This window comes from Streptomyces sp. NPDC107517, assembly GCF_055582645.1.
Genome location: NZ_JBVJPM010000001.1, coordinates 169,073 through 226,743, shown reverse-complemented (window position 1 = coordinate 226,743; position 57,671 = coordinate 169,073). Strand labels below are relative to the sequence as shown.

Genomic DNA, 57,671 nt, shown 5'->3' with positions numbered 1-57,671 from the left:
CCGTTCTCCTCGAGCAGCCCGCAAGCCTGGTCGCCTACCGCCCGAACAAGCCGACCGCCATGGTGGTCGTGGCCGACCCGCGCGTCCGTTCCACCGTCACCCGCCACCTGTGGGCGCTCGGTGTACGTGACGTCATCGAGGCCTCGTCCGTCGCGGAGGCTCGTCCCCGCATCGGCAACCCCCGCGACATCTGCGTCGCCGACGTCCACCTTCCCGACGGCTCCGGCCTGACCCTTCTGTCCGAAACCCGTGCCGCGGGCTGGCCCAACGGGCTCGCCCTCTCCGCCGCCGACGACATCGGTGCCGTACGCAACGCCCTCGCGGGCGGCGTCAAGGGCTACGTCGTCACCGGCACCCGTACCAACGTCGGGCTTCCCTCCCGCCCCGGCGCCGCCCCCATCGGGTCCGCCGCGGCCCGTATGCACCGCCGCCCCCCGGGTGCTCCGAGCCACCCGGGCGGCTACCGCGAACTGTCAGGCCGTGAGGTCGAGGTGCTCCGGCTCGTCGCCGAGGGCCAGTCGAACAAGGCCATCGGAGTCTCGATGGGCCTGTCCGCGCTGACCGTCAAGAGCCACCTCGCCCGCATCGCGCGCAAGCTCGGCACGGGCGACCGTGCCGGAATGGTCGCCGTGGCCCTGCGCACCGGCATCATCCACTGACCCTGACTGGTTTACGTACCTTCATCGCCCGTCGACGGAACGTTCCGTCGACGGGCGCTGTACATACACAGATACCCTTGACAGGTGACCGACGCCCAAGAGACCGCAGCAGACACTTCACTGCGAACCACCGGGGGCGCACCCCCGGACGACGGCGGCTCTGTTGCGGAGGTGCCGATCCCCCTGCTCGAGCCGCGCGAGGGCATCCCGCCGGTGATCGCCGACGAGGCCTCCCTGGCCGAGGTGGTCGCGGCCTTCGCCGCGGGCACCGGGCCCGTGGCCGTCGACGCCGAGCGCGCCTCCGGCTACCGCTACGGGCAGCGCGCCTACCTGGTGCAGCTGCGCCGGGAGGGCGCGGGCTCCGCGCTCGTCGACCCCGTCGCGTGCCCCGACCTGTCCGCCCTCGGCGACGCGATCGCCGACGCCGAGTGGGTACTGCACGCCGCGACGCAGGACCTGCCGTGCCTGCGCGAGATAGGTATGGTCCCCAGCCGCCTCTTCGACACCGAGCTCGCCGGACGCCTGGCCGGTTTCCCGCGCGTGGGGCTCGGCGCGATGGTGGAGAACGTCCTCGGCTACGCGCTGGAGAAGGGCCACTCCGCCGTCGACTGGTCGACGCGGCCCCTGCCCGACCCGTGGCTGCGCTACGCCGCGCTGGACGTGGAGCTCCTCGTGGACCTGCGGGACGCGCTGGAGAAGGAGCTCGACCGGCAGGGCAAGCTGGACTGGGCGCACCAGGAGTTCGACGCCATCGCCTCGGCGCCGCCCGCGCCGCCGCGCAAGGACCCTTGGCGGCGCACGTCCGGGATGCACAAGGTGCGGCGCCGCCGGCAGATGGCCGTCGTGCGGGAGCTGTGGACCGCGCGGGACCGGATCGCGCAGCGGCGTGATGTGTCGCCGGGCAAGGTGCTCGGGGACGGCGCGATCGTCGAGGCGGCGCTCTCGCTTCCGGCGAACGTGCACGCGCTGTCCGCGCTGCCCGGCTTCGGGCACCGTACGGGCCGGCGTCAGCTGGAGCAGTGGCAGGCGGCCGTGGACCGGGCGAAGGAGCTGCCCGACGCGGAACTGCCGCAGCCCGGGGCGCCGCTCGCCGGGCCGCCTCCCCCGCGGGCCTGGGCCGACAAGGACCCGGTCGCCGCGGCGCGGCTCTCCGCGGCGCGGGCCGCGGTGTCGTCGCTGGCCGAGACGCTGAACATGCCGCAGGAGAATCTGATCACTCCGGACACGGTCCGCCGCGTGTGCTGGGAGCCCCCGGGCGACCGCTCCGAGGCGGCGGTGGCCGAGGCGCTGCGCGGGTACGGGGCGCGGCCCTGGCAGATCGAGCAGGTCACGCCGCTGCTCGCCGAGGCGCTGCAGCAGCCGGCCTGACCCGGCCGGCACCGCGCGGCGCCCCGCGTTCGTCGCGGTTTCGTACCGGTGGGCCCTCCTCGCTCGTATCGGCGGGGAGGGCCTGTCTAACGTCACCCCATGATCACCAGGGGGTACGAGGGATGGGTGCGGGACTTCGAGGCCGAGCGGGAGCGGCGGGCCGCCGCCGGGGAACCCGCCTGGGAGCGGGGCGCGCGGGTGGACACCGCGATCTGGCGGAGCGTGCGGCGCTTCCAGATCGGTGAGAGCGGTGACGGGGCGAATCTGATCGCCAAGGCCGACCGGGCGGGCGACGCCGCGTACACGCGTGCCGCCCGGCTGTTCGTGGCCGAGGAGCAGAACCACGCCCGGCTGCTCGGGCTGCTGCTCGGCGCCGGCGGGGTGCCGCCGCTCGCGTCGCACTGGAGCGACACCGTCTTCGTGCGGCTGCGCCGGCTTCTCGGGCTGCGGCTCGAACTCCTGGTCCTGATGGTCGCCGAGGTCGTGGCGCTGCGTTACTACCGGGCGCTGCGCGACGGCACCGACGACGGGCTCACGACGCAGGTGGCCGGCGCGATACTCGCCGACGAGGAGCGGCACGTGCCGTTCCACTGCGAGCGGCTGCGCGAGGCCTTCGCGCGGGTGCCGCGCCCGGTGGGGCGCCTGGTGCTCCAGGGGTGGCGGGCGCTGCTTCTCGCCGCGGCGCTCGTCGTCGCCTGCGACCACGGCTCGGCGCTGCGCGGGTTCGGGGTGGGACGGGTGCGGTTCGTCCGAGACGTGGTGGCTTCGGCGGGGCCCGTGGTGCGCTCGGTTCTCGATCGCGCGGTGTGACCTTCGCCGCTCCGGCCGGGGGGACTACACGTCTTGGTTACCCGCAAGTAGCATGACGGTATTCGCAGCGCGCTTCCCGCACCCCGGGTGCGCGCCGCGCGGCAGTGCCATCCCGCATCTGGAGGAGAGCCATCGTGCCTCGTACCGTCAGGGACGTCGTCTTCGTCGACGGCGTCCGCACCCCGTTCGGCAAGGCGGGCCCGAAGGGCATCTACCACGAGACCCGCGCCGACGATCTCGTCGTGAAGGCCATCAGGGAGCTGCTGCGCCGCAACCCGGGCCTCGACCCGGCGAAGATCGACGAGGTCGCCATCGCCGCGACCACGCAGATCGGCGACCAGGGCCTGACCCTCGGTCGCACCGCCGGCATCCTCGCGGGCCTCCCGCAGTCCGTGCCCGGCTACTCCATCGACCGCATGTGCGCCGGCGCGCTGACCGCCGTCACCGCCACCGCGGGCTCCATCGCCTTCGGCGCGTACGACGCCGTCATCGCCGGCGGTGTCGAGCACATGGGCCGCCACCCCATGGGTGAGGGCGTCGACCCGAACCCGCGCTTCGTGTCGGAGAAGCTCGTCGACGAGTCCGCCCTGTTCATGGGCATGACCGCCGAGAACCTGCACGACCGCTACCCGCAGATCACCAAGCAGCGCGCCGACGAGTACGCCGTGCGCTCGCAGGAGAAGGCGGCGAAGGCGTACGCGAACGGGAAGATCCAGCAGGACCTGGTCCCGGTCTCCGTGCGCAACACCAACCCGGACGTCGGCGAGACCGGCTGGGGCCTGGTCACCGCCGACGAGCCGATGCGCCCGGGCACCACGCTGGAGAACCTGTCCGGCCTCAAGACGCCGTTCCGCGTGCACGGCCGTGTCACCGCGGGCAACGCCGCCGGTCTGAACGACGGCGCGACCGCGTCGATCATCGCGTCCGAGGACTTCGCCCGCGAGCACAACCTGCCGGTCAAGATGCGCCTGGTCTCCTACGCCTTCACCGGCGTCGAGCCCGAGGTCATGGGTTACGGCCCGATCCCGGCGACGGAGAAGGCGCTCGCCAAGGCCGGTCTGTCGATCGAGGACATCAACCTCTTCGAGATCAACGAGGCCTTCGCCGTCCAGGTCCTCGCGTTCCTGGACCACTACGGCATCGCCGACGACGACGCGCGCGTGAACCAGTACGGCGGCGCCATCGCGTTCGGTCACCCGCTGGCCTCCTCCGGCGTGCGCCTCATGACGCAGCTCGCCCGCCAGTTCGAGGAGCAGCCCGAGGTCCGCTACGGCCTGACGACGATGTGCGTCGGCTTCGGCATGGGCGCCACGGTCATCTGGGAGAACCCGCACCACAAGGACGCCGGAGGCGACAAGTGAGCACCACCACCACCGAGCTCCTGAAGGGCGCCGCCGAGCTGTTCCCGGACGAGGTCGTCACGTCGGCGAACGTACGCCACCTCGACCTGCCGTTCGGTGCGGGCCGGTTCGCGCTGATCACGCTCGACAACGGCTTCGACCACACCAAGCCGACCACCTTCGGCCCGGCCTCGCTCGCGAACCTGAACGCCGCGATCGACCAGGTCGAGAAGGAGGCGGCCGAGGGCACGATCGTCGGCGCCGGCATCACCGGCAAGCCGTTCATCTTCGCCGTCGGCGCCGACCTCAAGGGCGTCGAGCTCCTCAAGAAGCACGACGACGCGCTGGCCATCGGCAAGGGCGGCCACGAGGTCTTCAAGCGCCTCTCGGGCCTCGCCGTGCCGACGTTCGCGTACTACAACGGCGCGGCCATGGGCGGCGGTGTCGAGGTCGGTCTGCACTGCACCTACCGCACCGTCTCCAAGGCGCTCCCGGCCTTCTCGCTCCCCGAGGTCTTCCTCGGTCTGGTCCCGGGCTGGGGCGGCTGCGCGCTGCTCCCGAACCTGATCGGCGCCGACAAGGCCGTCTCGGTCATCATCGAGAACTCGCTCAACCAGAACCGCCAGCTCAAGGGCAAGCAGGTCTTCGAACTCGGCATCGCCGACGCGCTCTTCGAGGGCGCCGACTTCCTGGAGCAGTCGCTGATCTGGACGGCGAACGTCCTCAAGGGCGACGTGGCCGTCGAGCGCGCCGAGGTCGACCGCGGCGACGCGTGGGACCAGGCCGTCGAGCGCGGCAGGTCCATCGCCGACGGCAAGGTGCACGGCGCCGCCCCGGCCGCGTACCGCGCCCTCGACATCATCGCCGCCGCCAAGGACGGGAACCTGCAGGCCGGGTTCGACGCCGAGGACAAGGCGCTCGCCGACCTCATCATGGGCGGCGAACTGCGCGCGGGCATCTACTCGTTCAACCTCGTCCAGAAGCGCGGCAAGCGCCCGGCGGGTGCGCCGGACAAGTCGCTCGCGCGTCCGGTCACCAAGGTCGGCGTCGTGGGTGCGGGCCTGATGGCCTCGCAGCTCGCGCTGCTCTTCCTGCGCCGCCTCGAGGTGCCGGTCGTCCTGACCGACATCGACCAGGAGCGCGTCGACAAGGGTGTGGGCTACGTCCACGCCGAGATCGAGAAGCTGCTCGGCAAGGGCCGTGTCAACCAGGACAAGGCCAACCGCCTCAAGGCGCTGGTGAGCGGCGTCCTGGACAAGGCCGAGGGCTTCTCCGACGCGGACTTCATCATCGAGGCCGTCTTCGAGGAGATCGGCGTCAAGCAGCAGGTGTTCGCGGAGGTCGAGGCGGTCGCCCCGGCGCACGCGATCCTCGCCACCAACACCTCGTCCCTCTCGGTCTCCGAGATGGCGTCGAAGCTGAAGCACCCCGAGCGGGTCGTCGGCTTCCACTTCTTCAACCCCGTAGCGATCCTCCCGCTCCTGGAGATCGTCCGCGGCGAGCAGACCGACGACGCCTCGCTGGCCACGGCCTTCGGTGTCGCCAAGAAGCTGAAGAAGACGGCGGTTCTGGTGAAGGACGCCCCGGCGTTCGTCGTGAACCGCATCCTCACCCGCTTCATGGGCGAGATCCAGAACGTCATCGACGAGGGCACCCCGGTCGAGGTCGCCGAGAAGGCCGTCGAGCCGCTCGGCCTGCCGATGTCCCCGCTGGTGCTCCTGGAGCTCGTCGGTCCGGCGATCGGTCTGCACGTCTCGGAGACCCTGAACCGCGCCTTCCCGGAGCGCTTCACGGTGTCCCCGAACCTCGCGGCGGTCGTCAAGGCCGGCAAGCGTGGCTTCTACGTCTACTCCGCCGAGAACGACTTCAAGCCGGAGCTGGACCCCGAGGTCGCCGCGCTCCTCGAGCAGGGCGATGTCGTCCTGACCGAGGAGCAGGTCCGTGACCGCGTGCTCGACGCGGTGGCGCAGGAGATCGGGCTCATGCTCGACGAGGGTGTCGTCGCCGAGGCGCAGGACATCGACCTGTGCCTGATCACCGGCGCCGGCTGGCCCTTCCACCTGGGCGGCATCACGCCGTACCTGGACCGCGAGGGCGTCAGCGAGCGGGTGACCGGCAAGCGGTTCCTGGCGCAGGGCGTGGCCAGCGTTCCGGCGTAACCCCCCGGCGTTCCCGGTGCCCGGCATGCCGACTGGCGTGCCGGGCACCGTCGTCTGCGGACGCCGCGGCGCGGGTCAGAGCCGCTTCGCGCTGCGCAGGGTGCTCGCGTAATAGCCGTTGCCGTCGAGGCGGGACGTGCCGCCCTTGTCGCCGATCGTCGGGCCGTTGACCTCTTCGCGGCTCGACACGAAGATCATGTGGCCGTCCGTGTCGTGGCCCATGTACAGACCGACGTGGTCGAGGCGCTGCTTCGTGCGGGTGTCGAGCTTGAAGAACACGAGGTCTCCGGGCTGGAGCACGTCGATGGACTTGGGCCGGTCCGCGGCGCCGACACCCTTGAGCGGGATGATGTCGGCCCCGACGTCCGAGCGGGCCATGCCGTTGGCGGTGCGCGGCAGACCGTCGCCCGACTTGTCGGAGGACATCAGGGGGTAGCGGGCCCGGTAGCCCCACACCAGACGCTGGAAGCCGGAACAGTCCACGGACCGGGCGCGCTTGGTCTCGGGCTGCTGCGTGACCCCGTCCCGGAAGGTGTACGGGATGCCCAGGTAGTCGTAGAAGTCGGAGAGTTCGTCGCGCAGGTCGTTGCCCTCGCTGCCGTTCGGGTTGATCGGCCCGAAGTTGGCGTCACCGCCGTAGGCGATGCCCTCGTCGTCCTTCTTGACCGGGGCGCCCTCCAGGTACTGGAAGGCGAAGGCGAAGATGTCGTCCTCCTCGCTGCCGTAGAACTCCTTGAACCAGTCCTTGAACCACTTCTCCTTCTCCGCGCCCTTGCGCCAGGGTTCCGGCATGAGGCGCACCCAGTCCTCGGTGACCACGCGGGACTTGGTGTTGGCGGGCTCGGTGAAGGTGCGGCTCGGGCCCTTGAGTGTGGCCGTGCGCGCGCTGTCGGTGAAGGTCGCGAGGACCTGGCCGCCCTCGCCGCGCAGAACGGAACGCTCGGGGTTCTTCAGCCGCTCCCAGTTCCGCTCGCCGCCCTGCTGACCCGTGCTGGACTCCAGGAGCGGGGTGTCGGTGACGGCCTGGACGGCGGGCGCCTTCGCCTGCTCCTCCTTGCGCAGCTCCACCGTCAGATAGGCGCTGCCGCCGAGCAGCGACAGGACGATCGCGGTGTGCAGTACGGGGTGCTTCTTCTTGGCACTCATGGGGTCGGCTCCGGTGGGTGTTCAGGCGGACGGCATGACGCCGAGGAGGATTCCGGCGGTGAGGACGACATACGCCATCAGCGTCACCGAGCCGGTGGCGAGGATCGTGGGGCCCTTGGGCTGGCGGACCAGCTGGTAGGCGATGAGGCCGGGGACGATGAAGCCCAGGGTCTGGTTCGCGTACATCAGCGGGAACTCGAGGGAGAGGACGATCATCACGGTGGCCTGGAGCGTCACGCCGAGCAGCACTACGGCGGCGAACAGGCGCTTGCCGTAGAGGATCACGAAGCGCTGCATCAGGAGCGTGCCCACATAGGTGAGGACGGTGACGCCGACGACCATGGCCGCGCGCTGGAGGTCTTCGACCAGCGTCAGCGCGATCCAGCCCGGGGTGATCATTCCGCCCGGCGAGAGGTTCGTCGTGAGGTAGCAGACCAGGGAGAACAGCAGCCCGATCGCGATGCCGATCGCGGCGATCTCGGGGGTGAGGACGGTGGGGATCAACGTGGTTCTCCTGGGCTGCTGTGCCACTGCTGCGGGTCTTCGGCGGGCGGTGCGGGCGGGATGCGCGGTTCGAACAGGCCACGGGGGACGGGCTGTTCGGCCGGCTGGACGGGCTGGTGCTGAGTGACAGCGGGCCAGGCCTCGCGGGGCCGCTGCGGATCCTGGTACTCGGGATGCGGGTGGTCCGCGTCGCGCTGCACGGGGATGTACAGCGGGGGCGTGTACCGCGTCTCGTAGGCCTCGGAGTACTGCTGGTACGGGTCGATGCGGGGCGCGTACAGCTGCATCGTCTCGCTGTGTTCCGCTGCGGCCGGTGCGTTCTGCCAGGAGGCCTCGGCGGGCTCGAAGCGGTCCGCCGGGTCCTCGGACTCGTCCGCGGGGAGTTCGGCGAGGTGCTCCAGGAGGTGCTCGCCCTGGCCGTGGATGTTGCCGATGGCGACGAGCGAGGAGTCGGGGCCGAGGCTGCCGAGCAGCTTGGCCATGAACTCCTCGGCCTCGCGCCGGTCGCCGCCGAGGTCCACGGCCCGGTCCCGGTACGCGGCCGGGATCGCGTCGATGGCGGACTTGGCCGGGTGGCCGATGACGAAGACCTGGTCCGGATCGAGCTCGGGGATGATCTCGCCCATCTGGCCGTTGCGTTCGACGCGGTCCGGGCGGCAGTTGATGACGACGTTCAGCGGGCGGTGGATGGCGCCGAGGTCGAGGAGCTGGTTGATGTTCATCAGCGTCGACTCGGGGTCGTTGGCCGCGAAGACGTTCGCGAAGCGGACCTTCTTGTTGTCGTGCGTGAGATAGCGCTCGACGGAGAGGACTCCGGGGTCCGGCGGGGCGTCGTACATGCCCTGGAGCGCGGTGTCCCGGTCGACTCCCACCAGCTCGGCGACGGTCAGCGCGATCGCCACGTTCTCCTTGAAGGTGAACCAGCTGAAGCCGCGCAGCTCCTCGTCGCTGACCGTCTCGGGGTCGGCGTAGATCAGCTTGCAGTCCCTGGCGTCCGCCTCCTCCTGGAGGATGTGGAAGCGCTCCTGCTCGGCGGTCACGCAGATGCCGCCCTCCGGCATGGAGCGGCACAGCGAGCGCGCCACGTCGTCGAGGGTGGGGCCCATCTCGGCGAGGTGGTCCTCACGGACGTTGCACAGGACGCCGATGGTGGAGCGGATCAGCTTGGACTGGTTGATCTCCTGGAGCGCCGGCATGACGGCCATGCACTCGATGACGAGCGCGTCCGGGTTGTAGGCGGCGGCGCGGCGCACGATGCCGATCTGCTCGACGACGTTGGCGATACCGAACTTGCGGTAGACCGGTTCCTCGGTGGCGTCGGGGTGGATGAAGCGGGCGGCCGTGCCGGTCGTCTTGGCGACCGTGGTCAGGTCGCCGCCGCGCAGCGCGCCCGCGCACAGACGCGTGATCGACGACTTGCCGCGAATGCCGTTGACGAGGACGCGGGTCGGTATGTGTTCGAGGTTGGCGAAGTGCCGCCGCTGTTCGACGATTCCGGCGATCAGCAGGACGGCTCCGCACACCACGAGCACGGTGTAGAGGAAGAGCACGGGGTTCTAGTTCCTTCCGGCTCCGGCGGGCGTGCGGGCACCGCCGTCGCGTTTGCGCTGCTGGCTCTGGGCCTGCTGCCTGATCAGCTCCAGGCTGCGGGCGACGGCACCGACCTCGTCGTGGTGGCGTGGGAACAGGACGGTCTTACGGTCACCGTCAGCGAGCGACTCGGCCTGCCGGGCCAGGTCGCGCAGGGGCCGTACGACGACGATGTGCAGCCAGCCCAGGCAGGCGGCCGCCGCGGTGATCCCGAGCAGACCGGCCAGGACCGTGCGGTTCTGGAGGCTGTACTCGGGGATGGCGAGGCCCGATGCGGGCTGCCAGCTGACGACGCTCCAGCCGAGCGACTTGGCCGCGCCGCCGCCGACGAAGGGGGCGGCCGCGGCGATCTGGATGTCGCCGCCGTCACGGAACAGGACCCCGCTGGGGCGCGGGCTCATGCCGACCTTCTGATTGGTGCCGTCGGCGAGCTCGTCGAGGCGGTTGCCGGGCAATTTGTGGAAGGGGAGATAGCCGGTGTTGCCGCCGATGACGCGCCGCTCTGCGTCGACGACCCGGACGTCGCCGAGCCCGGGGCGCTTGAGCAGTGAGTTGAGGAAGTCGATACGGAACTCGCCGACCACGGCGGCACCCTGACGACCGGGCAGTTCGGCGGTGCCCACGATGACCGGCTTCTTGCCCTGGTCGTCCAGGACGCGGATGGGCTGCGCCGAGGGGCCTTCGCCCTTCTCGTTGTGCGGGCCGTGCCCGGACCTGGCGAGGACGTTGCCCCGGGCGTCGAGGACATAGAGGGACTCGTAGCGCTCGTGTTCGTTCATGGTGGCTGCGAGCACCTCGGTCATCTGCGAGGGCTTGGTGCGGTCACCGATGAGGGAGGCGACCGACATCAGGTCGGCGTGCCCCTCGTTGAGTGCGCGGCGCACCCGGTCGGACAGGGTGTCGGTGCGTTCGCGCTGGTCGTTGACCATCTGCTGGGGTACGACGACGGTGTCGCCGGCGCGGTTGAGCATGAGCAGCAGGGGGCCCGACCAGACGAGCAGCAGGACCCCGGCGACCGCGAGGAGCGCGCGGGCGCCGAAGCGGCGGCGGGCCGGCGCAGCAGGCTGCGGGAGTTCGCCGAGCAGCTGGCGGCGCAGGCGTTCCAGGGCCGCGCCGATCCTGGCGGCCTCGCCGCGCCGGGGCACTGCGACGGGCCGGGCGAGGTCGCCGCGGGTGATGCGGCGGCTCTCCAGGAACAGCCTGATCAGTGGGCGTTGCACGGTGCCGAGCAGCAGCGCGACGGTGAGCCCGCCGATGAGCAGCAGGGCGGCCGCGGCCGCCAGGCCGAACATCGGGCTGGCGGTGACCGTCGGGTCCTCGGCGACCTTGACCATGGCGACGACGGTCAGACCGAGGCCGGTGGCGACCGTGGACTCGCCGGGTTGCGGCGACGCGAGCGTGGCGTAACCGGCGACGGACCGCTCGCCCAGGTAGCGGTCGCCGCTGAGGCTGCCGCTGACGCCGAGGAAGCCGCCGGAGCCGGGCTCCTTGGACTTGACCGGGTGCTGTTCCGCCTTGTCGGCGGCGCTCTTCGCGAAGGCCTTCAGCTGCCGGTTGGACTCCTTGACCTCGGCGCGCTGAAGGTCGGTGAGCACCTGCTCGGGCTCGGGGATGCCGTCACTGCTGAGGATCGTGCCGGCCTGGTCGATGACGGCGATGGAGCGGAACTCGCCGAGGCTGATGCCGGGGAACTTCAGACTGTTGGAGGCGACGAGCAGCTGCTGCGGCCGGCCCTTCCAGTTCAGGAGCGCGAAGGAGAGCAGGCGCGTCTCGCCGTTCTGGAGGCGCACCATGCGCGGGGCGAGGCCGTTGTCGTCGGAGAGCTTGGCGCGGTCGATCGCGGTCAGCGGCACGTTCTCGCCGCGAGCGGCGAGGAGTTTGCCGGACTTGATCTCGACGACGGCGGTGCCCATCCACTTCTGGTAGACGTTGCCGATCTTGTCGAGGACGGCGTCGGCCGACACCGGATCGCCAGCGCTGAACAGCGCGGCCGTCCTGGTGAGGTCGGTGACGCCCTCGTCGACGGAGGCGCGCAGGGCGATGGCCCCGTCCTCGGCGAAGTGCTGCTGCGAGGTGCGGACGGCCTCCGGTACGCGGTCGTGTCCGGCGCGGCCGAGGGTGAGGGCGGTGATGCCCGCGAGGGCGAGGAGCAGAACCGACAGCACTGCGATGGGCGGACGAATGCCGCCGAGCAGGGACATGTCGGCCCGTCGGCGGACCTTGTGCCGCCGCTTCGGGTGCGAAGCGGCCAACGGAGGGCTCCTCTCTGGAACGTGGGGGCGCGTCCGGACACGCGAAAGTCACTCCGCGGCCGTGGGGGTTGCGCGCACCGGAACGCACAGGAGTGCGATCCGGAAACATCTGACCCACATCGAAGTCAAAGGGTTGTACTGGTGAGAAAAAAGGTGAGAAGCGTCGCTTTGACGAGACGAGGTCCTACTCGGGCAGCGGCTCCAGCGGGGCGAGTCCGTCCTTGGCCGCACCGCGGTTGAGCATCGTGCCCTCCGTGCGCTCGAAGGCCAGGCGGTAGCGGGCGCGCTGCTGCTCGCTCAGCTTCGCGCCACCGTCACCCCGGTCGTCCCGCAGGGCCGCCGCGATGTCCACGAGCCGATGGTCCTCGACCGCACCCTTGGGGAGATTGCCCGACTCGTCCGGGTCTGGCGGGATCTGCGTGAACGTCGGCACGTACTTCGCCTGTACGTCCCACTTCCCGGCCCTCTTGGTGAATTCGAACCAGCCGATGACGCCCTCCTCGGTCAGGCCGGTCGGCACGTCGTGGCGGGCGATCTGGTTGCCGAGCCCGTAGGCGATCCAGGTGCCGTCGACCTTCTCCATGGGCTGCACCACGTGCGCGTGGTGGCCGATGATCAGGTCGATGCCGGTCTCGCGCGCCAGCCTGCGGCCCAGCTGGAGCTGGGAGCGGCTGGGGTTCGGCTGGTTCTCACGGCCCCAGTGGATGCTGAGGATCACCACGTCGGCGCCGGCGGCGCGGGCCCGCTTCTCGGCGGCGGCGATGTTCTTGAAGTCGATCTGGTTGACCAGCCAGGGCTTGTCCGCCGGAATCTCGTTGCCGTTGAACCCGAAGGCGTACGAGAGCTGGGCGACCTTGACGCCCTTGACGTCCATGATGAGCGGCTTGGCCGCCTCGGCGGCGCTGCGTGCCGAACCGGTGTGCTTCAGGCCCGCCCGGTCGAGGACGTTCAGCGTGTTCTGCACACCGGCGACGCCATGGTCGAGGGTGTGGTTGGAGGCGCTGGAGCAGGTGTCGTAACCGACGTGCTTGATGGTGGTGGCGATCTGCGGCGGCACCAGGAACGCGGGGTAGCTCTCGAACGGCCCCTCCGGCTTGCCCGCGACCGGCTCGAAGTGGCAGATGGCCAGGTCGGCCTTGCTGATGACGGGCTTGACCCCGGCCAGCATCGGGTCGAAGTCGAGGCCCTTCTCGCCCCGACCGGTCACCTTGGCGTCCTTGCGCGCCTGTTCGGTGAGCTGCGGGTGGATGAGGATGTCTCCGGCCGCCGCGACGGTGAACGAGGGGCCGTCCGCGGCCGCCTTGCCGTCGTCCGAGCCGAAGGGGCCGCAGGCCGCGGTTCCCGTGAGCAGCACGGACAGGGCTATGCCGGACCACGACCGGCGGGAGGGGCGTCTATTCACCGGGCTATCTTTATACAAGTATGAGGACGAACAGGACGAAGACGGTAACGATTGCAACAACGCTGCTGATCGCAGCGGTCGTCGCGACCGCGCTCGTGGTCGGGATCACGCACCGGGACGAGCCCGCGGACAGCGGCGGCCCCGGCGCACGGCCCGGCGGCCGGACGGGCGTCGACCTGTTGACCCGGATCACGGACTACACCGCGCGCTTCACACCCGAAACCGGCTACCGGCCCCCGACACGCAGTGAGCGGCGCACGGCCGCGAGCGGCCTCCGGCTGCTGCTCACCGGCCACGCGGACCAGGCAGAGGAGCGCCTGTCCGGCATCGACCTCTCGCTGGACACCCTCACGGACAGCTCCACCGGGCGTAGGTACGCGGAGATCGCCGACCGCACCGAGCAGGGCCGCGCGCCTCGCGGCTGGGGGCGCGTGTACGTGGAGACCGGCTCCCCCGCACGCTGGTCCGTGCAGGTCCCGCACCCGGTCGCCGACCGCAACACCGAGCGGCTCGCGGTGGGCGTCCTGCGCGGCGGCCACGGCGGCGTCCTCGTGATTGCGGGCGCACATCGCAAAGCCGGCACGGGTGACGCGGCGGACGTCGCGCACCGCCGGGACAGCGTCTTCGACGCGTTCTGCGACGAGCTCGTGGAGCACAAGATCCCCGGACTCCAGATCCATGGCTTCGCCGACGACTCGGCGCCCGGTCGCGACGTGATCGCGTCGACGGGGCGGGGCCGGGAGGGCCGCGCCGACGGCCGGCTGCTCGCCGACGAACTGCGTGCGCGGGACTTCGACGTGTGCCGCGCCTGGGTACGCTCCTGTCCGCTCGAAGGGCACACCAATGTGCAGGGCACGAAGGCGGCCGCCGAACATGTGCCGTTCCTGCACGTCGAGTTCGCCCATGCGCTGCGTACGGACGCCTCGCGCACGGAGCGCGCCGTGCAGGCGATGCGGCGGGTCACCGCCGCGTGGGAGAAGGGCGGGACCTCATGACCGTGCTCCTGATCGTCGACGGCGCCAATGTCGTCGGTTCGGTCCCCGACGGCTGGTGGCGCGACCGACGGGGCGCGGCCGAACGCCTGCGGGACAGTCTGGTGACGTACGCCGAGCGCGAGGGCGTCGACATCGTGCTCGTCGTGGAGGGCGCGGCGCGCGGCGTGGAGCCGGTGCCGGGGGTGCGGGTCGAGTCGGCGGCCGGGAGCGGGGACGACCACATCGTGGAGCTGGTCGCCGCGGCCGAAAGGCCGTGCACCGTGGTGACCGCCGACCGTGAACTGCGGCGCCGCGTGGGTGAGTTGGGCGCCGCGTGTGTGGGGCCGCGGACGGTGCACGGGGGCGGGCGGGAGTAGCCCCGGGCGCCCGCGCGAGCGCCCCTCAACGCTCGGGGACGATCACGATCGCGTTCGACACCTTTCGCTCGCCCGGGCCCGAACCATGGCCCCCCGACGGGCGGTTGCGCACCTGGCCGTCCACGACGGCCGTGCTGGAGCCGCCGCCGTCCAGGTTCACCGCGTCGACGGCACCCAGGGAGACCATGATCCTCGCCGCCTCCGCGAACGTCGCGCCGACGCTTTTGCCGGGCCACCGGCCGTCGAGAACGACGAGCAGGAGCGTGCCGTCCGGCGTCACCCCGGCGACGGTCCGCGGATGCCGGGTGGTGAGCGCCGAGGCCGGATAGCCGTTGGCCCGCGCGTTGATCCACACGTGTCCGCCGCGGACCAGGGCGGGCCCCGCCCCGATGAACGAGACACCACGGCCGCCCACGACGCCGCCCCGCGGATCCGTGACCCGGTTCGTCACCTTCAGGGAGTGCCCCACCCGCGCGTGGTCCCGCAGCCACCGGGCCGCTCCGCCCGTGCCGACGAGAGTGCGCCCGCCGGCCGGAATCGCGCCGCCCGCCGGGGAACGCAGCCGGGTGACCGTGCCGTGCGCGTCCAGGACCGCCTCCGTACTGCAGGGTCCGGCGACGGGGGACGACGGGCCCCACTGCGGACGGAATTCGATCAACTCCGATTCGTCGACGCAGAGTTCGCCGTGCCGAGGTGCCGTCTCCGGCCGGTCAGTGCCCGCGAGCACGTCGCCGCTCACCCCGCCGCACCCGAGGATCCGTCCGGGCCTGCGATCGATCCCGTCCACGGTCCTGCGGGCGCCGTCCGACGAGAGCACCGAGGTCGCGGAGCGCAGCTCGGTCACGCGCGGCCGCCCCCCGCCGAGGACGAGGGCGGTGCTCCCGTTCGCGGCCTCGCTCAAAAGGCGTCCGTCCGTCCCGTAGATGCCGAGCGGATCGCCTTCGTAGCCGCCATGGTGCTCACCGGTGTGGACGTCGAAGAAGCTGCCGTTGACGGCGGCCGCGGCGCCCGCGCCGGCCGCCAGTTGACGCACGGTGGACGTTCCGGCGAGTGTCCTGCCGTGCACGGCGGTGACCGTTGCACGGGCATCGGGCGCGACCGAGAGGACGTGCACGCGTACGGGCTCGCCGTCGGCCAGGGTGCGGGTCGACCGCTGGTAGGTGACACCGCGCGGCAGCCCGGCCTGCCGCGCGGCGGCCGTCGGCGGGCCCGCGCCGTCCGTCCGGTCTCCCGCGGGCGCTCCGCACCCGGCCAGTGTCATCGCCAGCGCGACGACGGCCGTTCGCCGTCTCATGCCGCCACCCCCTTCGCCGCTCACCCCTGGAGGGGCAGCGCACCGGGTGAACCGGCCAGGTCCCCCATGAACAGAGTGACTTCGGACCACACGACGTGTCCCCCGGCCGCTTCGAAGGAGCAGGCGAAGTGGTCGTATCCCTGGTAGGTGGGATCCGACCGGTAGGTCACGCTGCCGTCGGGGGCGCAGGTGACCACTCCGTACCGGGCGCAGGTGGCACCGGTCAGTCGCAGCCCCTGCACCGGGCTGAAGCCGGCGGGAACGGTGACCCGCGCGCCGGGGCGGAGCATCACGCTGCGGCCGGGAAGCCAGGCCCGGCGGACCCGGAAGCCGCCCTCGGACACCGCGGAGGACGAGATCAGCTTGTCGCCCTCGTTCAGCATCACGCCGACGCTGACGCGCGGCAGGACGACCGCGCCTTCGGGGGCGTCGTCGCGGATGCGCAGCGTGGAGATGACGGTGCGGGGCTCGGTTCCGGTGCTGTACGTCGCGTAGCGGCCGTTCTTGGCGAGATGGGCGAAGCCCTTGTGCGCGGGCATGACGGCGGCCGTGCCGAGCAGGTCGTCCATGAGGTAGCCGTAGGTGCGGTAGGCCCCGCCGGTCGGCTGGACGGTGACGGCGAGCTGCACCTCCTGGCCGGGGACGAGGGGGACGGACGGGTCGGCGTCGGCGGCGAGTTCGAGCCGGCCGCCGTACTCGGCGTGGCGGGGGTGAGCGACCCAGGCCTGCGCCAGCGGGAACCAGGTGCTCACGCGGCCACCGCCCGCTCCGCCGTGACCTGTTCGAAGGTGTGGTCGTCGGGCCACTCGAGGCAGTCCTCGGGGAGGTACTGGACGTCCAGGTTGCGGAAGCGGTCCGGGGGCAGCAGGCCGGTCACGCGCATCGTGTCGGCGACGTGGCGGGCGCATTCGAGGGCGCCCGCCGGTCTCAGGTGGGCGTTGTCCTCGATGCCTTCGGGGTAGTTCGGGTGCTCACCCGGTTCCAGGTGGAGAAAGGCCCGCCGGGTGCCCTCGGGTCCGGCCTGACGCCACCAGTCGGTGGTCCAGCGGTGGAGGTCGACGAGCGGGACGGTCAGCGCGGCGGCGAGCTCGCGCACGGCCTCCGGGTAGAGGCCGGACGGGTGCCGCATGTTGCCGTGGGCGTCGAAGGAGCGCCGGTCGTGGCTGGTGACGAGCACCGGGTGGGCGCCGCGGTCGCGCGCCCCGTGGACGTACTGGCGCAGGTACCACTGGAAGTCGGTGAACGGGGCGGTGTGGCGGCCCGGCTCCGGCTTGCGGTCGATGAGGCCGAACGAGATCAGGAGCAGGTCGCCGGGGGCGAGTCTCTGCAGGATCCAGGCGAGCCGTCCGCGTTCCAGGAAGCTGCGCGAACTGGCCCCGGCACGTGCCGCGTTGACGACCTCCGCACCCTGCAGGAATACCGGCAGCGCCTGCCCCCAGCCGGCCATCGGGGCCATGCTGCAGGGGCGGACGGCGACCGTCGAGTCGCCAGCGAGGAAAACGCGTGTCATCGGTTGTGCTCCGTCCGCTCTCGCGTCATACGGCCCCCACCACGCCGGGGTCCATGGTCTCGATCACGTCGTAGGCGCGCTCGCAGTTGAACGTGTCTCGCAGCACGAAGAAGTCCTCGGCCCGCTTGCGGTACTCGGGTTCGACCTCGAAGCCCCGCTCGATGGATCCGATGATCTCGTTCACGGCATGGTCGACGGTGCCGCACGTGGGCCCGAAACCGTCCCTGGCCAGGTCGAAGTAGCCGCGCTTGTAGTGCTTGCTGTAGAAGGCCTCGTCGTCGAAGTTCGTGTAGACGATGGGCTTGGCCATGTAGGCCACGTCGAAGAAGACCGACGAGTAGTCCGTGACGAGCATGGAGCACTCGCGCATCGCCAGCTGTACGTCGCGGCCCGTGGTGGACACGGTGATCGACGGGTGGTCGATGCGGAAGTGCTTGAGGTACGGCCGGATCTCGTAGTGCGGCATGAACTCCAGTTCCACGTTGTAGAACTGAAGGGCGTTCAGCAGCCGCTCGTCGCGGAGCAACGACGAGAAGAAGCGGTAGTACTCGGACGCGGCGAAGGGGATCTCGGGCTTGGCGGCCTTGTTGTAGGACGGGGCCACGATGTCGCGGCGCCAGGTCGGCATGACGAGGATCCGCCGCAGTCCCGGTACCGGTTCGAGCGCGTCGAAGCGGGGCAGGCCGGTGGCGGCGACGCGGTCGTAGCCGTAGCCGCAGTGCTCCGCGTAGTAGGCGCGCTCGCTGCGTCCGGTAGTGAGGACCATGTCGACGTTGGTGACCTGCGCGTGGATCGACGGCGCCACGTCGTTGTAGACGACGCCGTGCTGCAGGAACACCCGCTTGTAGCGCAGCAGATCGCCGTATCCGCGCAGGAACGCCCGCTTGGACAGACCGGGGAAGCCGAGGTAGGCCTCCAGGTCGTACGCGTTGATGAGGCGCGAGGCATGCAGCAGGTGGACGCGGTACTTCCAGGAGAGGCGGTCGATGACCTGTCCGAGGTGGTCGATCTTCTCCCGGTCCGCGGCGTCGCCGTTGATGGCGTAGTACACCTTGCGCTTGGGCTCGTACTGCCGGATCCATTTGAACAGGTGGTACGAGTTGTCCTGCGCGGTGTCCTCACGCTCGCCGATGATCCAGATGTCCTTGCGGTGCAGCCAGGGGTGAGTGAGCCAGTACAGGAGCCGGGTGCGCCAGCCGGGCCTGCCGGGCAGGGCGGCCCTGAACTCCCGGCCGAAGCGCCTGAGCTTGTGGGTGGCCCGGCGCACAAGGCCCGCGATCCGGCGCAGCGTGATCTGCTCGTCGTCGTCGATGCCGAGCAGGAGCGTGGCGCGGCGCACGGGGTGGACACCCTTGAAGCGGTGCAGCATCTGGCGTGCTTCGACGGGGATGTCGAGGTGCCGGTCGCCGTCGTGGACGCGGACGGTCAGGGTGAGGTCACGGTTGCTGATGCCCTTGAAGTCGTCCGGGCGCAGGACGGCCCGCCAGCCGGAGTACCAGTCCTGCTCCTTGCGGGTGCGCCAGCGGTCACGGCGGTAGACCTGCTCGACGCGGACGGTGCGCTCGGTGCGGCCGTCGCCGAGGACGAGCTGGATGCGGTTGTCGAACTCGTGCGAGATGTCGGTGCCGGACAGGACGAACAGGCCCTGGAGGACGATCTGTTCGCGCTCCGTCTCGAAGGTCTCGAGGACGGCCTTCTGCCGGTCCACGCGCAGCAGCGAGGTCGGGACGTTGTCGACGGTGAGCCTGCGGTGCAGGCCCTGGTCGTCGATGTGCAGATGGGGCAGGTACTCGGGCTTGGCATGCGGGTCGCAGAACAGCGCGAAGTTCCCGGTCCGCACGGCGTGGTGCTGCAGGCGTGACATGGGGACGACCGCGTACTGCAGGATCAGGTCGTCCGGTATCTGCGCGTAGACGTCGCACAGGGCCGGGAAGATCGCGCTGATCTCCGCGCGGCTCATGATGCGGTGGATGTTGCGCAGGTACGGCTGCATGGTGCGTACGACGAAGCGCTGTGCGAGGCGCGTGGTGCGCGGGTTGAGCGTGGCGGTGCGCCTCAGGACGTGTCCGCACAGGCGGATCAGCTCCTGGGTCTTCACCGAGTCGTTCCAGGGCAGGTCGAACAGCGAGTCCTGCTGTTCCTGGTCGCGCTCGTAGAAGGTGGCCGTGGGCGCGATCGCGATGCGGCGCGCGTGCAGAAGGGCGGGCACGGCCATCCAGGCGTCCTCGTAGCCGGGTCCCTGGCCACAGCGCAGCCGCTGCTCGCGCAGCAGCCTGGTGCTGAGGAGCTTGGCCCCCAGGTCCGTGGAGAAGACGAGGTAGGGGGCGTCGTCGAGGCGTGCCACCTGGTCCGCGCCCTTGGCGAAGTACCGCTTCCACGGCTGGTCGGTGCCGCGCCGGGGGCCAGGGAAGTTGTCCTGGTCTCCGATGACGACGTCGGCCTTGGCCGAGCGGGCGGTGCGCAGGAGGCGCCCGAGGCTGTCCTCGCCGAGGATGTCGCGGGCGCGCGCGAACATCACGTAGGGCGCGCTCACGTACTGCAGCCCGTTGTCGAAGGCGACGCGCATGCCCATGGGCACCTGTGTGACGACCGAGACGTTCGGGTAGTAGGCCGCGAAGGCGGCGAGCCGGCCGGGGGTGCTGTCGCCCGATCCGTCGTCCACCAGGATCACCTGGGTCCGGGTGAAATCGGCCTGGGCTGCAAGGGAGTTGAGGAACTCGTACAGGTTGTACTCGTCGTTGTGGCAGTGCACGACGAGCGAGAGGGAGTACCGCTTCGGGGGTGCGGCCGGCTCCGGGGCGTTACTGCCGGCCCACCACAGCCAGGGCGTCCCGCGCGGGTCGAGGTCGGCCTGCTGCTCGCTGGTCTCGGGGCGCAGCGCGAGGTTGCCGCTGACGGTTTCGTAGATCTCGTACGTCTCACCGTCGCCGCGGTAGCGCTCCTGGCCCACGTCGACGCCGCGCACGCAGACGGTCGTGGTGGCGCGCTGTCCGGCGTGCCGGATCTGGACGAAGAGGTTCCAGGTGGCGCCGCTGCCGGACTCGCCGACGGTCTCGTCGAGGTCCACCGTGGTGTGGTAGCGGATGTACTCGTCGTCGACCTCGACGCCGCTGACCGCGAAGGTGTGGTCGGTCTTGGGGCTGCGGCGGCGCAGGACCGCGGTCAGTTCGAGCTTGTCCTTGGGGCCGATCCGGCCGAACTGGTTGCGGATGTAGCCCGTGACGTGGAGTTCGCCGTCCCGGATCTCGGCTCGCGTGGCCTGGTTGAACAGACGGGCGTCGGAGAGGGTCTGTCCGGTGAGGTCGAGGTCGGTCACGTCGAGGAAGCGCTCGGCCTGCGGCCGGCCGAGCAGCGAGCCCGACCAGTAGACCTTCTCGTCGCGCTCCACCAGGTCGGAGCTGAGCACGCTGCGCCGTTGGGTGTAGTCGGAGGCCGAGAGCGCCACGTCGACCCTGTCGTGCATGAGCCCGAAGGCCCGCACGCGTTCCAGGGGGCCGCACAGGTCGTACGCCTCCGGGGCGAACGACCGCAGATAGGGAGCGACGAACTGCACGAAGCCCTGGCGGTAGCCGTCGTCGCCGGTACGCAGTTCGGGCGTGTAGAGCCGCAGGTCGTGCGAGAGGAACTTGGCGGCCTTGTGGGCCATCAGCTCGTGCGCGCCGTTCTGCGCGAGGAAGGCGTCGGCCCACTGGTGCACGAGGACGCGGTCGCGGATGCTGCGCAGTTCGCCGCGCCGGTTGGTGATCGACGGCGCGTCCGTCTCACGCTCCCAGATCCAGCGGTAGACGGGGGCCGCGAGGAGAGTGATGGAGCGGGCGCAGTAGCCGGCAACGGTGGAGAAGTACGTGTCCTCGAAGTACACGCTCTCCGGGAACCGGATGCCGTTGTCGAGCAGGAAGTCGAGGCGGTACAGCTTCGCCGCGGCGATCGGGTCGTCGAACAGCTCGGGCATGGCCCTGAGCCCGCCGGCGACGGTGCGGTCGGTGCCGTAGAGCTGGGGCTGCCAGACGGTGATCTCGTCCTTGGCGAGGTTCACGCGCAGGGCGCGGCCCGCGGTGATGTCGGCGCCGGTGGTCAGGGCGGAGGCGAGGAGGACTTCGCAGGCCTTGTGGGGCAGTTCGTCGTCGGCGTCGAGGAACATCACGAACTGGCCGCTCGCGGCCTCGATGCCGTTGTTGCGGGGCGCGCCGACACCGCCGCTGTTCTGCGGGCGGGCGATGACGCGCACCCGGGGGTCGCGCAGGGCGTACTGCTGGGCGACGGCGAGGGTGCCGTCGGTGGAGGCGTCGTCGACGACGACGACCTCCACGCGCTGGTGGGTCTGGCCGAGTGCGGAGCGCAGGGCGCGGTCGAGTGTGGCGCTCGCGTTGTACGCGCCCACGACCACGGTGACCGTGTACGCGGTCGGTTCGACGTGCTGGTAGTTCATCGCGAGCGCCCCTCGGCCTCCATCCAGGTGTCGTCGGTCCGCTGCACCGGGATGGGCCGCGTGACCGTGTGGGGCGCATGCGGGGTGGCCCGGCCGGCAGCGGCGTACGGGTCATGGCTCTGGTACGGCTCATGGCTCTGGTACTGCGGCTGCGGATAGGGCTGGAAGCCCGGGTCCTCGTACGGCTCAGGGGTGGGGAACCGTTCCTCCATAGCGGCCTCGGGCGGCGCCGCGGGGACGCGCCCTCGGTGGCGGCCGGCGAACAGGTGGTCGGCGACGGTGCCGGCCGTGGACGGCGTGGGCGCCAACTCCTCCATGACCCGGGTGAAGTCCCGGGTGGACAGCCAGAACTTGTACATGATCACGAGCTCGAAGAGGCCGAGCAGTGCGGCGGAGACGGCCGTGGTCCACAGGATCTGCCCGATCAGCGGTCCCACGATGAAGATGAACATCTGGAACTCGATGCCGCTGATCAGGTGCGGCCTGACACGGCTGCGCAGGAGCGCCTGGCGCACCCGGGTGTACCAGGGGAAGCGCCCCCGGAACTGGGCGTGCAGGTCGACGACTTCACCCGTTCCGGAGTGCTGCTTCAGCACCTCGGCCTCGACGCCGGGGTTCTCCCGGAGCAGGTCCTCCATGAAGACGACCTTGGACTCGGCCTCGGACTCCTGCGCCGCCCGGGCCTGCGCCTCGGCCGCCTTCCGCTCCGCCGTCACCTTCTCGATCTTCGTACGCATGGACATGCGCATCTTGTAGATCTGCAGGGCGTCGACATAGCGCAGCATGTCGAGGAAGACCACGACGAGCGCCGCGAGCAGGTAGTAGGCCTCGTGCGTGCGCAGGTACTGGCCGCCCATCAGGGCGAGGGCACAGAACAGCACGCGGATGCGGTCGAAGACGTAGTCGAGCCAGCCGCCGAAGACGGAGCCGTTGCCCTTGAGGCGAGCGAGTTTGCCGTCGATGCAGTCGAGGATGAAGCTCACGTGGTAGAGGGCGGCTCCGATGATGAGCGAGGTCTGGTCACCGCGCAGGAAGAGCCACGCCGAGCCGAGGCCGACGAAGAGCGCGGCCCAGGTGACGCGGTTCGGGGTGACCCAGCGGAAGCGGGCCAGCCAGCACAGCATCCGCGTCGCCACGGGGTCGACCAAGAGCACTGTCCACCAGGCGTCACGCTTCTTGCACGTGAGCTTCTGAACAGCTCTCAAGGACAGCTTTCTCATTGACCCTCAGCCTCGACCCGACTGAGGCTCGACACCTCAGAGTCTTCACGTGTAGTTCACACCACTTTCGGTTGCCGTTCTAAACGGGAACCGGCGCGAGGGATCCTTGCTCTTTCAATAAAGACTCGTCAAGCGAAAACCCAAAAGCCTCTAAACATGGACCTATTGAGACAGTCGATCGAGGCGAATAACGGACAAACTAATCACTTCTGTGATATCTGCCCGATAAAGCGACGTCAAACGATCTTCACAAATGTGTGCGTGACATGGACCACTCCGTGGCGCGTACAACCTTCACAACCGTCAGGACGTCCGCGAGGCCGGAGAACTGACGGTGACCAGGACGTGATAGCGCGCCGAATTCTGTCTATAGTGCTCCGATATCCGGCCGACCTTCGCACGCCAGTACGCCCGCCGGGCGTACCGGGACGCGTTGCCCCCTCTCGCGCCGGCCGCACGACGAGGCCTTGCGGCCCCGGCGATCCCCCACGGACCCTCCGCCGTTCCGCGTGCGACCACCAGACGGCCGCGTCCCGGAGGATTGCGATCACTATGAGTCATGCCACCGCCACGCACAGCCGACGGCGCCCGCAGGGGCGGCGGGGCCGTCCGGCGAAGCCGCCGCGCTCCCGCGGGAGCCGCGTCCGGCGCATCATCCTGTGGACCCTGGTGGTGCTCGTCCTGGCCGCCGGCGGCACCGGCTACTGGCTCTACAGCAGCCTCAACGGCAATCTCCACGGCGTCGACCTGGACGAAACACTCGGCAAGAATCGCCCCGAGAAGCTGCCCACGTCCGGCCAGAACATCCTGGTCCTCGGCTCGGACTCGCGCGCGGGAGCCAACGCGGACCTGGGCACCGGCAAGGTCGCCGGCGCGCGCTCCGACACCGCCCTTGTGATGCACATACCGGAGGGCCGCACGCAGGCCACCGCGGTGAGCATCCCGCGCGACACCCTGGTCACCCGGCCCGAGTGCACCAAGTCGGACGGCTCCACCATCCCGGCGGCCAAGCGCGTGATGTTCAACTCCGTGTACTCGCTGGCCGGTCCGGCCTGTGTGGTCAAGACCGTCGAGCAGATGTCCGGCGTGCGCATGGACCACTTCATGGAGATCGACTTCTCGGGCTTCAAGGGGCTCGTGGACGCGATAGGCGGCGTCACCGTCACCGTCGACAAGCCGATCCACGACACGTCCAGCGGTCTGGATCTGAGCGCGGGCACCCACAAGCTCGACGGCACCCAGTCCCTCGCGTTCGTGCGGACGCGGCACGGCGTCGGCGACGGCAGCGACCTCGGCCGCATCGGGCTCCAACAGCAGTTCATGATCGCCCTGTTGGGCGAGATCAAGAAGCAGGACCTGCTGGGCAGCCCCACGAAGACCTACAAGATCGCCAACAGTCTCACCTCGTCGCTCACCACCGACGCCGAGCTGGCCTCCCTCAAGTCGCTCGCCGACTTCGGACGCAGCATGAACGGCGTCGACCCGGCGACCATGGAAACGATCATGCTGCCCGTGCGGTACGACACCGCGGACCCGAACCGCGTGGTGCCCGCCGAACCGCAGGCGAGCACCCTGTGGAAGGCCGTCCGCACCGGGTCCGAGATCCCCGAGTCCGCCAAGAAGTCACCCGCGCACGGGACTTCGCAGTGAGCGGGGCGCGGGTCCGTGCGCGGGCCCGCGCCGCTTTCTGCGAGGCCCGCGCCGGGTGGCGGCGGACGTCAGATCCGGTACCAGTCGCCGAGGGCCAGGCCCTGGCCCTCGGTCTGGTGGGAGATCCACAGGGCGCCGCTCTCGTCGACCGCTGCGAGGGTCACCCTGCCGTACGCGTCGACCGCGAGGCCGGGGCCGCCGACGCAGCGCCGCCCGGTCTCGGACCACCACACGCCGTTCGCCTCGGACTCGTTGACGAACGCGGAGAGCATGATCGCGCCGGTCGCGCCACGGTGCGAGAGGACCGTGCAGTCGTAGCCGTCGATGAACGTGCGGACGGCGGCGAGCTGGGTGTCGTCGGTCGCGGAGCCGAGCGCGACCGGCCAGTTGGCGGGGCGCTGGGCAACGATGTCGCCCGTGGGGTCGGACCAGTAGAACGAGACGCGCTCCCTGGCCGTCTCCAGGCCGACGGCGCTGCCCGCGACGGGCACTTGGGGAATGTCCTGGCCGCGCAGCAGCTGCCCGCCCGCCTCCGCCTGGTACCAGTGCAGCGCCGACCCGCGGGCGGGCGCGAGGAGTTCGATGCGGCCCGACGCGGTGACGGCGGGGGCGAGTCCGTGGACGGCCTGCTCACCGCCGAGGTCCTCCCACGGCTGCCACTTGCCACCCGCACCCTCGCGCCGCAGATGCACGCCGCCGACGCCGTTGCGGACGAAGACGTGGACCGTGCCGGAGGCGTCGGCCACCCCGGACGGACGGCCGAACTTGCGTGCAGCCTCGGGGTCCTTGTACGGGTTGCCGAGGCCGCGCCACTCCGAGAGCGGGCGGCCGGTCTGGTACTGGATGGCGTGCACGATATCGACGGTGACCGTGCCGTCGGCGCGGCGCCTGGCGCGCCTGCCGAGGAGATGGACGTAGCCGTCCGCGCCCTGGGTGAGCGACATGAACCGCACGTGCGGGGCGGCGAAAAACTCGGGGCCCGTCCAGCGCGTGGCTCCCGGCCGGTCCTGTGTCCAGCGCTGGACACCGCCGGCCACGGGCAGATAGGCCGTCAGCCGCCCGTCCTTGCCGAGGAAGAGCCACCGCCCGGTCTCGACGCCGACCGGTTCCAGGTACTCACCGGGCCGGCCTTCGGGCGCCTGTGCTCCCCTGGCGCTCGCCGTGCTCGCAGACCTCATCGGCATGACGGGATGCCACCCTCCCTCAGAACTCCGGCCCGGCTTGGCGCACGGATCCTGAAATTTACTATCATAGTCGTGCCGCTGTCGACAGAGGGGCATCCCGTCACACTCGCCCCGCCGGGCGGTTCACGCCCTCTCGCCCACCTCCTCGCTCCGCCCCAGCCGGCTGTGCGAGCGCCCGTACACGAAGTAGACGATGAAGCCGAGCGCCATCCAGACGGCGAAGCGGAGCCAGGTCTCCGCGGGCAGGTTCAGCATCAGCCACAGGGACGCGAGCACCGACAGGATCGGGATGAGCGGCACCAGGGGGGTGCGGAAGGCACGGGGCAGGTCGGGGCGGGTGCGGCGCAGGATGATGACGCCGAGCGCGACGACGACGAAGGCGAAGAGCGTGCCGATGTTCACCAGCTCCGCGAGCTCGCTGAGGCTGGTGAACCCGGCCAGGATCGCGATGATCACGCCGAGCAGGATGGTCGGCCGGTACGGGGTCTTGAACCTCGGGTGGACGACGGAGAAGAAGCGCGGCAGCAGCCCGTCGCGGCTCATCGCGAAGAACACCCGGGTCTGGCCGAGCAGGAGGATCAGGCAGACCGTCGTCAGGCCGACCGCGGCGCCGAAGCTGATGACACCCGCGTACCAGGGGTGCCCGGTCGCCTTGAAGGCGTCCGCGAGGGGGGCGTCGATGGACAGTTCGCTGTACTTCTGCATCCCCGTGACGACGATCGACACGGCCACGTAGAGCGTGGTGCAGATGATCAGGGAGCCGATGATGCCGCGCGGCATGTCCCGCTGCGGGTTCTTCGTCTCCTCGGCCGCGGTGGCGACGACGTCGAAGCCGATGAAGGCGAAGAAGACGACGGAGGCGGCGGTGAAGATGCCCATGACGCCGAAGTCGGTGGGCGTGTAGCCGAACATCAGCTGGATGAGCGGGGACTGGATGCTGCTGCCCGCCTCCTGCGGCTGCGCCTCGGGGATGAAGGGCTTGTAGTTGTCGGCCGTGACGAAGAAGGCCCCCGCGATGATCACGATGAGGACGACCGCCACCTTGATGGCGACGACGACCGTGGTGACGCGGGCGGAGAGCTTCATCCCGAGGACGAGGATGACGGTGAGCACCAGGACCAGGGCGGCGGCGAGGATGTCGAAGCCGAACCCGGTGGCCCCGTCCCGCCCGCTCAGCGACTCGGGCAGATGCCAGCCCGCGTTGTCCAACAGCGAACGCACATAGCCGGACCAGCCGACGGCGACCACCGCCGTGCCGAGCGCGAATTCGAGCACCAGGTCCCAGCCGATGATCCAGGCGGGGAGTTCACCGAGCGACGCGTACGAGAAGGTGTAGGCGGATCCGGCGACCGGGACGGTGGAGGCGAACTCCGCGTAGCACAGCGCGGCCAGGCCGCAGACGACGCCGGCCACGATGAACGCCAGCGCCACCGAGGGGCCCGCGTTCTCCTTGGCGACTTTGCCGGTGAGGACGAAGATGCCGGTGCCGATGATGACACCGACCCCGAACACGGTGAGGTCCAGAGCGGACAGCGACTTCTTGAGTGCGTGCTCCGGCTCCTCAGTGTCCAAGATCGACTGTTCGACCTTCTTCGTCCTGAAGAGGGTGCTGCTCACGGGCGTACCTCCCACGCATTGTCGTCCTCGACATGATCGAGGGGGCTTCCGCTGCGTATGCCTCGGCACGGACGCGTTCACGCGAATGGGCCGGTCCCACCACCCTTGCGTGGTGGTGGGACCGGCCCATGGAGCAGCCTCTGGAAGGTCAGTCTCGCGCGGGCTCCACGGCGTCCGCGGCCGTGGCGCGCTCGAAGCGGCCGTCCAGCTTGGCGACCAGACCGGTGACCTGACGCGCGATGTCGGGGGCCGTGAGGCCGATCTCGGCCATGACCTCCTTGCGCGAGGCGTGGTCGAGGAAGCGCGGCGGGATGCCGAAGTCGCGCAGCGGTACGTCGACGCCCGCGTCGCGCAGGGCCTGCGCGATCGCCGAACCGACGCCTCCCACACGGGAGTTGTCCTCGACGGTGACGACGACGCGGTGCTGCTCGGCGAGCGGCGCGAGCGCCTCGTCGACCGGCTTGACCCAGCGCGGGTCGACGACGGTCGTGGTGATGCCCTGCTTGTCGAGGAGGCCGGCGATCTCCAGGCACATCGGGGCGAGCGCCCCGACGGAGACGAGGAGCACGTCCGGCTTGGCGGCCGACGCCCTGCGCAGCACGTCCATGGCGCCGACCTTGCCGACGGCCGGGACCGCGGGCCCGACGACGCCCTTCGAGTAGCGGACGACGGTCGGCGCGTCGTCGACGTCGACGGCCTCGCGCAGCTGGGCGCGCAACTGCTCGGCGTCGCGCGGGGCGGCCAGGCGCAGGCCGGGGACGACCTGGAGCATGGACATGTCCCACATGCCGTTGTGCGAGGCGCCGTCGTCGCCCGTGACGCCGGCCCGGTCCAGGACGAAGGTGACGCCGCACTTGTGCAGCGCGACGTCCATGAGGACCTGGTCGAAGGCGCGGTTGAGGAACGTCGCGTAGACCGCGAAGACCGGGTGCACCCCGCCGGTGGCGAGGCCCGCGGCCGAGGTGGCGGCGTGCTGCTCGGCGATGCCGACGTCGTAGATGCGGTCGGGGAAGGCGTCGGCGAACTTCTTCAGGCCGACGGGCTGGAGCATCGCGGCGGTGATCGCGACGATGTCCTCGCGGTCGTGGCCGAGCTTGACCATCTCGTCGCCGAAGACGGACGTCCAGCTGGCGGCCGAGGCCTTGATGGGCAGGCCGGTGTCCGGGTGGATCGGGCCGATGCCGTGGAAGCGGTCGGCCTCGTCCTGCTCGGCGGGCTTGTAGCCGCGGCCCTTCTCGGTGAGGCAGTGCACGATGACGGGTCCGCCGAACCGCTTGGCGCGGGCCAGGGCCGACTCCAGGGCCTCGATGTCGTGGCCGTCGATGGGGCCGACGTACTTCAGGCCGAGGTCCTCGAACATGCCCTGCGGGGCGATGAAGTCCTTGAGGCCCTTCTTGGCGCCGTGCAGGGTCTCGTAGAGCGGGCGGCCGACGACCGGAGTGCGCTCCAGGAGGTCCTTGCCGCGGGCCAGGAACCGCTCGTAGCCGTCCGTGGTGCGCAGGGTGGCCAGGTGGTTGGCGAGGCCGCCGATGGTGGGGGCGTACGAGCGCTCGTTGTCGTTGACGACGATCACGAGGGGGCGGTCCTTGGCGGCCGCGATGTTGTTCAGGGCCTCCCAGGCCATGCCGCCCGTGAGGGCCCCGTCGCCGATCACGGCGACGACGTGGTCGTCCTTGCCGCGCACCTCGTTCGCCTTGGCGAGGCCGTCGGCCCAGCCGAGGACCGTGGAGGCGTGCGAGTTCTCGATCACGTCGTGGTCGGACTCGGCTCGCGAGGGGTAGCCGGACAGGCCGCCCTTGGTGCGCAGCTTGGCGAAGTCCTGCCGGCCGGTGAGCAGCTTGTGCACGTAGGACTGGTGACCGGTGTCGAAGAGCACCCGGTCCTTCGGCGAGTCGAAGACGCGGTGCAGCGCGATGGTGAGCTCGACGACGCCGAGGTTGGGGCCGAGGTGGCCGCCGGTCTTGGATACCGCGTCGACGAGGAAGGTCCGGATCTCGCCGGCCAGCTGGTCCAGCTGTTCCAGGCTGAGCCGGTCCAGATCGCGCGGTCCCGTGATGCGGGTCAGCAGCGGCACCCGTGCCTCCTTGCGATAGAGCTGATCGAGCTTTTGCCGGGCCTGTCGAGTCTAATGTTCCGCCTAGGCGCGCGGCGCCCGGGCTGTGCGTTGTACGTCACGCGATCGGCCGTACCCGAGGGGTACGCGCGTTCGGTGGCGGCTTCGCGGGACATGGCTGTGCCCGGCGTCGTCATTGGCGCCGGGCACAGGATCCAGGGGGCGTGACGGCCGCTAGGCGCGGCCCGCCGACTTCTGGGTCTTGCGGGTGACCGAGTCGATGACGACCGTGGCGAGGAGCACACCACCGGTGATCATGTACTGGATCGGGGTGGCGATGCCCTGGAGGGCCAGGCCGTACTGGATCGACGTGATCACGAGGACACCGAGCAGGGCGTTCCAGGTGCGGCCCCGGCCGCCGAAGAGGCTGGTGCCGCCGATGACGGCCGCCGCGATGACGTTCATCAGGAGGTCGCCGGAACCGGCGCTCTGGTTGGCCGCCGCGATCTTGGAGGCCCAGAAGAGGCCGCCGACCGCCGCGAACAGACCCGCGATGGCGAAGACCGAGACGCGGACCGCCGTGACGTTGATACCGGCACGGCGCGACGCCTCGACGCTGCCGCCGAGTGCGAAGACCTTGCGGCCGTACGAGGTACGGCGCAGCACGAAGTCGGAGGCGACCAGGACGATCGCGAACAGCAGCACGGCGAGCGGCAGGCCCTTGTACTGGTTGAACATGATCGCCACGGCGAAGGCCGCGATCGCGAGCAGCAACGTGCGCAGCACGAGCTCACTCAGCGGGCGGGACGGGATGCCGGCGGCCTCGCGACGCCGGTTGCCGAGGAACGCCGTCAGGAAGTACGCGGCGACCGCGACGATCGCGAGGCCGTAGGCGGCGGCGACATCGGAGAAGTAGTACGTGGTGAGCTTGCCGACCACGCCGTCGCCGTCGATGTTGATCGTGCCGTTGGAGCCGAGGATCTGGAGCATGAAGCCGTTCCAGAACAGCAGGCCGGCCAGGGTCACGGCGAACGCGGGGGCGCCGATCCGGGCGAAGAAGAAGCCGTGCAGGGCGCCGATGACGGCACCGGCGGCGAGCGCGGTGAGGACCGCGAGCCACTCGTTGACGCCGTGGGTGACGCTCATCACGGCCGTGATCGCCGCGGAGACACCGGAGACGGAGCCGACCGAGAGGTCGATCTCGCCGAGCAGCAGCACGAAGATGATGCCGACCGACATCATGCCCGTCGCGACCATGGCGACGAAGATGTTGTTCAGGTTCTCCGCGCCCAGGAACGCCGAGTTGAGGCTCTGGAAGATCGCGCAGATGACGATCAGGCCGATGACGACCGGGGTGGCGCCGAGGTCGCCGGCGCGCATCTTGCGCTTGAACTCGCCTATGTAGCCCGCGAATCCCTGCTCACGCACGAGGAGGCGGGGGTCGATGGCCACGCTCGCGTCACCCGCGGCCGCCGGGGCGTCCACGGCGGCGTGCGGCTTGTCGGTCTTTTCGATGCTCACTTCTGAGCCTCCGCGTTGCTGCGCGCCGCACGACGGGTCACGGCGTTGTCCGTGGCGCCGGTGATGGCGGAGATGATCTCTTCCTGCGAGGTCGTCCTGACCTCGAACACACCGTTGTTGCGGCCGAGCCGGAGGACGGCGACCTTGTCGGCGACGGCCTTCACATCGGCCATGTTGTGGCTGATGAGGATGACCGCGTGCCCGCGCTCGCGAAGACGCTCGACGAGGTCGAGGACCTGCGCGGTCTGCTCGACGCCGAGGGCTGCCGTCGGCTCGTCGAGGATGACCAGCTTGGGCTCGCCGAGCATGGAGCGGGCGATGGCCACGACCTGGCGCTGACCGCCGGAGAGCGAGGCGATCGGGATGCGCACGCTCGGGATGCGGATGGAGAGCGTCTCGAGGAGCTGCCTGGAGCGGCGCTCCATCTCGACCTCGTCGAGGACACCGCGGCGCTTGAGCTCACGGCCCAGGAAGAGGTTGCCGACGACGTCGATGTTGTCGCACAGCGCGAGGTCCTGGTAGACGGTCGCGATGCCCAGGTTCTGGGCGTCGTGCGGCCGGTTGACCGCGACGGCCTTGCCGTCCCACTCGATGACACCGTCATCGATGGGGTGCACACCGGCGATCGTCTTGACAAGGGTGGACTTTCCGGCACCGTTGTCGCCGACCAGGGCGACGACCTCACCGGCGTGGACCTCAAGCTCTACATCGGTGAGCGCCTGGACGGCACCGAATCGCTTGGAGACTCCGCGCAACGCCAGCACGGGCGTAGCGGACACGTGAACCATCTCCTTCGCCGCCAAAGGCCTGACCCGGCGGGAGGTTGAACAGAAGACTGAGAGGGGGGTGCGTACGTGCAGGGATGGTGCTGTCGTACGTCGTTCCGTCCGGCGCCCCGCCGTTGAGCTTGCGGGGCTGTCGGCGGCGGGGCGCCGGACGTGCTCACACGGGGCGCTCCTTCAAGGTGCGCTCATGTCCCGTGCAGGACAAGGGAGTTGCCGAAGGCGACTCCGGCCCGGTTACTTCAGGCCGATCTTGTCGCAGGCGGCCTTGTACTTGGGCGTGCAGATCTCGCTCAGGGTGTAGTAGCCCTGCTTGACGACCGTGTCCTGGATGTTGTCCTGGGTCAGGGAGACCACCGGGACGATCACGGAGGGGACACCCTTCGCGGTGCCGCTGTCGACCGTGCCGGTCTTGATGGAGTCGAGGCTCTCACCCTTGGCGACGGCGACGGCCATCTTGGCGACGGTCTCGGCCTCCTGCGGGTACGACTTGAACACGCTCATGTTCTGGTCGCCCGTGACGATGCGCTGCACACCCGCGAGCTCGGCGTCCTGGCCGGTGACCGGCGGGAGCTTGCTCAGGCCCGCGCCCTTGAGCGCGGTGATGATGCCGCCCGCCATGCCGTCGTTGGCGGAGTAGACACCGGCGATCTTGTCCTTGCCGATCGCGGAGATCGCGGCCTCCATGTTGGAGTTGGCGTTCTCCGGCTTCCACTCCTTGGTGTCGTAGGACTTGGCGATGCCCACCTTGCCCTTGAGCACCGAGAGCGCGCCGTCCTTGAACTGCTTCGCGTTCGGGTCGGTGACCGCGCCGTTCATCATGACGATCTTGGAGCTGGGCTTGGCCTTGTCGCCCATGGCCTTCAGCAGCGCCTCGCCCTGCGTCTTGCCGACCTCGGTGTTGTCGAACGAGGTGTACGCGTCGATCGGACCCTCGGCCAGGCGGTCGTACGCGACGACGGGGATGCCCGCGTCCTTGGCCTTCTTCACACCGCCGGCGACCGCCTTGTAGTCGACCGCGTCCAGGATCAGCACGTCGACCTTCTTGGTGATCATCGTGTCGATCTGCTGGGACTGGACGGTCGCGTCCTGCTTGGCGTTCAGGTACTCGACCTTGCCCTTGCCATTGGTCAGCGTCGAAATCTGCTTCTCAATGATCGGCTTGTCGAACTTCTCGTAGCGCGCGGTCTGGTTCTCCGGCAGCAGCAGGCCGACGGTGATGGCGTCGCTCTTCTTGGAGCTCGTCTTGTCGCCGCTGTCCTTGCCGCCGGACTCCTTGGCGCTGCCGCAAGCGGCGAGAGAGACAGCCATACCAGTGGCACAGAACGCAACGGCGGCACGACGCATACGCGTGTTCACTTCAGAAACCTCCCTGACGAGGCCGCGACGTTGCGGCCGAGGTAGCGGGAAGTCAACTCGGCCGCAACCTCGGCGTCAAGGAGTAAATCCTTAACGAGATGGCAACGGTGTCATGCGTTCTCTAAGTGAAGGCAGGCGTGGCCACGGCCAGAGATCCGTCCAAAAGGGTCGAATCGCCCATCTCGCTGAGCGCCAGGGCGAGCGCCCCGAGCACCTCCGCGCGGCCGCCCAACGCCCCTGGAAGGACGGACAGTTGGCGCGCCGCACTGGGGATCGCATAGCGCCCCACGGACTCCCTGATGGGCCCCAGGACCAGCTCTCCGGCCTCCGCCAGATCGCCGCCGAGGACGACCCGGCTGGGGTTGAGCAGGTTGCAGAGATTTGCGACACCACTGCCGATGTGACGGCCCACGTCGGCGATCACCCGCCGGCACCCCGGGTCGCCGTCCCGCGCGAGCCGCACGACGGACTCCATGGTCAGCCCGGTGCCGTGACTGGACTCAAGGAGCGGCAGCACGTAGCGCGCCGCGGTGAAGGTCTCCAGGCAGCCGCGGTTGCCGCACCGGCAGACGGGACCCGACTCGTCGAGGGTGATGTGCCCGATCTCGCCCGCGGTCCCGCCCGGGCCCCGGTAGATCTTCCCGTCGATCACGAGCCCGGCGCCGACACCGCTGGCGACCTTGATGTACGCGAGGTCCTTGACGCCACGCCCGCTGCCCCAGACCAGCTCGCCGAGGGCGCCCAGGTTGGCGTCGTTGTCGACGTGCACGGGCACCCCCAGGCGCCTGCTCATCTCCTCGGCGGGCTTGGTGCCGGTCCAGCCCGGCAGGATCGACGTGGAGCCCAGCGTGCCGCTCTCGACGTCGATGGGGCCCGGTACGCCGAGCCCGACGCCCGCCACCTTCGTACGGTCCACGCCGGTGGCCGCCACGAGCCGCTCGACGAGCTCCTCGGCCCGGTCGAAGCCCTGCGCCGCGGAGGCGTCCACATCGAGGGGTTCGGCCTCCTCGGCGAGCACCTGGTGGGCGAGGTTGCCGATCGCCACGCGCAGGTGGGTGTGGCCGAAGTCGATGCCGATGACGATGCCCGCGTCGCCGCTGAGCGAGACGCTGCGGGCCCTGCGTCCGCCGGCCGAGGTGGGCGTGACCTCGACCGTTCCCCCGTCCTTGAGCTCCCGGACGATGTTGGAGACCGTCGCCGCGGACAGGCCCGTCGTCCTCGCGATCTCCGCCTGCGTGAGCGAACCCGCGAGCCGCACGGCGCGTACGACCCGCTCCAGATTGGCCCGGTGCAGCGACGACTGCGACCCCGGAGTCTCCATTGACTCTCCACCCTTAGCCCCTGGCTCGCGTCACACCGGGTGACTGAGCCTTGTACAAGTTATGAACTCCAAACTCCGCTGGATGCACCGGTGGCGTCAAGCCCTTGACAGAAATCGGTTCCATCCGCCGTACACAGGGGTCGGGCCCCGGAGAGTTGTCTCTCCGGGGCCCGACCCTTGTGCGCAGCGGGTGAAGCAGCGGTTACGTGATGGCGTCGGCCGCCGGACCGGCCGAGCGACCCGGTCGGCCGTACGGCGCGACGGTGGGCGTCAGCGGAAGGTGCCCTGCGACACCGAACCGGCGATCCGGCGCTGGAAGATGATGTACACGATCAGTACGGGCACCACCGTGACCACGATCGCCGCGAACAGCGCGCCGTAGTCGATGTCGTAAACCTGCGAGGACGCGTAGGCGGACATCCCCTGGGTCAGGACCCACTTGTCCTGGTTGGTGTTGAGCGCCACCGGGAGCAGGAACTGGTTCCACAGCCCCAGGAAGTTGAAGATCGCCACCGCGGCCATGCCCGGACTGGCCATCGGCAGCATCACCTGGAAGAACGCCCGCCAGTCACCGGCACCGTCGATCAGCGCGGCCTCGTACACGTCGTGCGGCAGCGACCGGAAGAACGCGTAGAGGAAGAACACCGTGAACGGCAGCGCGAACGCGACATAGGTGAGGATCAGCCCCGGACGCGTGTTCAGCAGCCCGAAGTTCTGCAACTGGAAGAAGAGCGGCACGATCGCCAGAAAGACGGGGAAGGTCAGCCCGGCGAGCATCACGTAGTAGATCAGCCGGCGGCCGGGGAATTCGAACCGAGCCAGGATGTAGGCGCACATCGCGCCCAGCAGCATCACCAGGACCAGCGCGGAGACCACGACGATCACCGAATTCAGGAAGTACTTCCCGATGTTCGCGTCGGTCCACGCGTGCTCGTAGTTCTCGATCCTCCAGTGATCCGGCAGCGTGAACGGCGACGACAGGATCTCGCTGGTCGACTTGAAGGACGACACCAGCACCCACAGCATGGGCACGATCACGATCACGGACCACAGGATCAGCAAGCCGTGCGAGAGCGCCGCGAACCTGCGGTCGCTGCTCACGACGGCTCTCGTCAGCTTCCGGTCTCGCGCCGGCTTGAGGTCACTCGCCTGCTTCCGGTCGGCGGCTATGGCGCTCACTGGGCACCTCCCTTGGCTCCGGCACGCCGAGCCTTGAACCCAGACGCTTTCTTCTTGCCCTCGCTCTCGCCGCCGCCCGTCAGGCGGTTGACGGCGAACACCAGCGCCGCGAACACCAGGGTTACCACGGCGAGGACGACCCCCATCGCGGTGGCGTATCCGAACTGCCCCTTCCGGAAGGCGGTGTTGAACAGATCCTGGCTGATCGTCAGGGTCGAGTTGGCCGGCCCACCGCCCGGCAACAGCGCCTGTACGTAGACGAACGCGTCCAGCGCGGCGATGCCCAGGTAGATGTACGCCGTCTGCACGCTGTCCCGGATCGCCGGCAGGGTGACCGAGATCGTCATCCGGAAACGGCCTGCCCCGTCGATCCTGGCCGCCTCGTACAGCTCGGCGGGGACTCCCTTGATCGCGGCGATGAAGAGCACCGCGTAGAACCCGACGAGCCCCCAGACGATGACGAACATCAGGGCCGGCATCGCGGTCGACTCCTGGCCCAGCCAGGAGAACTCCTCGAAGTCAAGACCGAGTTTGGTGAGGATGCCGTTGAGCAGGCCGGCGTTCGGGTCGTACATCTGCGCCCAGATCAGGCCGACGATGATCGCCGGCACGACATACGGGAAGAACGAGACGATGCGGTAGAACGACGCGCCCCGGATCCCTCGGACGGGGCCGATGCTGGGCCCGCCCAGGGTGACGGCCACCGCTACCGCCAGGGCGAGCGTCAACGTCACCAAGGGCACGAAGGCCGCCAGCAACGCGACATTGCGCAACGCCTTGAGGAAGATGTCGTCCTCGAGCAGCTTGGTGAAGTTGTCCAGCCCGATGAAGTCGTAGTCCGGGCTGAAGCCGCGCCAGTTGGTCATCGCCCAGAAGATCGCCTGAACGAAGGGGTACAGGACGAAGAGTACGAAGATGGCCAGCGGTACACCGAGGAACGCGAGGAAGAACGTCACCCGGTCGAAGGTGAGCTTGCGGCGTCGGGGACGCCCGCCGCGAGCGGCCGGCGTCGGCCGGCCGCTCGCGGTGTCGGAGGTGGTGATCGTGTCTTTCATCGCAGTGCTAGCTGACCTTGATCTTGTCGACGGAGTCGTCTTCCCGGACCTTGTCGGAGATCTTCTGCAGCGCCGAGGTCAGGCCCTTGGCGTCGAGGTCACCGGCGAGGAACGAGTTCCACGGCACCAGCTGGTCGGTGTTCATGCCGTAGGCCTCGACGAAGTTGTAGGTGAAGATGTTGGTGCCGGCGGCCTCCAGCATCTTCGTCTGCGAGACGAGGGCGGACGATCCGTAACCGTCGGCGGGCACGGTGCCCTTGACGATCGTCGGGGCCAGCTTCGTCTTGGAGAAGTTGGCCGCCGCCTTCTCGGACAGCATCGCGCGCAGCACTTCCTTGCCGCCGGCCGGGTTCTTGCCCTGCTTGGGCACGATGAACGGCTCGCCCGCGGCCGCGCGCAGCGACTCGTAGGGCATCTTCGGCTTGTCGGTGAGCGTCATCGACGGGAAACCGGTCATCTGGAAGTCGGCCTTGGTGGCCTTCTTCATCTCGTTCTCGATCCAGCCACCGGACGGGTAGAGCAGCGCCTTCTGGTCGTTGCTCCAGATCGCCTGCGCCTTCTGGAACTGGGTGCCGGAGCCACCGGGGACGAACATCTTCTGCTTGACCATGGTCTCCATGACCTTGATGACGCCCTGGATGGCCGGGTGCGACCAGCAGCCCTTCTCCAGGTTCTCCAGAGCGAGCCGGACCTCGTCGCCGCCCTCCTTGATCGCCGAGTCGATCAGGAGCGTGCGGTAGTAGGTCGCCGCTTCCTTGCCGTGGACGAAGAGGTACTTGCCCTTCCGCTTCGCCTTCTGGCCGAGGTCGAGCGCCTCGTCCCACGTCTTCGGCGGGGTCCAGCTGTTCTCCTCGAACAGCGTCTTCGAGTACCAGACGCCGTACACCGTCATCACGTAGTTGAGCGCGACGAACTTGTCCTTGAACGTGCCGGGGGCCTTGACGCCGGGGTAGACGATGTCGGCGATCTTCTTGCCCTCGTACGTGTTGGCCTCGAAGAGGTCGTCGAGTTCCTCGAGCTGGTCGAGGATGCTGAGGAAGCCGATCTGGTCCTCACCGGAGTTGTCGATGAGGTCCGGCGGGTTGCCGCCGACGAACCGGGGCTGGAGCTCCGGGGCGATGTCGACGACCGGCTTGACCTGGACCTTGAGACCCTTGATCTGGTCCCCGACGACCTTGTTGGTGTAGTCGACGTAGTCGGTGCCGTAGCCGCCGTCGAAAATGGCCGCGTCGACCTTGGAGTTCGCGGCGACACCGAACGGGTTCTTGGCACCCTTCTTGCCCTTCGGGCCGCCGTCACCGTTGTCCTTGCTGGAGGGAGAGCCACACGCAACCGCGAACGAACCCATGGCTGCCGTTGCGATCGCCCCGCGCAGGAGCGTCCGCCTGTCAAGAGAGCCGGCACGAATGGTCATCTCTGCATCCTCACTGATCGATTGGATCTGTACGGTTTTGCTGCGTGTTCGGCTGCCGGACCGGGTTGGCCCCGTGCTTGCCGCACTTCTCTTTGAGCGCGTCCTGGTGTGGGTCTCCGCCTGAGACATCGGCGGAGATGCACATCGGGTCGTTCAGCCGTCGTCTCGGAGCCGCCCGGCGGCACCGATGGTGATCAGCTGAGCGATATCGGAAAAGCGGTCGCCGGGGCCGCGGTCGGAGCGACAGTCGCGCTCCGCTCGATCAGATCGCGATGGCCTACGCCGGGGGTGGATCCCATGCTCAAGTCCTCGCCTTCTCCAGGACTCAGGCGGTGAACCGGATCCTCCCCGGCACCGCGGTGACGTGCTGTGTCGTACCGGGGACGAATCCCCGGACCCCGGACCGGAATTGCATCAGCGGAACTCGTCCGGAAATGCACTGGCCCGAGGGAACGCAGTTGGAGCTGGGTGGTACTGGAAAGTCCGGGCTCTGCAGAGATGTACGGCAGTCGGTGCGTTCGCATGCTTCGCCGTTTCCCCCCTCCCCCGGGTCCTGCCCCCGGTCGCGAGACCGTCCGGGCCGGACGCCGACAGGTATAGTCCACTTCGCGGCAACTGGGCAAGATCGAATGCAGGTTTGGACGGCGTTCTTTCCCGAGTTGAGACCTCTCGGATATATGAGGCACCCATGAGCGGCCCGTGCGTGCCCTGAACGACCGATGACCTCGCTTAATGGATGGTCGCGCCAGTCTTCTCGTCCCGCACGTCGCACACGCCGGTCCCAACACCCTTGACACCACGGGCGACTTACCTCCCTACTGGACCCTGCGCTGCGAACTGACAACGTTGTCTCACGCCGGGAGGGCGCTCGCGAATGGACGGCAGATCCAGACACAGACTCAAGACCACGGCCGCCCTGGGGGCGGCCTCACTCGCACTCGTCGCCGCCGGCCAGGGAGCGTCCGCCGCGTCCCCCGGCCAACAGCCGGGCGCCGAGCGCGAGTTCAGCTCCTCGTTCGAAACGGGAGATCCCGCCCCCACTTGGCTGAACACCGTCGATACCGCCGCGGACGGCACGAAGCGGTCGTCAGGGGTCGACGGCGGCGACAGCGGAGGATTTCCGGGCAATGTCAACAGCCATGTCACGGAGGTCCGCGCCAGCGACGAGAACACGGGTGGCGGTGAGACCAAGGAGAACCTCATCGACGGCGAGTCGAGCACCAAATGGCTCTCCTTCGAACCGACGGCCTGGGTCGAGTACGACCTGGACGCACCGGCCAAGATCACGACGTACGCCCTGACGTCGGCCAACGACCACGCCGAACGCGACCCGAAGGACTGGACCCTCAAGGGTTCCACCGACGGCAAGGAGTGGACGACGCTCGACACCCGCACGGGGGAGAGCTTCGCCGACCGCTTCCAGACCAAGAAGTACGACCTCCAGAACCCGGCCGAGTACCAGCACTTCCGGATCGAGTTCACCAAGAACAACGGCGCGGGCGACGCCACGCAGCTCGCCGACCTCCAGCTGGCCACCGCCGACACCGGCTCGCCCACGCCCGGCGACATGCTGTCCCTCGTGGACAAGGGCCCCAGCGGCTCACCCACCGCGAAGGCGGGCGCGGGCTTCACCGGCAAGAAGGCCCTGCGCTACGCGGGCACGCACAAGGCCGACTCACGCGCGTACTCGTACAACAAGGTCTTCGACGTCGACGTGGCCGTCGCCCGTGACACGGAGCTCTCGTACAAGATCTTCCCGTCGATGGCGGACGGCGACCGCGACTACGACGCCACGAACGTCTCCGTGGACCTCGCCTTCACCGACGGCACCTATCTGAGCGACCTGAAGGCCACCGACAGCAACGGCGGGCTGCTGACGCCTCAGGGCCAGGGCGCGGCCAAGCGGCTCTACGTCAACCAGTGGAACGCCGTCGCCTCCTCCATCGGCTCGGTCGCGGCCGGCAAGACCGTCGACCGGATCCTGGTGGCGTACGACTCGCCGAAGGGCCCGGCGAAGTTCCGCGGCTGGGTCGACGACATCTCGCTGAAGGCCGCGAAGGCGGAGCCGCCGAAGGCGCATCTGTCGGACTACGCGGTCACGACCCGCGGCACGAACTCCAGCGGCGGCTTCTCGCGCGGCAACACGTTCCCGGCCACCGCGGTCCCCCATGGCTTCAACTTCTGGACGCCGGTGACCAACGCCGGCTCGCTCAGCTGGCTCTACGACTACAGCCGCGACAACAACGCGGACAACCTGCCGACGATGGAGGCGTTCAGCGCCAGCCATGAGCCCAGCCCCTGGATGGGCGACCGGCAGACGTTCCAGATGATGCCGTCGGCGGCGTCCGGCACCCCGGACACCTCCCGCACCGGCCGCGCGCTGCCGTTCAAGCACGAGAACGAGACGGCCCGCCCCTACTACTACGGGGTGCGCTTCGAGAACGGCCTCAAGGCCGAGATGACGCCGACCGACCACGCGGCGATGCTGCGCTTCACCTACCCCGGTGACGACGCGAGCGTGATCTTCGACAACGTCTCCGACCAGGCGGGCCTCACGCTCGACAAGGACAAGGGCATCGTCACCGGCTACTCGGACGTGAAGTCCGGGCTCTCCGCGGGCGCGACCCGGCTCTTCGTCTACGGCGTCTTCGACACCCCGGTCACCGGCGGCGACTCCACCGGCCCCAAGGGCTACCTCCGCTTCAAGCCGGGCGCCGACAAGACGGTCACCCTGCGTCTCGCGACGTCCCTGATCGGCATCGACCAGGCCAAGGCGAACCTCGCGCAGGAGCTGCCGTCCGGCTCGTCGTTCACGTCCGTACGGGACAGCGCCCGCGCGCAGTGGGACAAGCTCCTCGACAAGGTCGAGGTGGAGGGCGCCACGGCCGACCAGCGCACCACCCTCTACTCGTCCCTGTACCGGCTGTACCTGTACCCCAACTCCGGCTTCGAGAAGGTCGGTTCGAAGTACCAGTACGCGTCCCCGTTCTCGCCGATGCCGGGCCCGGACACCCCGACCCACACCGGCGCGAAGATCGTCGACGGCAAGCCGTACGTCAACAACGGCTTCTGGGACACGTACCGCACGACCTGGCCCGCGTACTCGCTCCTGACGCCGAAGAAGGCGGGTGAGCTCGTCGACGGGTTCGTGCAGCAGTACAAGGACGGCGGCTGGATCTCGCGCTGGTCGTCGCCGGGTTACGCGGACCTGATGACCGGCACGTCGTCGGACGTGGCGTTCGCCGACGCGTACGTCAAGGGCGTCAAGTTCGACGCGGAGGCGGCGTACAAGGCGGCCCTGAAGAACGCGAGCGTCGTGCCGCCCGCGGCCGGCGTGGGCCGCAAGGGCATGCAGACGTCGCCGTTCCTCGGCTACACGAGCACGGACACCCACGAGGGTCTGTCCTGGGCGCTCGAGGGCTACATCAACGACTACGGCATCGCGCAGATGGGCCAGGCCCTCTACAAGAAGACCGGCGAGAAGCACTACCAGGAGGAGTCGGAGTACTTCCTCAACCGGGCCCGCGAGTACGTGAACATGTTCGACCCGAAGGCGGGCTTCTTCCAGGGCAAGAGCGAGAAGGGCGACTGGCGCGTCGAGTCGTCGAAGTTCGACCCGCGCATCTGGGGCTACGACTACACGGAGACCAACGCCTGGGGCTACGCGTTCACCGCCCCGCAGGACTCGCGCGGACTCGCCAACCTCTACGGCGGCCGCGACGCCCTCGCCAAGAAGCTCGACACGTTCTTCGCCACCCCGGAGACGGCGACGAACGACGTCGCGGGCTCGTACGGCGGCGTCATCCACGAGATGACGGAGGCGCGTGACGTCCGGATGGGCATGTACGGCCACTCGAACCAGGTCGGGCACCACATCACGTACATGTACGACGCGGCCGGCCAGCCGTACAAGACGCAGGAGAAGGTCCGCGAGGTCCTCTCCCGCCTCTACACGGGCAGCGAGATCGGCCAGGGCTACCACGGCGACGAGGACAACGGCGAGCAGTCGGCCTGGTACCTCTTCTCCTCGCTCGGCTTCTACCCGCTGGTCATGGGCAGCGGTGAGTACGCCATCGGCTCCCCGCAGTTCACGAAGATGACGCTGCACCTGGAGAACGGCAAGGACCTCGTCGTCAAGGCCCCGAAGAACAGCGCGAAGAACATCTACGTGCAGGGCCTGAAGGTCAACGGCAAGAACTGGACGTCGACGTCGCTGCCGCACTCGGTCGTCGCGAAGGGCGGGGTCCTGGAGTTCGCCATGGGCCCGAAGCCGTCGAAGTGGGGCACGGGCAAGAACGCGGCGCCGGTCTCCATCACGCAGGACGACAAGGTGCCGTCGCCGCGCAAGGACGCCATCACGGGTTCGGGTCCGCTGTTCGACAACTCCTCGGCGACGAGCGCGAGTGCGGAGTCGGTGGACCTGCCGGTCGGCACTGACGGCGCGAAGGCCGTGCAGTACACGCTGACGTCGGACGACAGGACGAAGGCCCCGGCGGGCTGGAAGCTGGAGGCCTCGGCCGACGGCTCGTCGTGGAAGACGCTGGACCAGCGTTCCGGCGAGTCCTTCTCCTGGGACAAGCAGACGCGGGCGTTCTCGGTGAGCGAGCCGGGCACGTACAAGCACTACCGGCTGGTGTTCACCGGTGGGGCCGCGACGGTGGCGGAGGTGGAGCTGCTGTCGTGACGGACTGAGTGACGCGATCAACGGGCGGGGCGGGACCGGCAGTTGCCGGTTCCGCCCCGCCCGCCGTCGTGGGGTCAGCGCGGCTCGCGCAGGCCCGCGACGAGGAGCCCGACCAGCCGGCGCGCGTCGTAGCGGGGGTCGTTCTCGGCGCCGATGCAGAGGTTTCCGATGCCGCGCATGAGCTGGTAGGCGTCGAGGTCGGCGGCACGGATCTCGCCGGAGGCGACGGTGGCGTCGAGGAGCTGGGTGCACACCGGCACGAGGCGGTCGAGGAAGTAGGCGTGCAGCGTCTCGAAGCCGGCGTTGTCGGCCTGCATGGCCCCCGCGAGACCGTGCTTGGTGACCAGGAAGTCGACGAAGAGGTCCACCCACTGCCCCAGCGCGACGTGCGGTGTCGGGGCCGCCGCGAGGAGGGCGGGGCCGGCCTCGGCGCAGGCCTCGACCTGGTGGCGGTAGACGGCGATGACGAGGTCCGCCCGGGTCGGGAAGTGGCGGTAGATCGTACCCATCCCGACGCCGGCCTTCGCCGCGATGTCGCGTACCGGCGCTTCCACACCCGAGGCCACGAAGACCGCGGCGGCCGCGTCAAGGAGGGTCTGCTGATTGCGCCGGGCGTCCTTGCGCTTCGATCCGGCCGCGCCTCCCGTGCCCTGACCGCTGTCGTTCACCGCAGCGCTCCTTCCCTGTTCCACGAGACCCGGAGGCCCCTGTTCTACGAGACCCGGAGGCCTTGATGCCTGCAAAGCGGAACAGCGCTCCGTATCGTTAGCGGAGCGAGGTTCCGTTTCACTCATGATGTCAGACCGGGCTACCGGCGGACAAGCAACCGAACGGATGGCACTGCCATGCCCGACTCCCACACCGCGAACGCGCCGAAGTCCGCGGCCGCACCCACCCCCGTGATCTCCGCGAAGCCGGTCGTCCTGCCCGCCCCGGGCCGCGGCGAGGACCTCCGGGTCCGCGTGTCCGCGCCCGCGACCGGCACGGACCTGCCCGTCATCGTCTTCTCGCACGGCTTCGGCTGGTCGATGGACGGCTACGCCCCGCTGGCGGATCACTGGGCCGCACACGGATTCGTGGTCGTCCAGCCCACCCACCTCGACTCGCGGACGCTCGGCATCCCCGCCGACGATCCCCGTACGCCGCGGATCTGGCGCATCCGTATCGAGGACCTCACGCGGGTGCTGGACGGGCTCGACGTCCTGGAGGCCGCCGTTCCGGGCCTCGCCGGGCGCGTGGATCACGACCGCATCGCTGTGGCCGGCCACTCCTGGGGAGCGCAGACGGCGAGCACGCTGCTCGGCGCGCGCGTCCTCGACGCCGACGGCGTTCCCGGCGAGGACATGTCCGACCCGCGCGTGAAGGCGGGTGTGCTGTTCGCCCTGACCGGCCTGGGCGACGACCTGACACCCTTCGCGCTGGAGCATCTCCCCTTCATGAGGCCGTCGTTCGACACCATGACCCCGCCGGCGCTGATCGTCGCCGGGGACAGCGACCGGTCCCACCTGTCCACCCGCGGACCGGACTGGTTCACCGACGCCTACACGTACAGCCCCGGCAGCAAGAGCCTGCTCACCCTGTTCGGTGCCGAGCACTCGCTCGGCGGCATCCCCGGCTACGAGGTCGCCGAGACGACGGACGAGTCCCCCGCTCGCGTGGCCCTGCTCCAGCAGCTCACCACGGCCTTCCTGCGCAGCGCCCTCTCCCCCGAAGACACCGCGTGGAAGACGGCGACCACTGCTCTCGACGACGACCCCGACCCGCTGGGGACCCTGCGGAGCAAGTAGCAGCGCGCCGGCGACAGGGACTGAACCTCAACGGCGGACGTTCACGCCCGCACGGCTGATCCACGCACCAGCCACGCGACCGCCGCGCCGAGCACGAGGCACACGACGGCGAGGCCCCACAACAGGCCGTGGAACGCCGAGTCGTAGGTGCGCTCGCTGCCGAGGCGGACGTGTTCAGGAGCGAATCGCAGGGGACGTCCCAGACGTGCCCCTGTTGCAGGAAGCGCGATCCCCGGAACCGTCTCCGCTGCGGCAGAGAATTCGCTTGTGTCCACTGCGGACACATCGACCACGCGGACCGCGTAGCCGTCGCTGGAAATCGAGGCCCGTGCACGCCGGATGGGCGGCACGGCAATCAACAGCACGCGCAGTCCCCGTGACGGGGCGAGAGGCCGGGCAACCGGCACTCGGAGCGTGCAGCACTGGCCGCCGCCCCCTGAGGGGCGACGGCCAGGAAACCCTGGGCACTCATGCCCAGGGGCACATCACTTGCGGATCAGGCTGCGGAGCACGTACTGCATGATGCCGCCGTTGCGGTAGTAGTCCGCCTCGCCGGGGGTGTCGATGCGGACGACCGCGTCGAACTCCACACCGGTGTCGGTGGTGACCTTGACCGTGCGCGGCGTGGTGCCGTTGTTGAGCTCCTCGACGCCGGTGAAGGAGAAGGTCTCCTCGCCGGTCAGGCCGAGGGACTCGGCCGAGGCGCCCTCCGGGAACTGGAGCGGCAGGACGCCCATGCCGATGAGGTTCGAGCGGTGGATGCGCTCGTACGACTCGGCGATGACGGCCTTGACGCCGAGGAGCGCGGTGCCCTTGGCGGCCCAGTCGCGGGACGAGCCGGAGCCGTACTCCTTGCCCGCGAGGATCGCGAGCGGGGTGCCCTGCTCGATGTAGTTGCGCGAGGCGTCGTAGATGAACGACACCGGAGCGTCGGCCTGGGTGAAGTCGCGGGTGTAGCCGCCCTCGGTGCCCGGCGCGATCTGGTTGCGCAGGCGGATGTTGGCGAACGTGCCGCGGATCATGACCTCGTGGTTGCCACGGCGGGAGCCGTAGGAGTTGAAGTCACGACGCTCCACACCGTGCTCGGTGAGGTACTTGCCGGCCGGGGTGTCGGCCTTGATCGCACCGGCCGGGGAGATGTGGTCGGTGGTGACCGAGTCGCCCAGCTTGGCGAGGACGCGCGCGCCCGTGATGTCGGAGACCGGGGTGGTCTCCATCGTCATGCCCTCAAAGTACGGGGGCTTGCGGACGTAGGTGGACTCTGTGTCCCACTCGAAGGTGTTGCCGGTCGGGATCGGCAGGGCCTGCCACTGGGCGTCACCCGCGAAGACGTCCTGGTAGGACTTGTTGAACATGTCCTCGCCGATGGAGTTGGCGACGACGTCGTTGACCTCGGCCTCCGTCGGCCAGATGTCCGCGAGGTAGACCGGCTTGCCGTCCTGGTCGATGCCCAGGGCGTCCTTGGTGATGTCGACCTTCATCGAACCGGCGATGGCGTACGCGACGACCAGCGGCGGGGACGCCAGGTAGTTCATCTTGACGTCGGGGTTGATGCGGCCCTCGAAGTTGCGGTTGCCGGACAGGACCGACGTGACCGCCAGGTCGTGCTCGTTGACCGCCTTCGAGACCTCCTCGGGCAGCGGGCCCGAGTTGCCGATGCAGGTGGTGCAGCCGTAGCCGACGAGGTTGAAGCCGACCTTGTCCAGGTACGGCGTCAGACCGGCCTTGTCGAAGTAGTCGGTGACGACCTTCGAGCCCGGGGCGAGGGTGGTCTTGACCCACGGCTTGCGGGTCAGGCCCTTCTCCACGGCCTTCTTCGCGACGAGCGCGGCGGCGACCATCACGTACGGGTTCGACGTGTTGGTGCAGGAGGTGATCGCGGCGACGGTGACGGCGCCGTGGTCGATCTCGTACGTCGAGCCGTCGGGGGCCGTGACCAGGGTCGGGCGCGACGGGACGCCGTTGGCGGCGGCCGGGGAGTCGGAGGCCGGGAAGGACTCCTTGCCCGCCTCGTCGTCGTCCTCGACGTAGTTGCGCACGTCGAGCGCGAACTGCTGCGCGGCGTTGGCGAGGACGATGCGGTCCTGCGGGCGCTTCGGGCCGGCGATCGACGGGACGACCGTGGAGAGGTCGAGCTCCAGCTTCTCGGAGAAGTCGGGCTCGGCGGCCGGGTCCAGCCAGAGGCCCTGCTCCTTGGCGTACGCCTCGACGAGCGCGACCTGCTGCTCGTCACGGCCCGTCAGCTTCAGGTACTTCAGCGTCTCGTCGTCGATCGGGAAGATCGCGGCGGTGGAGCCGAACTCCGGCGACATGTTGCCGATGGTGGCGCGGTTCGCCAGGGAGGTGGCGGCGACGCCCTCACCGTAGAACTCGACGAACTTGCCGACGACACCGTGCTTGCGCAGCATCTCGGTGATCGTGAGCACGAGGTCGGTGGCGGTGGTGCCGGGCTTGAGCTCACCGGTGAGCTTGAAGCCGACGACGCGCGGGATGAGCATGGAGACCGGCTGGCCGAGCATCGCGGCCTCGGCCTCGATGCCGCCGACGCCCCAGCCGAGGACGCCCAGGCCGTTGACCATCGTGGTGTGCGAGTCGGTGCCGACGAGGGTGTCGGGGTACGCCTGACCGTTACGGACCATGACCGTACGGGCGAGGTGCTCGATGTTGACCTGGTGCACGATGCCGGTGCCCGGCGGGACGACCTTGAAGTCGTCGAACGCGGTCTGGCCCCAGCGCAGGAACTGGTAGCGCTCCTTGTTGCGGCCGTACTCCAGCTCGACGTTCTGGCCGAAGGCGTCCTTCGTACCGAACTTGTCGGCGATGACGGAGTGGTCGATGACCAGCTCGGCCGGGGAGAGCGGGTTGACCTTCGCCGGGTCGCCGCCGAGCTCCTTCACGGCCTCACGCATGGTGGCGAGGTCCACGACACAGGGCACACCGGTGAAGTCCTGCATGATCACGCGGGCGGGCGTGAACTGGATCTCCTGGGACGGCTGGGCCTGGGAGTCCCAGCCGCCGAGCGCACGGATGTGGTCGGCGGTGATGTTCGCGCCGTCCTCGGTGCGGAGCAGGTTCTCAAGGAGAACCTTCAGGCTGTAAGGGAGGCGCGCGGAGCCCTCGACCTTGTCCAGCTTGAAGATCTCGTACGACTCGTCGCCCACGCGCAGCGTGCTGCGGGCGTCGAAGCTGTTCGCCGACACGACAGTCTCCTTCATATATGTGCGCGTTCCACCGCATCCTGCCGCCACGACGATTTCGCCGATCCGCTAAGGTAAGGCTAAGTTAGGTAACCCTTACCAAGCATGGCGGCTGCGGTGTGCCTCTGTAGATATCTCGATGTCGAGATAACTCTAATACATGAGGCCGGACTGGTCATGCCCGGCCTCGGCCGAGGCGCCCCGCCGCACCACCGGCGGACCGCCCCCCTCATCGTCCCGCACACGCGCCCGCGCGCCACCAGGGCCGATTGACGGCCCGTCACTCCAATGGACCCCCCGGAATGCGGCATCTCATATCTGAGATAGCCTGCCGACATGGCAGACGACTACCTCGTACGCATCGGCAAGCTCATCCGTGACGCCCGTCAGCACCGGGGCTGGACACAGTCGCAGCTTGCCGAGGCGCTCGGTACCAGCCAGAGCGCCGTCAACCGCATCGAGCGCGGCAATCAGAACATCAGCCTTGAGATGATCGCCCGCATAGGCGAAGCGCTCGACAGTGAAATCGTCTCTCTGGGCTACTCGGGCCCGATGCACCTGCGCGTGGTCGGCGGCCGCCGCCTGTCCGGGGCGATCGACGTGAAGACGAGCAAGAACGCCTGCGTGGCGCTGCTGTGCGCCTCGCTCCTCAACCGGGGCCGCACCGTCCTGCGCCGCGTCGCCCGCATCGAGGAGGTCTACCGCCTCCTCGAGGTCCTGAACTCCATCGGCGTCCGCACCCGGTGGATAAACGGCGGCGTGGACCTGGAGATCGTGCCGCCGGCCGCCCTCGACATGGACGCCATCGACGCGGCCGCCGCCCGGCGCACGCGCTCGATCATCATGTTCCTCGGCCCGCTCCTGCACCGCCTCGACCACTTCAAGCTGCCGTACGCGGGCGGCTGCGACCTCGGCACCCGCACCATCGAGCCGCACATGATCGCGCTGCGCCGGTTCGGTCTGGACATCACGGCGACCGAGGGGCTCTACCACGCGCAGGTCGAGGCGGGGGTCTCCCCCGGCCGGCCGATCGTGCTGACCGAGCGCGGCGACACCGTGACCGAGAACGCGCTGCTCGCGGCCGCCCGCCACGACGGCACCACCGTCATCCGCAACGCGTCCTCGAACTACATGGTCCAGGACCTCTGCTTCTTCCTGGAGGCCCTGGGCGTACGCGTCGAGGGCATCGGCACGACCACCCTCACCGTGCACGGCGTGCCGCAGATCGACGTCGACGTGGACTACTCGCCGTCCGAGGACCCGGTCGAGGCGATGAGCCTGCTGGCCGCCGCGGTGGTCACCGAGTCCGAACTGACGGTGAAGCGGGTGCCGATCGAGTTCCTGGAGATCGAGCTCGCGGTCCTGGAGGAGATGGGCCTCGACCACGACCGCACGGCCGAGTACTTCGCGGACAACGGCCGCACGCGCCTGGTGGACCTCACCGTCCGGCCCTCCAAACTGGAGGCGCCGATCGACAAGATCCACCCGATGCCGTTCCCGGGCCTCAACATCGACAACGTGCCCTTCTTCGCGGCCATCGCCGCGGCGGCGCAGGGCCAGACCCTCATCCACGACTGGGTCTACGACAACCGCGCGATCTATCTCACCGACCTGAACCGGCTCGGCGGGCGCCTCCAGCTGCTCGACCCGCACCGCGTCCTCGTCGAGGGCCCGACGCGCTGGCGCGCCGCCGAGATGATGTGCCCGCCCGCGCTGCGCCCCGCCGTCGTCGTGCTCCTCGCGATGATGGCCGCCGAGGGCACGTCCGTGCTGCGCAACGTCTACGTGATCAACCGCGGCTACGAGGACCTGGCCGAGCGGCTCAACTCCGTCGGCGCGCAGATCGAGACGTTCCGGGACATCTGAGTCGATCGACGCCGTTCAGGGCCGCGGGAAGAGGTTGAGCAGTTCCTCTTCCGCGGCCCATCGGCGTATCTGCTCCACGATCAGGCGCTCGGCGCGCGGGCGGAAGGCTGCCGAACCGCCCGCCACGTGCGGGGTGATGAGGACTCCGGGGGCGTGGCGCAGGGCGTGGTCCGCGGGGAGGGGCTCCGGGTCGGTGACGTCGAGCGCGGCGCGCAGCCGGCCCGTGGCGGTCTCGGCGAGCAGGGCCTCGGTGTCGAGGGTGCGGCCGCGGCCGACGTTGACGACGAGGGCGCCGTCCGGCAGCGCGGCCATTTCCTTCGGGCCGAACAGGCCGACCGTGGCCGGGTTCTCGGGCAGGACGAGGACCACGATGTCGACGCCGGGGAGCAGTTCGGGCAGGTCGGCGATCGCGTGGACCCGCTCGTCGGGGCGGGCGCGCCGGGCGACGCGGACGACGTCCGCCTCGCAGGCGAGGAGCCGCGTCTCCAGGGCCGAGCCGATCGACCCGTAGCCGACGATCGCGACGCGGCTGTCCGCGAGTGAGCGCGTGAAGTGCGGGTCCCAGCGGCCCGCCACCTGGTCGGCCGCCCAGCGGGGCAGTTCGCGCTGGGCCGCGAGGACGAGGCCCAGCGCGTGCTCCGCGGTGGAGGCGTCGTGCAGGCCGCGGCCGTTGTGCAGGGAGACACCCTCGGGCAGCAGCGGCTGGAGCTTCTCGACTCCGGCGCTCAGGCACTGGACGGCGCGCAGGCGCGGGAGCCGGGGCAGCAGGCTGTCCGCGTCGGGGACCGCGTAGGGCATGACCCAGAACTCCACGGCGTCCAGGACGTCTTGCGGGAGTTCGGACGCGGGCGTCGCTCCGTCCCACACGTGGACGCGGACGCCGTCGGGCCAGGGGCCGTGGCGCTGGTCGAGTTGCGGCCAGGGGACGAGCACGTCGGTTTCGGTCATCGCGGGTTTCTCCTTCGGCTGCTTCCGTCGCGGCGTGCGGGCGAACCATTGACCCCGCCGCCGCTCCCTCGTAACGTCTTCCCGCCCAGTGAAACACTTTCCATCTCACGGAAAACAGGGGGTCAAGGGATGACAGCGCCGTCGCCCTCCCGGCCGTCCACCGGCGGCTTCTGGAGCTCGACCCGCGCCCGGCACCTGATACCGGTCGCGTTCATCACGTACTCGCTCGCCTATCTCGACAAGTCGAACTACGCGATCGCCTCCGCCGGCGGCATGGCCGACGAGCTGCATCTGTCCGCGGGCCTCGACTCGCTGATCGCCGCGTCGTTCTTCCTCGGCTACTTCATCTTCCAGATCCCCGGCACGATCTACGCCGAGCAGCGCAGTGCGCGCCGGCTCGTCGCCTGGTCGACGGTGCTGTGGGGGCTGCTCGCCGTGGTGCAGGGCCTGCTGAGCAGCCCGGGACAGCTGATCGCCGTGCGGTTCGCGCTCGGTGTCGTCGAGGGCGCGGTGCTGCCGTCGATGGTGATGCTGCTCAGCCGCTGGTTCACACACGGCGAGCGCGGCCGCGCCAACACCCTGCTCATCCTGGGCAATCCGGTCACCGTGATGTGGCTCTCCGCTCTGTCGGGCTGGCTGGTGTCGGTGACGGACTGGCGCGTGATGTTCATCGTCGAGGGCGTGCCCTCGGTCATCTGGGGCCTGCTCTGCCTGCGGCTCATCAAGGACCGCCCCGAGGACGCCGAGTGGGTCGCGCCGAGCGAACTGGAGGCTCTGCGCGAGGACCGCGCCCCCGCTGGTGCCGCCTCCGGGAACCTGCGCGAGGAGTACGGCAGGGTCCTGCGCTCGCGCCCCGTGCTGCTGATGTCGGTGCAGTACTTCTTCTGGTCGTTCGGCATGTACGGCTTCATCTTCTGGCTGCCGTCGATCGTGAAGAAGGGCTCCGGCGAGGGCATCGGCGCCACCGGTCTGCTGACCGCCGTGCCGTACGCGTTCGCGGTCGTCGCCATGCTGCTCAACTCCCGCCTGTCCGACCGCAGCGGGCGGCGCAAGGCGGCCGTGTGGCCCTGGCTCGCCGTCGGCGGCCTCGCCCTCTTCGGCTCCTACGCGGCCGGGTCCCACTTCCCCGTGGCGCTCGCGCTGCTCGTGGTGGCGGGCCTGTGCCTGTACGCGCCCTACGGCCCGTACTTCGCCCTCGTCTCCACGCTCGCCCCGGCGGGCGTCTCGGGCGCGGCGGTGGCGCTGGTCAACTCGTTCGGCGCGCTCGGCTCGTTCGCCGGGACGTATCTCGTGGGCTGGGTACGCGGCACGTCGCTCGGCGACGCGGGGGCCTTCGCGTTCATGGCGGCGGGCGCGCTGGTCTCGGCCGCGCTGATGCTGGCGGTGCACGAGCCCCGGCCGTCCGGCACCCGCCCGGGTACGGTGAACCGGCAGCCCACCGCTGCCACCACCACCTGAGTGCGCCGGGGACCGGTCCCGGCGTACGGGCGCAGCACACGGGAGACGAGCAGCGTGACCACGACGTCCGGCGACGACATGCTCGGCCGGGGCCTGCGACTCCTCACCGTGCTGGCCGACCATCCCGCGGGCCTGGGGGTGAGCGCCGCGGCCCGCGCCGCGGCGCTCCCGGTCAGCAGCGCCCACCGGCTCCTCGGCCGGCTCGCCGCCGAACGGTTCGTGGCGTACGACGAGGACACCCGGCGCTACGCCCTGGGGGTCCGGGTGCTCGAACTGTCGCGGGGTTTCCAGCGCTCACCGGCCGGCTACTCCGCGGCGGCGGCGCCCATGCGCAGGCTCGCCGACCGCACGGGCCTGCCCGCCATCGCGGGCATCCTCCACGACGCGGACGTGCTGCTCGTCCTCACCGCTCAGGGCACCCAGCACCTCCAGCTGCGCAGCGCGGAGGGCACCCGCAACGCCTGGCACGCGACGTCGCTCGGCAAGGTCCTCGTCGCGGGCCTGCCCGAGCGTGAGCGCGACGAGCTGCTCGCGGCCGGGCTGGCCGCGGTGACCGACCGCACGGTGACCGACCCGGCGGCGGTCCGCAAGGAGCTCGACGCCGTGCGCGAACGCGGCTGGGCCGAGGTCGACGAGGAGAACGAGGTCGGTGTCCGGTCCGTCGCCGTCGCCGTGCCCTCCCCGCACGGCGAGGCGCCGCGCCTCGCCGTCTCGCTGGGCGCGGCCGTCGCCCTGACCGGCGCCGACGAACTGCGCGCGCACGTCCCGGCCCTGCGTGCGTGCGCGGAGGACATCGCGGCGCACATGGACCACTGAGCAGGTCCGCGGGTGTGACGGCCGCCGCCCGGTGACATTCATCCCGGGGAGGGCGGCCACGGGGCCCCCACCGCTCCCGGGAGGAACGCACGATGACCGAGCTGATGAAGGCCGTCCAGTACCGCGCGGTGGGTGCCGCCCCCGAAGTCGTGCAGATCCCCGTGCCCGCCGCCGGTCCCGGCCAGGTGCTCCTGCGCGTGACGGCGGCCGGTGTCTGCCACTCCGACATCGCCGTGATGAGCCTGCCCGCCGAGCAGCTGGGCTTCCCGCTGCCGCTCACGCTCGGCCACGAGGGCGTCGGCACGGTCGCGGCGGTGGGTGACGGGGTGACGGCCGTCGAGGTCGGCGACGCGGTCGCCGTCTACGGGCCGTGGGGCTGCGGCACCTGCGCCAAGTGCGCGCAGGGCAAGGAGAACTACTGTCCGCGCGCCCGGGAGCTCGGCATCTTCCCGCCCGGCCTCGGCGCGCCCGGCGCCATGGCCGAGTTCATGGTCGTGGACAGCCCCCGCCACATCGTGCCGCTCGGCAGCCTCGACCCGGTGCGGGCGGTGCCGCTGACGGACGCCGGACTGACCCCGTACCACGCGATCAAGCGGTCGCTGCCGAAGCTGGTGCCGGGGTCGGCGGCCGTCGTGATCGGCACGGGCGGGCTCGGGCACGTCGCGATCCAGCTCCTGCGCGCGCTGTCCCCGGCCTGGGTGATCGCGCTCGATGTGAACGAGGAGAAACTCGCGCTCGCCCGTGAGGTGGGCGCCCACGAGGCGATCCTGTCGGACGCCGAATCCGTGGGAATGGTGCGGGAGTTGACCGGCGGCAGGGGCGCCGAGGCGGTCTTCGACTTCGTCGGGGCCGCGCCCACGGTGGCCATGGCGGGCAGCTGTGTGGCGGTCGAGGGCGATGTCACCATCGTGGGCCTCGGCGGCGGCAGCCTCGCGGTCGGCTTCGGCACGACACCGTACGAGGTGTCGGTGACCGCCCCTTACTGGGGCAGCCGCGGCGAGCTGATGGAGGTGCTCGACCTGGCGCGGGCCGACGTCGTCTCCGTGCACGTGGAGCGGTACGGCATCGACGACGCGCCCACCGCCTACCAGCGGCTGCACGACGGGACGGTGCGCGGACGCGCGGTGATCCTGCCGCAGGAGTGACGGCCGGCCCCGCGCGTCGGGGTGCGGGCATGCTGTTCGGGCTCGATGCCGGGGTTCACCGGCCGGGGCCGGCGCGGACCTGGGCCTGCTCCGGCACGACCGCCAGCCCGTCCAGTTCCACCAGTGCCTGCTCGTCCCACAGCCGGGTCGTGCCGATCACCGCCATCGCCGGATAGTCGCGGCCCGCCGACTCGCGCCAGATGCGCCCGAGTTCACGGGCATGGGTGCGGTAGTCGGCGATGTCGGTGGCGTAGACGGTGACGCGGGCGAGGGTGTCGGGGGTGCCTCCCGCGTGGCGCAGTGCGGTGAGGAGGTTGGTCAGGGCCCGCTCGAACTGCTCCGGGAGCGTGTCGCCGGTGATCTTGCCGTCCGCGTCGAGGGCGGTCTGTCCGGCGAGGAAGACCAGGCGGCCGCCGGTGGCGGTGACGGCGTGCGAGAAGCCGGTGGCCGGGGAGAGTTCGGGTGGATTGATCCGCTCGATACGGCTCACGCGTACAACTCCTTGGCGATGATCGCGCGTTGGACCTCGCTGGCCCCTTCGTAGATGCGGGGTGCCCGCACCTCGCGGTAGAGGTGTTCGAGCAGGTGGCCCCGTTGCAGGGCGCGGGCGCCGTGCAGCTGGACGGCGCTGTCGACGACGTGCTGGGCGGTCTCGGTGGCCAGGAGCTTCGCCATCGCGGCGCGCTGCGGCACGTCGGAGGCGCCCACGTCGTACGCCGAGGCGGCCGCGTAGACCATGAGGCGGGCCGCCTCGGTGCGCAGGGCGAGATCGGCGACCTGGTGGGCGACCGTCTGGAGATCCTTCAGCTTGCCGCCGAACGCGTCGCGCCGGGCGGTGTGGTCGAGCGTCGCGTCGAGCGCGGCCTGCGCCATGCCCACGGCGAAAGCCCCGACGCTCGGGCGGAAGAGGTTCAGGGTGGTCATCGCGACGCGGAAGCCGCGGTCCGGTTCACCGAGCACGTCGTCGGCGGTGACGGGGACCGCGTCGAAGTCGAGGGAGCCGATGGGGTGCGGGGAGAGCATGTCGAGGGGGGTGCCGGTGAGGCCTGGGCGGTCCGCCGGGACCAGGAAAGCGGTGACGCCACGGGCGCCGGCGTCCTGGGCCGTACGGGCGAAGACGGTGTAGAAGTCGGCGTCGGGGGCGTTCGAGATCCAGGTCTTCTCGCCGATGAGGCACCAGCCTCCGGTGCCGTCGGGCTCGGCGCGCAGGGAGAGGGCCGCTGCGTCGGAACCCGCGCCCGGCTCGCTGAGCGCGAAGGCGGCGACGGCCGTGCCGTCGCTGACGCGCGGCAGCCAGTGCGCGCGCTGCGCGTCGGTGCCGTACGCGTGCACGGGGTGTGCGCCGAGTCCCTGAAGGGCGAGAGCGGTCTCGGCCTCCGTGCAGACGCGGGCGAGGGACTCGCGCATCAGGCACAGGTCGAGGGCGCCGGAACGGAACAGCCGCTCCAGGAGGCCGAGCCGGCCGAGCTCGGTGACGAGCGGCCGGTTCACCTTCCCCGGCTCGCCCTTCTCGGCGAGGGGTGCGAGCCGCTCGGCGGCGAGCGCGCACAGCTCGGCACACCAGGCGGTCTGTGCTGGATCGAGCGAGAATGACGGAGCTGCGGACTGTGCGGTCATCTGTCGGCGCCTCCCGGTTCGCCGGCTCCGGGCCGGCCCCGTCACGTTATCGCGGACCGTTGACTGTCGTCACCATCACGATACGCTCGTTCCGCGAGCCCACCGACACCTGTTTGCGCGAGCCCACCATGACAAGGGGGCGCACGGCCATGACAGACGCTCCACCGCAGCACACATCGGCCCACGTCGACACCTTCGCGCGCGACCATCTCCCGCCGCCCGAACTCTGGCCCGACCTCGTCTTCGACCTCCCCGAACTGCGCTATCCGCAGCGGCTCAACTGCGGGGCCGAGCTGCTCGACCGCACCGTCGAGCGGTTCGGCACGGAGCGTCCCGCGTTCCGCACCGGCGACGGGGAGGTGTGGACGTACGGGGAACTGCTCCGCCGCGTCGACCGGATCGCGCACGTACTCAGCGGCGAGCTGGGTGTGCGGCCGGGGAACCGGGTACTCCTTCGCGGCCCCACCACGCCGTGGCTCGCGGCCTGCTGGCTGGCCGTGATGAAGGCGGGCGCGGTCGCCGTCACCGTGCTCGCCCAGCAACGCGCGCAGGAGCTGGCGACGATCTGCTCCATCGCGCGGGTCACCCACGCGCTGTGCGACGCCAGGACCATGGACGACCTGGTGAAGGCCGAGGTGCCCGGGCTGCGCGTCACACCGTTCGGCGGCGAGGGGCCCGACGACCTCCTGCGGCGCGGCTGCGGGGTTCCCGAGACGTACGAGGCCGTGGCGACCGCCGCCGACGATGTCGCCCTGATCGCGTTCACCTCGGGCACGACCGGGCGCCCCAAGGGCTGCATGCACTTCCACCGGGACGTCCTCGCCATCGCCGACACGTTCGCGCGCCATGTCCTGCGGCCGAGGCCCGACGACGTGTTCGCGGGGAGCCCGCCGCTCGGTTTCACGTTCGGGCTCGGCGGTCTCGTCATCTTCCCGCTGCGGGCCGGTGCCTCGTCGCTGCTGCTCGAACAGGCGGGGCCGAAGCAGCTGCTGCCCGCCATCACCGAGCACGGGGTGACCGTGCTCTTCACCGCGCCGACCGCGTACCGCGTGCTCCTCGACGGGATCGACGGCACCGGCGGACATGCCCTCTCGTCGCTGCGGCGGTGCGTCTCGGCGGGCGAGAACCTGCCGGCCGCGACCTGGCGCGCCTGGCACGAGGCGACCGGGATCCGCATCATCAACGGCATCGGCGCCACGGAACTCCTGCACATCTTCATCTCCGCCGCCGACGACGCGGTCCGCCCCGGGACGACGGGCGTGCCCGTGCCCGGCTGGCAGGCGCGCGTGCTCGACGCCACCGGGGCCGAAGTGCCGGACGGAGAACCGGGATTGCTCGCCGTGCGCGGCCCGGTCGGCTGCCGCTACCTCGCCGACGAGCGGCAGACGACGTACGTCCGCGGTGGCTGGAACGTCACCGGGGACACGTACGTCCGCGAGCCCGACGGCTACTTCCGGTACGTCGCCCGCGCCGACGACATGATCATTTCCGCGGGGTACAACATCGCGGGCCCCGAGGTCGAGGACGCGCTGCTGCGGCACCCGGACGTCGCGGAGACCGCGGTGGTGGGCCGCCCCGACGACGAGCGCGGGCAGATAGCGGTCGCCTACGTCGTGCTGCGCGAGGGTGCCCGCCGGGATCCGGACGCGCTGCGGGCGTTCGTGAAGGCCGAGCTGGTGCCGTACAAATGCCCGCGCGAGATCGTGTTCCTGGACGCGCTGCCGCGCACGGCGACGGGGAAGCTGCAGCGGTTCCGGCTGCGCTCCACCGGCGATCTAGAGTGACCACGTGTCCGACCTGCACACTCCCCGGTCCCTGATCGTCACCCTCTACGGCGCCTACGGGCGCGGCTTTCCCGGCGCCGTGCCGGTCGCCGAGCTGATCCGTCTGCTCGGCGCGGTCGGCGTCGACGCGCCCGCCGTGCGGTCCTGCGTGTCCCGCCTCAAGCGGCGCGGGCTGCTCCTGCCGCAGCGCACGGGGTCGG

42 protein-coding genes (2 of these 42 running past the window's edge) are annotated in these 57,671 nt (G+C 70.0%); 17 read left to right on the top strand and 25 right to left on the bottom strand.

From position 1 onward, the window contains the following. From ACZ67T_RS00960 to ACZ67T_RS00940, 5 genes are all read left to right on the top strand, one after another. A protein-coding gene (locus tag ACZ67T_RS00960) for a response regulator transcription factor (protein WP_100591261.1) crosses the window boundary here: on the top strand, positions 1 to 659 show its 3' portion. Its footprint begins 4 nt before the window's first position; only the last 659 of its 663 coding nucleotides appear in the window; its start codon lies beyond the left edge, outside the window; it ends in the stop codon at positions 657 to 659. 84 nt (positions 660 to 743) lie between these two features. Then, positions 744 to 2,027 carry an HRDC domain-containing protein gene (locus ACZ67T_RS00955; protein WP_469980768.1) on the top strand — a complete coding sequence of 428 codons (1,284 nt, stop codon included), beginning with the start codon at positions 744 to 746 and terminating at the stop codon, positions 2,025 to 2,027. 99 nt (positions 2,028 to 2,126) lie between these two features. Continuing rightward, positions 2,127 to 2,837, top strand: a complete 711-nt coding sequence (locus ACZ67T_RS00950) for a ferritin-like domain-containing protein (protein WP_469980767.1) — start codon at positions 2,127 to 2,129, stop codon at positions 2,835 to 2,837. A 134-nt stretch (positions 2,838 to 2,971) separates the two neighbouring features. Next, positions 2,972 to 4,198 carry a thiolase family protein gene (locus ACZ67T_RS00945; RefSeq protein WP_469980765.1) on the top strand — a complete coding sequence of 409 codons (1,227 nt, stop codon included), beginning with the start codon at positions 2,972 to 2,974 and terminating at the stop codon, positions 4,196 to 4,198. Then, a complete protein-coding gene (locus tag ACZ67T_RS00940; protein ID WP_469980764.1) occupies positions 4,195 to 6,336 on the top strand; it encodes a 3-hydroxyacyl-CoA dehydrogenase NAD-binding domain-containing protein in 2,142 nt (713 codons plus the stop codon). The genes ACZ67T_RS00945 and ACZ67T_RS00940 overlap by 4 nt, the downstream gene beginning before the upstream one ends. Positions 6,337 to 6,411: 75 nt before the next feature. Here ACZ67T_RS00940 and ACZ67T_RS00935 read toward each other — a convergent pair whose 3' ends face one another. From ACZ67T_RS00935 to ACZ67T_RS00915, 5 genes are all read right to left on the bottom strand, one after another. Further along, a complete protein-coding gene (locus ACZ67T_RS00935) occupies positions 6,412 to 7,482 on the bottom strand; it encodes a C40 family peptidase (protein WP_469980762.1) in 1,071 nt (356 codons plus the stop codon). A 21-nt stretch (positions 7,483 to 7,503) separates the two neighbouring features. Next, positions 7,504 to 7,986: a poly-gamma-glutamate biosynthesis protein PgsC/CapC gene (locus ACZ67T_RS00930; protein WP_469980760.1), complete on the bottom strand. Its 483-nt coding sequence runs from the start codon at positions 7,984 to 7,986 to the stop codon at positions 7,504 to 7,506. Continuing rightward, positions 7,983 to 9,536, bottom strand: a complete 1,554-nt coding sequence (gene pgsB, locus ACZ67T_RS00925) for a poly-gamma-glutamate synthase PgsB (RefSeq protein WP_469980758.1) — start codon at positions 9,534 to 9,536, stop codon at positions 7,983 to 7,985. The genes ACZ67T_RS00930 and pgsB overlap by 4 nt, the downstream gene beginning before the upstream one ends. A 6-nt stretch (positions 9,537 to 9,542) precedes the next feature. Then, on the bottom strand, positions 9,543 to 11,777 hold the full coding sequence (locus tag ACZ67T_RS00920) for a HAMP domain-containing protein (protein WP_469981344.1): 2,235 nt from the start codon (positions 11,775 to 11,777) through the stop codon (positions 9,543 to 9,545). A 235-nt stretch (positions 11,778 to 12,012) separates the two neighbouring features. Next, on the bottom strand, positions 12,013 to 13,230 hold the full coding sequence (locus ACZ67T_RS00915; RefSeq protein ID WP_469980757.1) for a CapA family protein: 1,218 nt from the start codon (positions 13,228 to 13,230) through the stop codon (positions 12,013 to 12,015). A 20-nt stretch (positions 13,231 to 13,250) separates the two neighbouring features. Between ACZ67T_RS00915 and ACZ67T_RS00910 the strand changes: the two genes are divergently transcribed. Together ACZ67T_RS00910 and ACZ67T_RS00905 are read left to right on the top strand one after the other, a co-directional pair. Continuing rightward, the gene (locus ACZ67T_RS00910) at positions 13,251 to 14,225 is read left to right on the top strand and encodes a hypothetical protein (RefSeq protein WP_469980755.1); all 975 of its coding nucleotides are present in this window, start codon (positions 13,251 to 13,253) and stop codon (positions 14,223 to 14,225) included. Further along, on the top strand, positions 14,222 to 14,581 hold the full coding sequence (locus ACZ67T_RS00905) for a PIN domain-containing protein (RefSeq protein ID WP_469980754.1): 360 nt from the start codon (positions 14,222 to 14,224) through the stop codon (positions 14,579 to 14,581). The genes ACZ67T_RS00910 and ACZ67T_RS00905 overlap by 4 nt, the downstream gene beginning before the upstream one ends. Before the next feature lie 25 nt (positions 14,582 to 14,606). On the opposite strand, the gene ACZ67T_RS00900 is transcribed toward ACZ67T_RS00905, so the two are convergent. Genes ACZ67T_RS00900 through ACZ67T_RS00880 form a run of 5 tightly spaced genes read right to left on the bottom strand, consistent with a single transcriptional unit; the run spans position 14,607 to position 23,019 of the window. After that, positions 14,607 to 15,875 carry a phosphodiester glycosidase family protein gene (locus tag ACZ67T_RS00900; protein WP_469980753.1) on the bottom strand — a complete coding sequence of 423 codons (1,269 nt, stop codon included), beginning with the start codon at positions 15,873 to 15,875 and terminating at the stop codon, positions 14,607 to 14,609. A gap of 20 nt (positions 15,876 to 15,895) precedes the next feature. After that, positions 15,896 to 16,627 (bottom strand): hypothetical protein, encoded by a 732-nt coding sequence (locus ACZ67T_RS00895; protein WP_469980752.1) that lies wholly within the window; start codon positions 16,625 to 16,627, stop codon positions 15,896 to 15,898. Then, positions 16,624 to 17,385 (bottom strand): rhamnogalacturonan acetylesterase, encoded by a 762-nt coding sequence (locus ACZ67T_RS00890; RefSeq protein ID WP_469980751.1) that lies wholly within the window; start codon positions 17,383 to 17,385, stop codon positions 16,624 to 16,626. Before ACZ67T_RS00890 ends, ACZ67T_RS00895 begins: the two co-directional genes overlap by 4 nt. A gap of 25 nt (positions 17,386 to 17,410) precedes the next feature. Beyond that, a complete protein-coding gene (locus ACZ67T_RS00885; RefSeq protein ID WP_469980750.1) occupies positions 17,411 to 21,814 on the bottom strand; it encodes a glycosyltransferase in 4,404 nt (1,467 codons plus the stop codon). Further along, the gene (locus ACZ67T_RS00880) at positions 21,811 to 23,019 is read right to left on the bottom strand and encodes a CDP-alcohol phosphatidyltransferase family protein (RefSeq protein ID WP_469980749.1); all 1,209 of its coding nucleotides are present in this window, start codon (positions 23,017 to 23,019) and stop codon (positions 21,811 to 21,813) included. The genes ACZ67T_RS00885 and ACZ67T_RS00880 overlap by 4 nt, the downstream gene beginning before the upstream one ends. Positions 23,020 to 23,586: 567 nt before the next feature. On the opposite strand from ACZ67T_RS00880, the gene ACZ67T_RS00875 reads away from it, so the two are divergent. Beyond that, complete coding sequence (locus ACZ67T_RS00875) at positions 23,587 to 24,684, top strand: LCP family protein (protein WP_469980748.1); 1,098 nt, start codon at positions 23,587 to 23,589, stop codon at positions 24,682 to 24,684. Between the two features lie 68 nt (positions 24,685 to 24,752). On the opposite strand, the gene ACZ67T_RS00870 is transcribed toward ACZ67T_RS00875, so the two are convergent. From ACZ67T_RS00870 to ngcE, 10 genes are all read right to left on the bottom strand, one after another. Continuing rightward, entirely contained in the window at positions 24,753 to 25,868 is a 1,116-nt protein-coding gene (locus ACZ67T_RS00870) for a PLL family lectin (RefSeq protein ID WP_469980747.1), read from the bottom strand. Between the two features lie 123 nt (positions 25,869 to 25,991). Next, positions 25,992 to 27,485, bottom strand: a complete 1,494-nt coding sequence (locus ACZ67T_RS00865) for an amino acid permease (protein WP_469980746.1) — start codon at positions 27,483 to 27,485, stop codon at positions 25,992 to 25,994. A 148-nt stretch (positions 27,486 to 27,633) separates the two neighbouring features. Then, positions 27,634 to 29,559, bottom strand: a complete 1,926-nt coding sequence (dxs, locus tag ACZ67T_RS00860) for a 1-deoxy-D-xylulose-5-phosphate synthase (protein ID WP_469980744.1) — start codon at positions 29,557 to 29,559, stop codon at positions 27,634 to 27,636. A gap of 213 nt (positions 29,560 to 29,772) precedes the next feature. Beyond that, positions 29,773 to 31,059, bottom strand: coding sequence for a sugar ABC transporter permease (locus tag ACZ67T_RS00855; RefSeq protein WP_469980743.1), 1,287 nt, complete (start codon positions 31,057 to 31,059; stop codon positions 29,773 to 29,775). Then, complete coding sequence (locus ACZ67T_RS00850) at positions 31,056 to 31,847, bottom strand: ATP-binding cassette domain-containing protein (RefSeq protein ID WP_469980742.1); 792 nt, start codon at positions 31,845 to 31,847, stop codon at positions 31,056 to 31,058. Before ACZ67T_RS00850 ends, ACZ67T_RS00855 begins: the two co-directional genes overlap by 4 nt. Before the next feature lie 231 nt (positions 31,848 to 32,078). Continuing rightward, on the bottom strand, positions 32,079 to 33,188 hold the full coding sequence (locus ACZ67T_RS00845; RefSeq protein WP_469981343.1) for a sugar ABC transporter substrate-binding protein: 1,110 nt from the start codon (positions 33,186 to 33,188) through the stop codon (positions 32,079 to 32,081). A gap of 133 nt (positions 33,189 to 33,321) precedes the next feature. After that, a complete protein-coding gene (locus tag ACZ67T_RS00840; RefSeq protein ID WP_469980740.1) occupies positions 33,322 to 34,521 on the bottom strand; it encodes an ROK family transcriptional regulator in 1,200 nt (399 codons plus the stop codon). A 270-nt stretch (positions 34,522 to 34,791) separates the two neighbouring features. Beyond that, entirely contained in the window at positions 34,792 to 35,700 is a 909-nt protein-coding gene (locus ACZ67T_RS00835) for a carbohydrate ABC transporter permease (RefSeq protein WP_469980738.1), read from the bottom strand. Beyond that, complete coding sequence (locus ACZ67T_RS00830) at positions 35,697 to 36,755, bottom strand: carbohydrate ABC transporter permease (RefSeq protein WP_469980736.1); 1,059 nt, start codon at positions 36,753 to 36,755, stop codon at positions 35,697 to 35,699. The genes ACZ67T_RS00835 and ACZ67T_RS00830 overlap by 4 nt, the downstream gene beginning before the upstream one ends. 7 nt (positions 36,756 to 36,762) lie before the next feature. Further along, positions 36,763 to 38,169: an N-acetylglucosamine/diacetylchitobiose ABC transporter substrate-binding protein gene (gene ngcE / locus ACZ67T_RS00825; protein WP_469980735.1), complete on the bottom strand. Its 1,407-nt coding sequence runs from the start codon at positions 38,167 to 38,169 to the stop codon at positions 36,763 to 36,765. Positions 38,170 to 39,043: 874 nt separating this feature from the next. Here ngcE and ACZ67T_RS00820 point away from each other — a divergent pair. After that, positions 39,044 to 42,853 (top strand): GH92 family glycosyl hydrolase, encoded by a 3,810-nt coding sequence (locus ACZ67T_RS00820; protein ID WP_469980734.1) that lies wholly within the window; start codon positions 39,044 to 39,046, stop codon positions 42,851 to 42,853. Between the two features lie 74 nt (positions 42,854 to 42,927). On the opposite strand, the gene ACZ67T_RS00815 is transcribed toward ACZ67T_RS00820, so the two are convergent. After that, positions 42,928 to 43,521, bottom strand: coding sequence for a TetR/AcrR family transcriptional regulator (locus tag ACZ67T_RS00815; protein ID WP_469980732.1), 594 nt, complete (start codon positions 43,519 to 43,521; stop codon positions 42,928 to 42,930). A gap of 177 nt (positions 43,522 to 43,698) precedes the next feature. Here ACZ67T_RS00815 and ACZ67T_RS00810 point away from each other — a divergent pair, with 177 nt between their 5' ends. Then, positions 43,699 to 44,640 (top strand): alpha/beta hydrolase family protein, encoded by a 942-nt coding sequence (locus tag ACZ67T_RS00810; RefSeq protein ID WP_469980730.1) that lies wholly within the window; start codon positions 43,699 to 43,701, stop codon positions 44,638 to 44,640. 128 nt (positions 44,641 to 44,768) lie between these two features. Continuing rightward, the gene (locus ACZ67T_RS00805) at positions 44,769 to 45,020 is read left to right on the top strand and encodes a zinc ribbon domain-containing protein (protein ID WP_469980728.1); all 252 of its coding nucleotides are present in this window, start codon (positions 44,769 to 44,771) and stop codon (positions 45,018 to 45,020) included. A 105-nt stretch (positions 45,021 to 45,125) separates the two neighbouring features. On the opposite strand, the gene acnA is transcribed toward ACZ67T_RS00805, so the two are convergent. After that, on the bottom strand, positions 45,126 to 47,840 hold the full coding sequence (gene acnA / locus ACZ67T_RS00800; protein WP_469980726.1) for an aconitate hydratase AcnA: 2,715 nt from the start codon (positions 47,838 to 47,840) through the stop codon (positions 45,126 to 45,128). Between the two features lie 333 nt (positions 47,841 to 48,173). On the opposite strand from acnA, the gene ACZ67T_RS00795 reads away from it, so the two are divergent. After that, entirely contained in the window at positions 48,174 to 49,703 is a 1,530-nt protein-coding gene (locus ACZ67T_RS00795) for a helix-turn-helix domain-containing protein (protein WP_469980724.1), read from the top strand. Between the two features lie 15 nt (positions 49,704 to 49,718). Here the strand turns inward: ACZ67T_RS00795 and ACZ67T_RS00790 are convergent, their stop codons facing one another. Further along, the gene (locus tag ACZ67T_RS00790) at positions 49,719 to 50,651 is read right to left on the bottom strand and encodes a 2-hydroxyacid dehydrogenase (RefSeq protein WP_469980722.1); all 933 of its coding nucleotides are present in this window, start codon (positions 50,649 to 50,651) and stop codon (positions 49,719 to 49,721) included. Positions 50,652 to 50,780: 129 nt separating this feature from the next. Here ACZ67T_RS00790 and ACZ67T_RS00785 point away from each other — a divergent pair, with 129 nt between their 5' ends. The 3 genes from ACZ67T_RS00785 (at position 50,781) to ACZ67T_RS00775 (ending at position 54,070) form a co-directional block, all read left to right on the top strand. Continuing rightward, positions 50,781 to 52,109, top strand: coding sequence for an MFS transporter (locus ACZ67T_RS00785; protein WP_469980721.1), 1,329 nt, complete (start codon positions 50,781 to 50,783; stop codon positions 52,107 to 52,109). Positions 52,110 to 52,163: 54 nt separating this feature from the next. Next, entirely contained in the window at positions 52,164 to 52,925 is a 762-nt protein-coding gene (locus ACZ67T_RS00780; RefSeq protein WP_469980719.1) for an IclR family transcriptional regulator, read from the top strand. 104 nt (positions 52,926 to 53,029) lie between these two features. Then, positions 53,030 to 54,070, top strand: coding sequence for an NAD(P)-dependent alcohol dehydrogenase (locus ACZ67T_RS00775; protein ID WP_469981342.1), 1,041 nt, complete (start codon positions 53,030 to 53,032; stop codon positions 54,068 to 54,070). Between the two features lie 55 nt (positions 54,071 to 54,125). On the opposite strand, the gene ACZ67T_RS00770 is transcribed toward ACZ67T_RS00775, so the two are convergent. Together ACZ67T_RS00770 and ACZ67T_RS00765 are read right to left on the bottom strand one after the other, a co-directional pair. Beyond that, complete coding sequence (locus ACZ67T_RS00770) at positions 54,126 to 54,560, bottom strand: RidA family protein (protein WP_469980718.1); 435 nt, start codon at positions 54,558 to 54,560, stop codon at positions 54,126 to 54,128. After that, positions 54,557 to 55,687, bottom strand: a complete 1,131-nt coding sequence (locus tag ACZ67T_RS00765) for an acyl-CoA dehydrogenase family protein (protein ID WP_469980716.1) — start codon at positions 55,685 to 55,687, stop codon at positions 54,557 to 54,559. Before ACZ67T_RS00765 ends, ACZ67T_RS00770 begins: the two co-directional genes overlap by 4 nt. Positions 55,688 to 55,836: 149 nt before the next feature. Between ACZ67T_RS00765 and ACZ67T_RS00760 the strand changes: the two genes are divergently transcribed. After that, entirely contained in the window at positions 55,837 to 57,471 is a 1,635-nt protein-coding gene (locus tag ACZ67T_RS00760) for an AMP-binding protein (protein WP_469980714.1), read from the top strand. 4 nt (positions 57,472 to 57,475) lie between these two features. Continuing rightward, positions 57,476 to 57,671: the start of a PaaX family transcriptional regulator gene (locus ACZ67T_RS00755; protein WP_469980712.1), read on the top strand. Its footprint extends 626 nt past the window's final position; 196 of the gene's 822 nt are visible here — the first part of the coding sequence; its start codon is at positions 57,476 to 57,478; its stop codon lies off the right edge, out of view.

Coding starts and splice junctions, on each gene's coding strand:
- ACZ67T_RS00870 (WP_469980747.1), bottom strand. CDS start 25,868: ATGCCGATGAGGTCTGCGAGCACGGCGAGCGCCAGGGGAGCACAGGCG.
- ACZ67T_RS00785 (WP_469980721.1), top strand. CDS start 50,781: ATGACAGCGCCGTCGCCCTCCCGGCCGTCCACCGGCGGCTTCTGGAGC.
- ACZ67T_RS00920 (WP_469981344.1), bottom strand. CDS start 11,777: ATGTCCCTGCTCGGCGGCATTCGTCCGCCCATCGCAGTGCTGTCGGTT.
- ACZ67T_RS00910 (WP_469980755.1), top strand. CDS start 13,251: ATGAGGACGAACAGGACGAAGACGGTAACGATTGCAACAACGCTGCTG.
- ACZ67T_RS00905 (WP_469980754.1), top strand. CDS start 14,222: ATGACCGTGCTCCTGATCGTCGACGGCGCCAATGTCGTCGGTTCGGTC.
- ACZ67T_RS00830 (WP_469980736.1), bottom strand. CDS start 36,755: ATGAAAGACACGATCACCACCTCCGACACCGCGAGCGGCCGGCCGACG.
- ACZ67T_RS00840 (WP_469980740.1), bottom strand. CDS start 34,521: ATGGAGACTCCGGGGTCGCAGTCGTCGCTGCACCGGGCCAATCTGGAG.
- ACZ67T_RS00765 (WP_469980716.1), bottom strand. CDS start 55,687: ATGACCGCACAGTCCGCAGCTCCGTCATTCTCGCTCGATCCAGCACAG.
- ACZ67T_RS00875 (WP_469980748.1), top strand. CDS start 23,587: ATGAGTCATGCCACCGCCACGCACAGCCGACGGCGCCCGCAGGGGCGG.
- ACZ67T_RS00820 (WP_469980734.1), top strand. CDS start 39,044: ATGGACGGCAGATCCAGACACAGACTCAAGACCACGGCCGCCCTGGGG.
- ACZ67T_RS00810 (WP_469980730.1), top strand. CDS start 43,699: ATGCCCGACTCCCACACCGCGAACGCGCCGAAGTCCGCGGCCGCACCC.
- ACZ67T_RS00760 (WP_469980714.1), top strand. CDS start 55,837: ATGACAGACGCTCCACCGCAGCACACATCGGCCCACGTCGACACCTTC.
- ACZ67T_RS00775 (WP_469981342.1), top strand. CDS start 53,030: ATGAAGGCCGTCCAGTACCGCGCGGTGGGTGCCGCCCCCGAAGTCGTG.
- ACZ67T_RS00935 (WP_469980762.1), bottom strand. CDS start 7,482: ATGAGTGCCAAGAAGAAGCACCCCGTACTGCACACCGCGATCGTCCTG.
- ACZ67T_RS00845 (WP_469981343.1), bottom strand. CDS start 33,188: ATGCGTCGTGCCGCCGTTGCGTTCTGTGCCACTGGTATGGCTGTCTCT.
- ACZ67T_RS00795 (WP_469980724.1), top strand. CDS start 48,174: ATGGCAGACGACTACCTCGTACGCATCGGCAAGCTCATCCGTGACGCC.
- ACZ67T_RS00790 (WP_469980722.1), bottom strand. CDS start 50,651: ATGACCGAAACCGACGTGCTCGTCCCCTGGCCGCAACTCGACCAGCGC.
- ACZ67T_RS00900 (WP_469980753.1), bottom strand. CDS start 15,875: ATGAGACGGCGAACGGCCGTCGTCGCGCTGGCGATGACACTGGCCGGG.
- ACZ67T_RS00885 (WP_469980750.1), bottom strand. CDS start 21,814: ATGAACTACCAGCACGTCGAACCGACCGCGTACACGGTCACCGTGGTC.
- ACZ67T_RS00890 (WP_469980751.1), bottom strand. CDS start 17,385: ATGACACGCGTTTTCCTCGCTGGCGACTCGACGGTCGCCGTCCGCCCC.
- ngcE (WP_469980735.1), bottom strand. CDS start 38,169: ATGACCATTCGTGCCGGCTCTCTTGACAGGCGGACGCTCCTGCGCGGG.
- ACZ67T_RS00850 (WP_469980742.1), bottom strand. CDS start 31,847: ATGGTTCACGTGTCCGCTACGCCCGTGCTGGCGTTGCGCGGAGTCTCC.
- ACZ67T_RS00950 (WP_469980767.1), top strand. CDS start 2,127: ATGATCACCAGGGGGTACGAGGGATGGGTGCGGGACTTCGAGGCCGAG.